General features: G+C 58.8%; 61 protein-coding genes, 1 tRNA gene and 1 pseudogene. 47 read left to right on the top strand and 16 right to left on the bottom strand.

Annotation, left to right across the window (positions count from 1 at the left end; translation table 11 throughout):
- The first annotated feature begins 43 nt into the window (after window positions 1–43).
- The 7 genes from AC244Q_RS15495 (at window position 44) to AC244Q_RS15465 (ending at window position 4,777) form a co-directional block, all read left to right on the top strand.
- Window positions 44–763 (top strand): Crp/Fnr family transcriptional regulator, encoded by a 720-nt coding sequence (locus AC244Q_RS15495; protein WP_017994765.1) that lies wholly within the window; start codon window positions 44–46, stop codon window positions 761–763.
- 137 nt (window positions 764–900) lie between these two features.
- Window positions 901–2,121: an MFS transporter gene (locus AC244Q_RS15490; protein WP_113545250.1), complete on the top strand. Its 1,221-nt coding sequence runs from the start codon at window positions 901–903 to the stop codon at window positions 2,119–2,121.
- Between the two features lie 3 nt (window positions 2,122–2,124).
- Entirely contained in the window at window positions 2,125–2,796 is a 672-nt protein-coding gene (locus AC244Q_RS15485; protein WP_172643739.1) for a DUF922 domain-containing Zn-dependent protease, read from the top strand.
- Between the two features lie 116 nt (window positions 2,797–2,912).
- Entirely contained in the window at window positions 2,913–3,266 is a 354-nt protein-coding gene (locus AC244Q_RS15480; RefSeq protein WP_017994763.1) for a DUF1428 domain-containing protein, read from the top strand.
- Between the two features lie 134 nt (window positions 3,267–3,400).
- Window positions 3,401–3,823, top strand: coding sequence for a secondary thiamine-phosphate synthase enzyme YjbQ (locus AC244Q_RS15475; RefSeq protein ID WP_113545249.1), 423 nt, complete (start codon window positions 3,401–3,403; stop codon window positions 3,821–3,823).
- A gap of 124 nt (window positions 3,824–3,947) precedes the next feature.
- On the top strand, window positions 3,948–4,253 hold the full coding sequence (locus AC244Q_RS15470) for a hypothetical protein (protein ID WP_017989027.1): 306 nt from the start codon (window positions 3,948–3,950) through the stop codon (window positions 4,251–4,253).
- Between the two features lie 176 nt (window positions 4,254–4,429).
- Window positions 4,430–4,777, top strand: a complete 348-nt coding sequence (locus AC244Q_RS15465) for a hypothetical protein (protein ID WP_113545248.1) — start codon at window positions 4,430–4,432, stop codon at window positions 4,775–4,777.
- A gap of 514 nt (window positions 4,778–5,291) precedes the next feature.
- On the opposite strand, the gene AC244Q_RS15460 is transcribed toward AC244Q_RS15465, so the two are convergent.
- Entirely contained in the window at window positions 5,292–6,032 is a 741-nt protein-coding gene (locus AC244Q_RS15460) for an SIMPL domain-containing protein (RefSeq protein WP_113545247.1), read from the bottom strand.
- A 197-nt stretch (window positions 6,033–6,229) separates the two neighbouring features.
- Here AC244Q_RS15460 and AC244Q_RS15455 point away from each other — a divergent pair, with 197 nt between their 5' ends.
- Window positions 6,230–6,676 carry a GNAT family N-acetyltransferase gene (locus AC244Q_RS15455; protein ID WP_128408065.1) on the top strand — a complete coding sequence of 149 codons (447 nt, stop codon included), beginning with the start codon at window positions 6,230–6,232 and terminating at the stop codon, window positions 6,674–6,676.
- A gap of 100 nt (window positions 6,677–6,776) precedes the next feature.
- On the opposite strand, the gene AC244Q_RS15450 is transcribed toward AC244Q_RS15455, so the two are convergent.
- Window positions 6,777–6,923 (bottom strand): hypothetical protein, encoded by a 147-nt coding sequence (locus AC244Q_RS15450; RefSeq protein ID WP_003541569.1) that lies wholly within the window; start codon window positions 6,921–6,923, stop codon window positions 6,777–6,779.
- A gap of 255 nt (window positions 6,924–7,178) precedes the next feature.
- On the opposite strand from AC244Q_RS15450, the gene AC244Q_RS15445 reads away from it, so the two are divergent.
- On the top strand, window positions 7,179–7,370 hold the full coding sequence (locus AC244Q_RS15445; protein WP_113545245.1) for a hypothetical protein: 192 nt from the start codon (window positions 7,179–7,181) through the stop codon (window positions 7,368–7,370).
- A 103-nt stretch (window positions 7,371–7,473) separates the two neighbouring features.
- Here AC244Q_RS15445 and AC244Q_RS15440 read toward each other — a convergent pair whose 3' ends face one another.
- A complete protein-coding gene (locus AC244Q_RS15440; RefSeq protein WP_028740691.1) occupies window positions 7,474–7,668 on the bottom strand; it encodes a hypothetical protein in 195 nt (64 codons plus the stop codon).
- 504 nt (window positions 7,669–8,172) lie between these two features.
- Between AC244Q_RS15440 and AC244Q_RS15435 the strand changes: the two genes are divergently transcribed.
- The 12 genes from AC244Q_RS15435 (at window position 8,173) to AC244Q_RS15380 (ending at window position 23,941) form a co-directional block, all read left to right on the top strand.
- Complete coding sequence (locus tag AC244Q_RS15435) at window positions 8,173–8,955, top strand: DUF2971 domain-containing protein (protein ID WP_164902415.1); 783 nt, start codon at window positions 8,173–8,175, stop codon at window positions 8,953–8,955.
- A 488-nt stretch (window positions 8,956–9,443) separates the two neighbouring features.
- Window positions 9,444–9,812, top strand: coding sequence for an IS66-like element accessory protein TnpA (gene tnpA, locus AC244Q_RS15430; RefSeq protein WP_128408055.1), 369 nt, complete (start codon window positions 9,444–9,446; stop codon window positions 9,810–9,812).
- Window positions 9,809–10,156, top strand: a complete 348-nt coding sequence (gene tnpB, locus AC244Q_RS15425; RefSeq protein WP_003554417.1) for an IS66 family insertion sequence element accessory protein TnpB — start codon at window positions 9,809–9,811, stop codon at window positions 10,154–10,156. The genes tnpA and tnpB overlap by 4 nt, the downstream gene beginning before the upstream one ends.
- A gap of 63 nt (window positions 10,157–10,219) precedes the next feature.
- Window positions 10,220–11,842, top strand: coding sequence for an IS66 family transposase (gene tnpC, locus AC244Q_RS15420; protein WP_487764141.1), 1,623 nt, complete (start codon window positions 10,220–10,222; stop codon window positions 11,840–11,842).
- Window positions 11,842–12,138: a hypothetical protein gene (locus AC244Q_RS15415; RefSeq protein ID WP_128406171.1), complete on the top strand. Its 297-nt coding sequence runs from the start codon at window positions 11,842–11,844 to the stop codon at window positions 12,136–12,138. Before tnpC ends, AC244Q_RS15415 begins: the two co-directional genes overlap by 1 nt.
- A gap of 390 nt (window positions 12,139–12,528) precedes the next feature.
- Window positions 12,529–13,575: an SIR2 family protein gene (locus tag AC244Q_RS15410; RefSeq protein WP_164902334.1), complete on the top strand. Its 1,047-nt coding sequence runs from the start codon at window positions 12,529–12,531 to the stop codon at window positions 13,573–13,575.
- Window positions 13,572–15,383 carry an ATP-binding protein gene (locus tag AC244Q_RS15405; RefSeq protein WP_128407096.1) on the top strand — a complete coding sequence of 604 codons (1,812 nt, stop codon included), beginning with the start codon at window positions 13,572–13,574 and terminating at the stop codon, window positions 15,381–15,383. Before AC244Q_RS15410 ends, AC244Q_RS15405 begins: the two co-directional genes overlap by 4 nt.
- A 646-nt stretch (window positions 15,384–16,029) precedes the next feature.
- On the top strand, window positions 16,030–17,520 hold the full coding sequence (locus tag AC244Q_RS15400) for a hypothetical protein (protein ID WP_128407095.1): 1,491 nt from the start codon (window positions 16,030–16,032) through the stop codon (window positions 17,518–17,520).
- A gap of 306 nt (window positions 17,521–17,826) precedes the next feature.
- A complete protein-coding gene (locus tag AC244Q_RS15395; RefSeq protein ID WP_032992390.1) occupies window positions 17,827–20,121 on the top strand; it encodes a KAP family P-loop NTPase fold protein in 2,295 nt (764 codons plus the stop codon).
- Window positions 20,122–20,894: 773 nt separating this feature from the next.
- Window positions 20,895–22,196: a hypothetical protein gene (locus tag AC244Q_RS15390; RefSeq protein ID WP_128407093.1), complete on the top strand. Its 1,302-nt coding sequence runs from the start codon at window positions 20,895–20,897 to the stop codon at window positions 22,194–22,196.
- Complete coding sequence (locus tag AC244Q_RS15385; protein WP_128407092.1) at window positions 22,193–22,447, top strand: hypothetical protein; 255 nt, start codon at window positions 22,193–22,195, stop codon at window positions 22,445–22,447. The genes AC244Q_RS15390 and AC244Q_RS15385 overlap by 4 nt, the downstream gene beginning before the upstream one ends.
- Before the next feature lie 489 nt (window positions 22,448–22,936).
- Entirely contained in the window at window positions 22,937–23,941 is a 1,005-nt protein-coding gene (locus AC244Q_RS15380) for a DUF4062 domain-containing protein (RefSeq protein ID WP_128407091.1), read from the top strand.
- A gap of 151 nt (window positions 23,942–24,092) precedes the next feature.
- On the opposite strand, the gene AC244Q_RS15375 is transcribed toward AC244Q_RS15380, so the two are convergent.
- Both AC244Q_RS15375 and AC244Q_RS15370 read right to left on the bottom strand, forming a co-directional pair.
- On the bottom strand, window positions 24,093–24,608 hold the full coding sequence (locus AC244Q_RS15375) for a hypothetical protein (RefSeq protein ID WP_128407090.1): 516 nt from the start codon (window positions 24,606–24,608) through the stop codon (window positions 24,093–24,095).
- Window positions 24,605–25,180, bottom strand: coding sequence for a hypothetical protein (locus AC244Q_RS15370; RefSeq protein WP_128407089.1), 576 nt, complete (start codon window positions 25,178–25,180; stop codon window positions 24,605–24,607). Before AC244Q_RS15370 ends, AC244Q_RS15375 begins: the two co-directional genes overlap by 4 nt.
- Window positions 25,181–25,513: 333 nt before the next feature.
- Between AC244Q_RS15370 and AC244Q_RS15365 the strand changes: the two genes are divergently transcribed.
- The 6 genes from AC244Q_RS15365 to AC244Q_RS15340 all read left to right on the top strand — a co-directional run bounded on the left by AC244Q_RS15365 (window position 25,514) and on the right by AC244Q_RS15340 (window position 29,504).
- Window positions 25,514–26,890 carry a hypothetical protein gene (locus AC244Q_RS15365; RefSeq protein WP_128407088.1) on the top strand — a complete coding sequence of 459 codons (1,377 nt, stop codon included), beginning with the start codon at window positions 25,514–25,516 and terminating at the stop codon, window positions 26,888–26,890.
- Between the two features lie 138 nt (window positions 26,891–27,028).
- The gene (locus AC244Q_RS15360) at window positions 27,029–27,343 is read left to right on the top strand and encodes a hypothetical protein (RefSeq protein WP_128407087.1); all 315 of its coding nucleotides are present in this window, start codon (window positions 27,029–27,031) and stop codon (window positions 27,341–27,343) included.
- 98 nt (window positions 27,344–27,441) lie between these two features.
- Entirely contained in the window at window positions 27,442–27,969 is a 528-nt protein-coding gene (locus AC244Q_RS15355; protein WP_128407086.1) for a hypothetical protein, read from the top strand.
- Window positions 27,932–28,522: a hypothetical protein gene (locus tag AC244Q_RS15350; protein WP_128407085.1), complete on the top strand. Its 591-nt coding sequence runs from the start codon at window positions 27,932–27,934 to the stop codon at window positions 28,520–28,522. Before AC244Q_RS15355 ends, AC244Q_RS15350 begins: the two co-directional genes overlap by 38 nt.
- Window positions 28,519–29,205 (top strand): HK97 family phage prohead protease, encoded by a 687-nt coding sequence (locus AC244Q_RS15345; RefSeq protein WP_128407084.1) that lies wholly within the window; start codon window positions 28,519–28,521, stop codon window positions 29,203–29,205. Before AC244Q_RS15350 ends, AC244Q_RS15345 begins: the two co-directional genes overlap by 4 nt.
- On the top strand, window positions 29,202–29,504 hold the full coding sequence (locus AC244Q_RS15340) for an HNH endonuclease signature motif containing protein (protein ID WP_128407083.1): 303 nt from the start codon (window positions 29,202–29,204) through the stop codon (window positions 29,502–29,504). Before AC244Q_RS15345 ends, AC244Q_RS15340 begins: the two co-directional genes overlap by 4 nt.
- 101 nt (window positions 29,505–29,605) lie before the next feature.
- On the opposite strand, the gene AC244Q_RS15335 is transcribed toward AC244Q_RS15340, so the two are convergent.
- A complete protein-coding gene (locus AC244Q_RS15335; RefSeq protein ID WP_128407082.1) occupies window positions 29,606–30,424 on the bottom strand; it encodes a hypothetical protein in 819 nt (272 codons plus the stop codon).
- Between the two features lie 66 nt (window positions 30,425–30,490).
- Between AC244Q_RS15335 and AC244Q_RS15330 the strand changes: the two genes are divergently transcribed.
- The 5 genes from AC244Q_RS15330 to AC244Q_RS15310 all read left to right on the top strand — a co-directional run bounded on the left by AC244Q_RS15330 (window position 30,491) and on the right by AC244Q_RS15310 (window position 35,363).
- Entirely contained in the window at window positions 30,491–30,637 is a 147-nt protein-coding gene (locus AC244Q_RS15330; protein WP_164902333.1) for a hypothetical protein, read from the top strand.
- A gap of 70 nt (window positions 30,638–30,707) precedes the next feature.
- Window positions 30,708–32,468 (top strand): hypothetical protein, encoded by a 1,761-nt coding sequence (locus tag AC244Q_RS15325; RefSeq protein WP_128407081.1) that lies wholly within the window; start codon window positions 30,708–30,710, stop codon window positions 32,466–32,468.
- Window positions 32,469–32,470: 2 nt separating this feature from the next.
- Window positions 32,471–33,298, top strand: coding sequence for a hypothetical protein (locus AC244Q_RS15320; protein WP_128407080.1), 828 nt, complete (start codon window positions 32,471–32,473; stop codon window positions 33,296–33,298).
- Window positions 33,298–34,155: a sialate O-acetylesterase gene (locus AC244Q_RS15315; protein WP_128407079.1), complete on the top strand. Its 858-nt coding sequence runs from the start codon at window positions 33,298–33,300 to the stop codon at window positions 34,153–34,155. Before AC244Q_RS15320 ends, AC244Q_RS15315 begins: the two co-directional genes overlap by 1 nt.
- A gap of 68 nt (window positions 34,156–34,223) precedes the next feature.
- Complete coding sequence (locus AC244Q_RS15310; protein ID WP_128407078.1) at window positions 34,224–35,363, top strand: acyltransferase family protein; 1,140 nt, start codon at window positions 34,224–34,226, stop codon at window positions 35,361–35,363.
- 383 nt (window positions 35,364–35,746) lie between these two features.
- Here AC244Q_RS15310 and AC244Q_RS15305 read toward each other — a convergent pair whose 3' ends face one another.
- The gene (locus tag AC244Q_RS15305) at window positions 35,747–36,001 is read right to left on the bottom strand and encodes a hypothetical protein (protein WP_018494901.1); all 255 of its coding nucleotides are present in this window, start codon (window positions 35,999–36,001) and stop codon (window positions 35,747–35,749) included.
- Window positions 35,998–36,168, bottom strand: coding sequence for a type II toxin -antitoxin system TacA 1-like antitoxin (locus AC244Q_RS15300; RefSeq protein WP_164902332.1), 171 nt, complete (start codon window positions 36,166–36,168; stop codon window positions 35,998–36,000). The genes AC244Q_RS15305 and AC244Q_RS15300 overlap by 4 nt, the downstream gene beginning before the upstream one ends.
- 711 nt (window positions 36,169–36,879) lie before the next feature.
- Between AC244Q_RS15300 and AC244Q_RS15295 the strand changes: the two genes are divergently transcribed.
- Together AC244Q_RS15295 and AC244Q_RS15290 are read left to right on the top strand one after the other, a co-directional pair.
- Entirely contained in the window at window positions 36,880–37,152 is a 273-nt protein-coding gene (locus tag AC244Q_RS15295; RefSeq protein WP_018494898.1) for a hypothetical protein, read from the top strand.
- Window positions 37,149–38,078, top strand: a pseudogene (locus tag AC244Q_RS15290) (tyrosine-type recombinase/integrase); the annotation flags it as partial. The gene AC244Q_RS15295 and the pseudogene AC244Q_RS15290, both read left to right, overlap by 4 nt.
- 209 nt (window positions 38,079–38,287) lie before the next feature.
- Here AC244Q_RS15290 and AC244Q_RS15285 read toward each other — a convergent pair.
- A tRNA-Ile gene (locus AC244Q_RS15285) sits at window positions 38,288–38,363 on the bottom strand.
- A 200-nt stretch (window positions 38,364–38,563) separates the two neighbouring features.
- Between AC244Q_RS15285 and AC244Q_RS15280 the strand changes: the two genes are divergently transcribed.
- Window positions 38,564–38,932 carry a response regulator gene (locus AC244Q_RS15280; RefSeq protein ID WP_105006818.1) on the top strand — a complete coding sequence of 123 codons (369 nt, stop codon included), beginning with the start codon at window positions 38,564–38,566 and terminating at the stop codon, window positions 38,930–38,932.
- Between the two features lie 122 nt (window positions 38,933–39,054).
- Here AC244Q_RS15280 and AC244Q_RS15275 read toward each other — a convergent pair whose 3' ends face one another.
- From AC244Q_RS15275 to AC244Q_RS15265, 3 genes are all read right to left on the bottom strand, one after another.
- A complete protein-coding gene (locus tag AC244Q_RS15275; RefSeq protein ID WP_003541563.1) occupies window positions 39,055–39,258 on the bottom strand; it encodes a hypothetical protein in 204 nt (67 codons plus the stop codon).
- Window positions 39,255–39,920: an acyl-homoserine-lactone synthase gene (locus AC244Q_RS15270; RefSeq protein ID WP_003541559.1), complete on the bottom strand. Its 666-nt coding sequence runs from the start codon at window positions 39,918–39,920 to the stop codon at window positions 39,255–39,257. Before AC244Q_RS15270 ends, AC244Q_RS15275 begins: the two co-directional genes overlap by 4 nt.
- A 139-nt stretch (window positions 39,921–40,059) precedes the next feature.
- Window positions 40,060–40,785 carry a LuxR family transcriptional regulator gene (locus tag AC244Q_RS15265; protein WP_012758355.1) on the bottom strand — a complete coding sequence of 242 codons (726 nt, stop codon included), beginning with the start codon at window positions 40,783–40,785 and terminating at the stop codon, window positions 40,060–40,062.
- Between the two features lie 123 nt (window positions 40,786–40,908).
- On the opposite strand from AC244Q_RS15265, the gene AC244Q_RS15260 reads away from it, so the two are divergent.
- Window positions 40,909–41,103, top strand: coding sequence for a hypothetical protein (locus tag AC244Q_RS15260; RefSeq protein WP_012758354.1), 195 nt, complete (start codon window positions 40,909–40,911; stop codon window positions 41,101–41,103).
- Between the two features lie 329 nt (window positions 41,104–41,432).
- Window positions 41,433–43,358 carry a DUF5054 domain-containing protein gene (locus AC244Q_RS15255; RefSeq protein ID WP_128407077.1) on the top strand — a complete coding sequence of 642 codons (1,926 nt, stop codon included), beginning with the start codon at window positions 41,433–41,435 and terminating at the stop codon, window positions 43,356–43,358.
- Between the two features lie 119 nt (window positions 43,359–43,477).
- Here AC244Q_RS15255 and AC244Q_RS15250 read toward each other — a convergent pair whose 3' ends face one another.
- Both AC244Q_RS15250 and AC244Q_RS15245 read right to left on the bottom strand, forming a co-directional pair.
- Window positions 43,478–43,717, bottom strand: a complete 240-nt coding sequence (locus tag AC244Q_RS15250; RefSeq protein ID WP_012758352.1) for a DUF2934 domain-containing protein — start codon at window positions 43,715–43,717, stop codon at window positions 43,478–43,480.
- Window positions 43,718–43,742: 25 nt separating this feature from the next.
- A complete protein-coding gene (locus tag AC244Q_RS15245) occupies window positions 43,743–43,949 on the bottom strand; it encodes a hypothetical protein (protein ID WP_012758351.1) in 207 nt (68 codons plus the stop codon).
- 362 nt (window positions 43,950–44,311) lie between these two features.
- Here AC244Q_RS15245 and AC244Q_RS15240 point away from each other — a divergent pair, with 362 nt between their 5' ends.
- On the top strand, window positions 44,312–44,695 hold the full coding sequence (locus AC244Q_RS15240) for a BRA0787 family protein (RefSeq protein WP_003561145.1): 384 nt from the start codon (window positions 44,312–44,314) through the stop codon (window positions 44,693–44,695).
- A 121-nt stretch (window positions 44,696–44,816) separates the two neighbouring features.
- Window positions 44,817–45,230, top strand: a complete 414-nt coding sequence (locus AC244Q_RS15235; protein WP_128407076.1) for a DUF4174 domain-containing protein — start codon at window positions 44,817–44,819, stop codon at window positions 45,228–45,230.
- Window positions 45,231–45,292: 62 nt separating this feature from the next.
- On the opposite strand, the gene AC244Q_RS15230 is transcribed toward AC244Q_RS15235, so the two are convergent.
- The gene (locus AC244Q_RS15230) at window positions 45,293–45,949 is read right to left on the bottom strand and encodes a GntR family transcriptional regulator (protein ID WP_128407075.1); all 657 of its coding nucleotides are present in this window, start codon (window positions 45,947–45,949) and stop codon (window positions 45,293–45,295) included.
- A gap of 266 nt (window positions 45,950–46,215) precedes the next feature.
- Here AC244Q_RS15230 and AC244Q_RS15225 point away from each other — a divergent pair, with 266 nt between their 5' ends.
- From AC244Q_RS15225 to AC244Q_RS15190, 8 genes are all read left to right on the top strand, one after another.
- A complete protein-coding gene (locus AC244Q_RS15225; protein ID WP_041935557.1) occupies window positions 46,216–47,304 on the top strand; it encodes an ABC transporter ATP-binding protein in 1,089 nt (362 codons plus the stop codon).
- A 52-nt stretch (window positions 47,305–47,356) separates the two neighbouring features.
- Window positions 47,357–48,655: an ABC transporter substrate-binding protein gene (locus AC244Q_RS15220; protein ID WP_128407074.1), complete on the top strand. Its 1,299-nt coding sequence runs from the start codon at window positions 47,357–47,359 to the stop codon at window positions 48,653–48,655.
- Window positions 48,656–48,867: 212 nt separating this feature from the next.
- On the top strand, window positions 48,868–49,782 hold the full coding sequence (locus AC244Q_RS15215; RefSeq protein WP_012758345.1) for an ABC transporter permease: 915 nt from the start codon (window positions 48,868–48,870) through the stop codon (window positions 49,780–49,782).
- Between the two features lies 1 nt (window position 49,783).
- Window positions 49,784–50,605, top strand: coding sequence for an ABC transporter permease (locus AC244Q_RS15210; RefSeq protein WP_128407073.1), 822 nt, complete (start codon window positions 49,784–49,786; stop codon window positions 50,603–50,605).
- A 1-nt stretch (window position 50,606) separates the two neighbouring features.
- The gene (locus AC244Q_RS15205; RefSeq protein WP_128407072.1) at window positions 50,607–51,350 is read left to right on the top strand and encodes an aspartate/glutamate racemase family protein; all 744 of its coding nucleotides are present in this window, start codon (window positions 50,607–50,609) and stop codon (window positions 51,348–51,350) included.
- Between the two features lie 3 nt (window positions 51,351–51,353).
- Window positions 51,354–51,965, top strand: a complete 612-nt coding sequence (locus tag AC244Q_RS15200; protein WP_012758342.1) for a flavin reductase family protein — start codon at window positions 51,354–51,356, stop codon at window positions 51,963–51,965.
- A 190-nt stretch (window positions 51,966–52,155) separates the two neighbouring features.
- A complete protein-coding gene (locus AC244Q_RS15195; RefSeq protein WP_128407071.1) occupies window positions 52,156–52,623 on the top strand; it encodes a heme-degrading domain-containing protein in 468 nt (155 codons plus the stop codon).
- Between the two features lie 132 nt (window positions 52,624–52,755).
- Window positions 52,756–53,379, top strand: coding sequence for a DUF2799 domain-containing protein (locus AC244Q_RS15190; protein WP_128407070.1), 624 nt, complete (start codon window positions 52,756–52,758; stop codon window positions 53,377–53,379).
- Between the two features lie 9 nt (window positions 53,380–53,388).
- Here AC244Q_RS15190 and AC244Q_RS15185 read toward each other — a convergent pair whose 3' ends face one another.
- On the bottom strand, window positions 53,389–54,648 hold the full coding sequence (locus AC244Q_RS15185) for an AGE family epimerase/isomerase (protein ID WP_128407069.1): 1,260 nt from the start codon (window positions 54,646–54,648) through the stop codon (window positions 53,389–53,391).
- Between the last annotated feature and the right edge of the window lie 75 nt (window positions 54,649–54,723).

Genomic DNA, 54,723 nt, shown 5'->3' with positions numbered 1-54,723 from the left:
ATCGAAATGATCAGGAACTCTTGCGATATCGGCGGGCAAGCCCGTGATTGAACCCCTGCTGCTGAACCTTGGAAGCCGAGATGTGCTGTCGGCCGAAGAGGAAAACCATCTCAGAGCAATCATCGACAAAGACAGGTATTTTGCTGCCGGGGAGGATCTTGTCTCCGAAGGGAGCCGGCCGGGCTACAGCACGCTGCTGCTCGATGGTTTTGCGGCGCGCTACAAGGTGATGGCCGATGGCAGCCGCCAGATCACCGCGCTGCATGTCGCCGGCGATTTCGTCGATCTGCATGCTTTCCCGATCAAGAAGATGGATCACGGCATCGTCGCGCTGTCGTCCTGTCATGTTGCGTTTGCCGATCACGCCGATCTCAAGGCGATCACCGAGCGCATGCCGCACCTGACCCGGCTGCTCTGGCTCGATACGCTGGTCGATGGCGCCATCCACCGCGAGTGGATCGTCGCCATGGGCCGGCGCTCCAAGCGCGCCCATATCGCCCATCTCGTCTGCGAACTCTTCGTGCGGCTGCAGGTGGTGAAGCGGACGCGCGGCGCAAGCTTCCAGTTTCCGTTGACGCAGATCGAGATGGCCGACGTGCTCGGCGTTTCCGTCGTCCACCTGAACAAGACTTTGCAGGCGCTGAGGCGCGAGGGCGTGTTCACCTGGGAGAACCGGACGATCACCATCGTCGACTGGGAACGCCTGCAGGAAATCGCCGAATTCGATCCCGGCTATCTCAGCATCTTCAGGGAACCACGCTAAGACCGAGGTATCACACAATCCGGTGACACCAGCTCATTGCGATTGACAATTCGACCATTCGGGCAGAACACCGCCTCGACCTTCTTAAAACTCTTATAAAGGCTGGCGGACCCGCGCTGCCGGCCGGTGACATCGCAATGGACATATCCCAAGGACCGGGGAGCGTTCTTCGCCACCCCGGCTATCTGAACTTCGCTGCCTCCCGCGTTTTTTCCTCGCTCTCCTTCCAGTCCATTGGCATCGCCATGGGATGGATGATCTACGATCAGACACACAGCGCCTTTGCGCTCGGCCTCGTCGGCTTGTGCCAGTTCCTGCCGATGGCGGTGCTGACCTTCGTCGTCGGTCATGTCGCCGACCGGTTCGACCGGCGGCGCATCGGGCTTGTCTGCCAGTTGATCGAAGCGGTGACGGCGCTGGTGCTGGCGGTCGCCACCTGGCAGCAATGGCTGACACCGGCCGGCATCCTTGTCGCCGTCACCGTGCTCGGCGCCGTCGTCGCCTTTGAACGGCCGACCATGGCGGCGCTGCTGCCGAACATCGTGCCGGCCTCGATGCTGCAAAAGGCGGTCGCAACCTCCACCTCGATGATGCAGACGGCGCTGATCATTGGCCCCTCGCTCGGAGGCCTGCTTTATGGCCTCCACCCCGTCGCGCCTTTTGCCTTGGCGGCGCTGCTCTTTGCCGTCGCAAGCTTCAACGTCATCTCGATCCGCATGCAGTGGAGCCCTGCCAAGCGCGAGCCGGTGACGCTCGCCTCGGTCTTTGCCGGCGTCTCCTTCATCCGCAGCCGGCCTGTCATGCTCGGCACGATCTCGCTCGATCTCTTCGCGGTGCTGCTCGGCGGCGCCACTGCGCTGCTGCCGATGTTTGCCAGCGATATCCTGCATGCCGGTCCCTGGGGCCTCGGTTTTCTGCGCGCGGCCCCGGCGGTCGGCGCGCTTGCCATGTCGATCATGCTCGCTCGCCGGCCACTGAGCAGCAATGTCGGTCGCAAGATGCTCGCCGCCGTCGCCGTGTTCGGCGTCGCCACCATCGTCTTCTCGCTGTCGACCAATATCGCGCTTTCCGTCGTCGCACTGCTCGTCATCGGCGCGTCCGATACGGTGAGCGTCGTCGTGCGCAGCTCGCTGGTGCAGCTTTTGACGCCGGACGAGATGCGTGGTCGTGTCAGTGCCGTCAACTCGCTGTTCATCGGCACCTCCAACCAGCTCGGCGAATTCGAATCCGGCATGATGGCGGCGGCGCTTGGGCCGGTCGCCACCGGCATCGTCGGCGGCTTCGGCACGATCGTCGTCGTGCTCCTGTGGATGCGGCTCTTCCCCGATCTTACCAAGGTCAAGACGCTGCAGGGCTAGCACATGCATGACGCGTTGAAAGCGGCGACCGCTCCCGTTAGGTTCGGCCCGAAACATCATTCGGCGGAGCCGCGCATGACGACAAATTTTCTATCCTGTGTGCTTGCGGCGGTTTTCACGTCGGTGCCGGCGGTGGCGCTGGCCGAGTGGCAGGCGGTCGAAGAGGTGCGGCCCTATTCGATATCAGGCACCTCGGGCGCCGGGCTTTATGAATCGATCGGCGAGCGTGGCCCGAAGGCGGGCGGCTTCGGCCGGGCAATCGCGCATACGACGTTCAAGCTGACCTGGACCAGAAAATACGAACCGCAGGGAAATGCCTGCGTTATCGTCACTAACCGGCCGAAGCTCATCATCACCTATACGCTGCCGAAACCATCTGCTGGGCTGCCAGCCGCCGTGAAGAGCAGCTGGGAGGCCTTCATATCAGGTGTGCAGGCGCATGAGCGGGTGCATGGCGAGACCATCAAGGAGATGGTCAAGGAGATCGAGGCGACAAGCATCGGCCTCACCGTTGCCGATGATCCCGATTGCAAGAAGATCAGGAACGAGCTGACCCGCCGGCTCGGCGAGATCTCCCAAAGACAGCGCCAGCGCGGCCGCGACTTCGACAAGATCGAAATGGGTGACGGCGGCAATATCCAGCAGCTCATCCTCAAGCTGGTCAATGGTCCCTGATCACCAGGAGGACGATAAGCGCGCGCGGTAGCCGCTCGGCAGCAGACTGGACCCGTTTGGCAAGTCTCCTATCTCCTCCGCGATAACAAGGCGCAGATACGCAGAGGAGGAGCGAGATGTCCTATGTCGATGGTTTCATCGTGGCGGTTCCGAAGGGGAATATCGAGGCCTACAAGGAATTCTCGACCTTCGCCGGCTCGATCTGGAAGGAATATGGCGCGCTCGAATATGTCGAATGTATCGGCGACGACGTGCCCTATGGCGAGTTGACCTCCTTTCCCCGCGCCGTGCAGGCGAAGGAGGACGAGGTGGTGGTATTTTCCTGGATCGTCTACGGCTCGCGCCAGGAGCGCGACGATATCAATGCCAAGGTAATGGACGATCCCAGGCTCAAGGGCGACCAATGGCAGATGCCGTTCGACGGCAAGCGGATGATCTACGGTGGCTTCGAGGTGCTGCTCAGGCTCTGATCGCCCGCGCAAGCTCGACTTTGCCCGGGCAAGCTCGACTTTGCCCCGGCAAGCTTGACTTGCCCGCGCAAGCTTGACTTGCGCCGAGTAGCGCGCCAACTCGCGAGACATTCATCTCGAAGCAGGAGAGCGCCTTGCCCCAGACGATCCTCACCTTGTCCACACGCGGACAGGGCCTTTACGAGTTCACCCACCAGGCGGAGGCCTTCGTCAGCGCGTCGGGGCGGGAGGAGGGGCTTCTCACGGTCTTCGTGCGCCACACCTCCTGTTCGCTGCTGATTCAGGAAAATGCCGATCCCGATGTGCGCACCGATCTTCTCGCCTTCTTCCGCCGCCTCGTGCCGCCGGCCTCCGATCCTGACATGGGTTGGATCGTGCACAGGGCCGAGGGGCCGGACGACATGCCCGCGCATATCAAGGCGGCGCTGACCCAGGTCTCGATCGGCATTCCCGTTGCCGATGGGCGGTTGATGCTCGGCACCTGGCAGGGGCTCTATCTTTTCGAACACCGCGACCGGCCGCACCGGCGCGAAATCGTGCTGCATCTCAGCTCATGAAAGAGTTAATCCTTGTGAATGCAAACTGAATGTGCGGTTCGAACACCGTTCAGTTTGCTGGGTCTACTGTCGACACAATCCCTGAAGGGAGAGCTTAGGTAATACCAATCGACGGAGACACCCCATGACGCATTTCCTGACCAAGGCTTCGCTTGCCGCTCTGCTCGCCCTCTGCACCATTCCGGCCACTGTTTCCACGGCGGCCGCCGCCGGACCGCAGACGAACTTCATCGTTGAGGCGCAATATCATCGTCCGATCCGCGGCTGCTCGCCGATGCACGCGGTGCGCAAGGCGCGTGATTTCGGTCTGCGGAGAGCCCATATCACTCGTATGTCGCCGCGGGTCGTCGTCGTTGCCGGGCGCGACCGTCGCGGCTGGGACAGGATCACCTTCGCGAATGTCCGCGGCTGCCCGCTGATCCGGCGCTGAGGACTGCAGCCGGAGGCGCCGATGCGGCGCTTCCGGTCTGTTTTGCCTTGACGGTGACACTTTCAGCCGTCTCTTCTCTGACCTGTATGTGTGATTCCCAAATGACGCTTCGGCGTGATGCGGACTAATGGGGAGGGCGGCTCGACCGGCCCGACTTTCAAACGAAAGGTTTTTCGATGATGCAGTTTCTGGCAAAGGCGGGTCTTGCCGTCATGCTGACAGCCGGTACTCTTGCCGGCACGGTGGTCCCGGCCGCCGCCCAGTTGAATATCATTATTGGCGAGCCGGACCGTGGTCCGCCGCAGGATTACCGCCGCCCGCCTCCGGGCCCGGGCTACGGCCGGCCGTCGCGCGGCTGCAATCCGCAGCTCGCCGAAAACCTCGCTCGCGATTACGGCTTGCGCCGCGCCCGGGTTGTCGACATCACGCCACGCCGTGTCATCGTCCAGGGCTGGACCCGTCGCGGCCCCGATGAAATGAGCTTCGGCAATGTGCGCGGCTGCCCCGCCCTGCGCCGCCGCTAATCAATGGAAGAAAACGCCGCCCCGTCTCCCCGATGCGGCGGCTAAGAACCGCCTTTGCCAGTCTCCCCGGATCGGCAAGGGCGGTTTTCTTTTTGTGAAAGTCTGACTGCGCTCTTTCCTCCGGCATCATCGCGGGCCTTGTGTATGAATCCAAGACCCCTCCCCAACCCCTCCCCACAAGGGGGAGGGGCTAAGCTGTGGCCCCGGCGGGACCAAAAAGCAGTCGTGTCGCTGGCTGTTACCGCTCTACGGATTGCTACGATGGAGGTCATGTGAAGTGGGGGCGGCATGTTAGCCCCTCCCCCTTGTGGGGAGGGGTTGGGGAGGGGTCTTGCTTTGTGAGCGGCAGCCGCCGGCGCCAGACGGACAGGATCGGCCTTTGTGCCGAGGATCTGCTGCCTATCAACCGGAGGCAGATGCTTGGGGCACAAGCCGGATGATGACGAAGGTAATTGGCAGACATTGTCAGCAATCCGAGCCCGCGCGTCTGAAATGACGCGCGGGGCTGCAATGTTTATTGTTCGATGGCGAAGGTCACGGTGACGCTGACATTGTAATTGTTCTCGCCGCCCTGGACGGGAACGGCGGCGTCGGAGGCCTCCTTCATCATCGTGGCGCGATAGACCGGCTGCGGCATGGCGCGCGGCACATTCTCGTTGATCTCAAGAATGCGGCCGAGCTTGACGCCGGCGGCTTCGCTCAGCGTCTTCGCCCTCTTGACGGCATCGGCGACCGCGGCCTTGCGTGCCTCTTCGATCGCGGCGTCCGGTTTGTCGTTGGTGAACTGGATGTCCCCGCCCTGGTTGATGCCGAGGGTGACGGACTGGTCGATCACCGCGCCGAGCTTGGCGAGATCGCGCAGCCTGACGGTGACCGAATTGATGGTCTGGTAGCCGATCAGCTGCGGCGGCTGCTGCTGGCCGTCGACCGGCTGCGGATAATTGTATTGCGGCTGGATGGAAAAGCCGGAGGTCTGGAGGTCGCGCTCGGCGATGCCGCCGCTCTTCAGCGCGGCAAGCACGTCGTTCATCGCCTTGTTGTTCTCATCGAGCGCTTCGCGGGCGGTTTTCGCCTGTTTGACGACGGCGAGATTGACGATGGCCATATCGGGAGCGACGGAGGATTCGCCATCGCCGGTCACCGAAATCACCGGCTCGCGCGGCTTTGCCTCCTGTGCGAAGGCGGGCGCTGCGGCGGCGAGCGGCAGCGCCAGAAGGGCGGTCATCAGGACAGTTCTGGTATAGATCGGCGCCATGTTTTCATTCCTTGGTTGTCGTTTCCCGGAACAGCTTTCTGTCGGTTGATTGTGAAGCTATTGCGGCGGAAAAGACAGGCGCATGCGTAGCGAGAGAAAAATCTGCGGGGGGGCATGCGTTGGGGCTGAACCCGGAGGGCGTCTGCCGCCCTTTAAAAGCCGCAACGGCTGGACCGAAACCGAAGGCTCGCTATCATATGGCGATCATCGACGACGAGGAAGCAATGTTCGAAACGCTCGATCCCGTCCCGCCCGAGATCGCCACCGCGATTTCCGATGGCCTGAACGCCTTCAACGAGAGCGCTGAGATCAGACGCGAGGCCTTCGCCATCGTCTGGCGGGAAAACGGAAGGCTTGCCGCCGGGATAACGGCGTCCGTTTCCTTCTCTGTTCTTTTCATCGGCAATCTGTGGGTCGAAAAATCGCTGCGCCTGAGCGGCATTGGCCGGAAGTTGATGGCGGCGGCGGAAGAAGAAGGGCGCCGCCGCGCCGCCGTCATGGCCTGCGTCGACACACTCTCGACCCAGGCGCCTGACTTTTACCCGAAGCTCGGATATGTCGAATTCGGCAGGGTCAGCGGGCATGCCGGAGGCCGGCTCGTCGACCGGATCTGGTTCCGGAAGGAGTTTTCCGCTGCGGCTTGATCAGGAGCCGCTGGCGATTTTCACATCCGATGTCATTGCAGGGATATTTGAGGTCGCTATCGCGCGGGACGCGGGTCAGGTGCCCGCGCCAATCGTCCGGCTAGGCGCCGAAATCGTCCATGAAGGACGGATGGATGGCGGGCTTCCGCTCCTCGCGTGCGTTCCGAATACGTTGGGGAACAGCGCCGAGACCGGCGACGAAACGGGTGAGGAGGTTGCGGTTGAAAAGTTTCTGTATGGCACTCATGGCAGTTTACTCATTCTTTTTTTTGTTAGCCGGCAGCATATATTTTGCCCAGGCTGCCATAACAATGGGCAATTTTGCATGACAGTTATGTGACGGTGCATGGCTTGGCCGGGGGCTGGCCTAAAAGGTGATCACATTGGCGTTAGAACGGGCCGCCGAGGGCAGTCGGCCGCTATAAATCCTCGTCTCTGGTCGCCGTGGCGTGGTAGATTGCCCGCTTGGGGTAAAACCATGCCCTCCGAAGGAGAAGCTCAGATGAACCGATTTTTCGCATTTATCGCGACCGGAACGCTGATCAGCCTTGCCACGATGATTTCGGGCTGCACTTCGTCCGGAAGCGTCGACCAGACGTCGTCGATCGGCGGCGGTTATTATGAGCGTGAGCCGCTCAATCCGGCGTGTGGGGGTGGGTTCAGGCCGAGCGATGGACGCTCTTGTAGCTATTAGGAATGTGCGCCGATCGGGCATGATGCCGCCGGACGAAGTCGCGTGATACTGGCCATCGCCGGAGGCGAACTATCGCGGCAATCAGACTTCTAATTTCCCAGCGCTAATAGCTGCATGGACGATCGTTGCCGAATCCATCGCGGCAGGCAGGCCGAAGGGCAAAGTCAGCGCTCCGAGCGGTATAGCCGACCGAACCCGTCTGCACCGAGTCGTTTGAACTCGTGGTGCACGACGATGCCGACATGGCAATGACGAAGACGGCTGCCATGGCTGCCGATAGTTTGCGAGTTTGAAGCATCTCCCCACCCCTCACTGTCCAAAGTGTCCGTATAATCCTGGCAAGTAGGGCCGATGAGGCGTCCCGATAACTGACGTTGTCGATCAAGATTTTGTCATTTACTGAAAATCCCTTCAAATCAAACAGCTCGCCAAGCGTCTTAGTACGAAAGCCGACTTCGGAACTCGCTCCTACGCGACCATTCTGGAGGTCAAGGCATTTCGGGATATTTTCGCTCATGGAAAGCCCGTCGTTGTAACTTCCACCCACGAGGAAATCACGACGCAGACCGAGCTTGATCGATACAATATTCTGCAGCCCGAGTGGCAACGGTTCCTGACCTATGACTTCGTCCAGAGGCCTATGAAGACCTAGAGAGGATTTGGGACGAGCTGATGAAGCTGGCCTGTCTCAGCATCTTCGAAACCATGACGCAGGGCGGGCGCTCCATACAATTCATTGATTATGCCGACAAAAATGTGGATACCTCCTCGACTCAGCGAGACGGGCCTTAGGGAGGTGACGATGTATTATAAATTCGTGGGCGGGGGCCTAGAAACACTGTACGCTGTCTTCGATAAGGCTGTGGTCGGCGGATCGCTGAAGTTCAACTCGGCTTCCTCCTTCAACGATCCGTATGAGTTTAAGTTCGTCTCCCGAGCGCCTACGCGCCCCGAGTTTGACGCTTGGCACGCCATGTATGTTAGCAGCCGTAGCGCTACCGAGCTTTCACACGCGTGGGAAGCTTTCTCCGGTCCGGCAGCTCATTGGAACACCACGGTGGTCCCGCGAATGAACCTGTTGGAAAGCTTCTATGTGCTGTGCCTCGCCAAGCGCTGGGATAGCCATCTCATGTGGGCGCATTACACAAGCGCCCACCAAGGCTTCGCGATCCGTTACCGCCCCGAGATCGTTGACGCGCTACGCTCGCTTGATGGCTTCGAAAGCGACTCAGATGTTGCATACAGTGATGCGGTGCCAGAGCTGCGCTGGTTCAACTCTCATCCAGCGGAAGCGCGATTGATCCTTTTTACTAAATCGCGCGAGTGGCGTTATGAAGAAGAATATCGTGTGGTCCTGCACGGAGACGCCAGGCAGGCGGCCATTTTTCGTTCAGTTTCATCATCCTTCATTGATGGCGTCATATTCGGCACGCGTGCACCAACTGCGCTTATCGAGGCGGCCCTGACCCTCCAAGAGACACGCCCCGAGTTCCAGGTCGAACAGGTAACCTCAAAAGCAAGCGGTTATGAGATGGCGACCAATGCGCTGTCTCCGAACGTGTGGCCTATGAGCGGAATTCTCTAGCCGGCACCTAGATAGGTCGCAAACGAAGCGCAAATCCCGAGCATGAACAAGGCGTCTTGTTCGCTCACATTTGAGTCCCCTTTATCAAGTAGAGGATGACGAATCCCCTGTTCGTCGGAACTGTATCCGTAGAGGTTTCCAAGTGCTTGTTTGAATGACTCGTGCGGGTGTCTCTCAGACGCGAGCTGCGCAACGGCCTTCGAGAATTTCGATTGTCCGGTCAGGTTTCGGACGAGGGACTCCACGCTGTGAATGCTCTCGCGGACGCTATCTGCGAAATGCCCCTGAGACAAATGAGACGCGGCCGCCGATAGATGCTGCCGGGCGCCCGACTGTCCGCCCGCCTGCAACGTAGAAAGCGTCGATTCGAAGGCTGCTGCGTGTTCTTCGGTAACCGCCCGATTGGCACCGCCTGCCGCCTGAGATCTTGATGGCCTAAGAGACGTGTTTAACGACGTCGTTAGCGACGTGTCTTAGGCGAGGTTGCGATGCGCGTAGAAATTCTTGGGCAAGAACGCCGACGTCGGTGGAGCAACGAGGACAAGTTCGCGATTGTTACGGCGGTTGGGGAAGCTGGAGCCACGATCACCGAGGTAGCTCGTCGTCACGATGTCACACGGCAGCAGATCTACACCTGGCGCAGCGAGTTGAAGAAGAAGGGGCTGCTCTCGACGTCAGGGAATGCGGTGTTCATTCCGGTCGGGCTGAGTGCGGCTCAGGCCGATGTCTCTGAAGGCAGAGAGATCTGCTGCGGAATGATCGAGCTACGATTGAGCTGCGGCCGCACCCTTCGCTTCGAGAGTTCGGTGGCCCTCAGCGTCCTGACGCAGGTTATCCGGGCAGTGGAAGCAGCATGATTGGACCTGGGACCGGCGTTCGGGTGTATCTTGCGTGCGGGATCACGGACATGCGCAAGGGAGTAGAAGGCCTTGCCGCGCTTGCGCAGGATGTTTTGCGTCAGAAGCCAACGGGCGGCGCGGTCTTTGCCTTTCGCGGTAAACGTGGCGATCGTTTGAAGCTGCTCTATTTTGATGGCCAGGGCTTCTGCCTGTATTACAAGATCTTGCAGAAAGGGCGGTTTCCTTGGCCTTCGGCATCCGACGGGACTGCCCGGCTGACGTCGGCCCAACTGGCGATGTTGTGGGAAGGGATCGATTGGCGTCGTCCTGATTGGGGTGCGCCACCGGCCCGTGTCGGGTGATTTTATCCCACTGAAACCACTGGTTTTTATGGAAATTTATCCTGGCTCGTGGTAGTCAGGATCATGTCTAGCGCGACGACAAATCTTCCGGACGATCCAGCCTTTCTCAAGGCAATGATTGCCGCTTTGCAGGCGGAAAACGCGAAGATGTCGGCCACATTGCAAGCGCATGATCAGTTAATCCAAACGCTGCGGCTGCGCATTGCCAAGCTGAAGAAACAGGTCTTCGGCAAGTCGTCTGAAAAGATTGAGCGTGAAATCGAGCAGTTGGAACTGGCGCTTGAGGATCTGTTGATCGCCGCCGCTGAAGGCAGTACGGCGCCAATCGATGAACCTGATGAGGCGGCGTCTGTGGTTCCCTTGGCGGATACGTCTGAAAAGATCATGCGCCGGCGCCCACGCGTCTCGGACAAGGCGGTTCGCGAGCGCCGAGAGCTCGATCCTGGCTCCTGCTGCCCGGAATGCGGAGGTGAATTGCGTCTTGTCGGTGAGGACGTCAGCGAAATCCTCGACATGATCGCCGCGCAGATGAAAGTCATCGAAGTTGCTCGACTGAAGAAGTCCTGCCGCTGCTGCGAGAAAATGGTGCAGGTGGCAGCACCCAGCCGCCCGATACCGGGCAGCATGGCCGGCGCTGGCCTCTTGGCGTACATTCTGGTCTCGAAGTTCGACGACCATTTGCCACTGTACCGTCTGAACGAGATCTTCGCCCGCATGGGCGCCGACATTCCCGACAGCACGATGGTTGATTGGTGTGGTCGCGCCATGCAGGTTCTGCAGCCTCTCATCGAGCGGATCGAAACGGCGGTCATGGCAAGTGACCTGCTTCATGCGGACGACACCCCGATCAGGGTGCTGGATCGCTCGCTGCGAGACAAGGGGTTGGGCAAGGGTGTGAAGAAGGGCAGGATCTGGACGTATGTCCGCGATCAGCGTCCATGGGCAGGCAGTTCCCCGCCCGGTGCAGTCTACTATTTTGCTCCTGACTGGAAAGAAGAGCACGTCCACCGCCACCTCAAGCAATCAAGCGGCATCCTTCAGGCTGACGGCTACAAAGGATATGGCAAGCTATACGCGCCTGGAGAAAAGGGAGAATCTCGCTTCAAGGAAGCCGCCTGCTGGGCTCATTGGCGACGAGACTTCCACGATATCTGGACATCAAACAAGTCCGAGATCGCGCGAGAGGCTCTTCATCGCATCGGAGCGCTTTACGACATCGAGCGTGGCATCAATGGGCAGCCTCCTGAGATCCGTCTTGCTGCGCGTCAAAAGCAGAGCAAGCCTAAGGCCGATGCATTCCGCCACTGGGCTGAAGCTCAACTCACGCGCATTCCGGGCAAAAGCGATCTGGCGACAGCTTTCCGCTACGGATTGAGCCGATGGTCTTCGCTCTGTCTGTTCCTCGAAGACGGTCGCGTTGCGATCGACAACAATGCCGCCGAGCGGGCACTGCGTCCGATAGGCCTGGGAAGACGAAACTGGCTCTTCGCGGCAGCCGATACGGGAGCGGAGACCTTGGCACGCGCCATGACGATCATCGAGACGGCAAAGATGAATGGTCTTGATCCGCAGGCCTATCTGGCAGACGTGCTCGATCGCATCCACGATCACAAGATCAATCGGTTAGACGAATTGCTTCCGTGGAACTGGTCGGCGATCACCACAATCGACGCGAAGGCAGCCTGATGGCGACAGTCACCTACGTCCGTACGATCAAATTTGTTGCCGAAATCCTCGAAGAGGACCCGGAGCTTCTTCAGGCAATTGTCTCCAACGATGATAATCTGAGCTACGGCAGCATCATCTCCGTGTACACCGGAGACGACGAATCCGTGACCGCACTGACGGACGACGGCGTGGACGAATTGGAGCAGATGCTCAAAGATGCCCGCCGCACATCCCAAGAATGGAACGACTTCCTCGACAGCTTTGTTGACGACGAGCTGCTCGTCGCTCGCATCAAAGCAAAATCTCTGCGGTAGCAATCGGGTGGTTACGTTCTTCGCTAGCAATCGGCACAATGGTGTCCTGGTTCACCAGCCGGTAGGCGCAATGCGTCTCGACTAGCGCTGCCTCGATGCTCGTCGATAGTGACATCTTCCCGCGAGCGGCACGTCGGGTGTATATCTTGTACGAATTCTTTGCGCTCGTGCGGTGAAAATGGTTCGCGATCGCCTCAGGCAGTTTGATGTCTGCGATCTATGCGGTGAAATACTGGACCTAGATTGCGGTCAAGGACACAGGCAACCAAGTACAAGCTCGGTAGCGTCCAAAAGTCGAGTACAGACCTGCTTCCGTTGCAAGGTATGTCTTGCGGAAACTATTACGTCGCACAGGTTGCTCGCTAAACGGGAATGCGCTCTAGTTCGGTTATGGCGCGAACACTGATTCTCTCGAACCAAGCTGACGACATCAGGAAGCTGGTTGAATCCTACATTCAGTCTGGAAACCTGAACTTCCTGATCGGATCAGGGGCGTCGATGCCCGCGATTCATGTTGCAGGCGATATTGAAGCGCAGATCAATGGCCTTCTCATCGGGGGCGATTCCGAAGAGGCCAATTTGGTGGCGCTCGATTTCATTGAGGAGCTGGCTGAAACCAACGTTAACCTTTTGGCAGATATCGACGACGAGCCACTCGTCGAGACGCTTGCCAACTACGTCGACTTCCTTTCTATCGTCGATGCCATCCTTTTCGAACGGAAAAACATCCTTCTGCCCCGGCAGGCGAACATTTTCACCACGAATTACGATCTTTTCATTGAAAAGGCGGCTTCCAAGCTTCCCAATGTCACGTTGAACGATGGGTTCGATCGAACATCGGCGGTGGGCAACAGGTATATCTTTTCGCCGGCAAGATACTTCGACAGGACCTACCGGTCAGGCAACCTGACCGACCGGATAGCCGAACTGCCGGTTTTGAACCTAATCAAAGTGCACGGGTCACTAAGCTGGACAAGAGACGCCGATAAGGAAATTCGTTTCGCGTCGGATGGCGTGAAGCTCTCCGGTAATGTGAGCAAGATTGATCCTGCCGCGGTGAGTGCCGCATTGGCCACGCGAACATTGATCCTTCCGAACCTCAGGAAGTTCGAATCCGCATTGATGGAACGTGTCTATTTTGACTTGCTTCGCCTTTTGTCCAACTGCATGGACAAGGATAACGCACTTCTCGTTGCGTTCGGCTTTTCGTTTGCAGACGAGCATATTCTCGACATCACCCAGCGTGCCCTTCGCAATCCGACCTCCCAGTTGCTGATCTTCGCCTATTCCGACGCGAACGTGACGGGGTTCTCGAATAGGTTCGCTCAGAATCGGAATGTCACGATTGTCGGTCCGGGCGAGGGGCCGTCGATCGACTTCAAATCCTTCAATTCCATTCTACGGGCGATCATTCCCGATGGCGGTGCACCGCAATGAGCGACGTCCGTCTCCAGAAGGAGGCTGTACTCAGGGTCGGTGAGGTCTCGGGCGTTACCGGTAGACGGATTCTCGTTACGGTCGACAAGGATAAGAATCTGTCCGAGCTATTCTACGACGGTGATCTTCTGAGGAACATCGCGGTCGGGAGCTACATCGACATCCGAAAGGGATTCGTGAGCCTGATCGGTAAGGTCGAGGGCGAGAATGCCAACCCTGATACCTCTCGACCCCAAGATGACGATCCGGTTGTTCGGGGCCGCCGGGTGCTTTCCGTGGCGCTGGTCGGGTTCATCGATCGGCGAGGTCGTTTCTATGGCGGGACCAAGGAGCTTCCGCTGGTCGGAAACGAGGCATTCCTGCTTACGCGCGAGCGCGTACTCCAGGTTCACAATCTAATCGCGGAGGACGGAATAGCTCTGCATATCGCGACCTCGGAGTATGAGGGCTATGACATTGCCCTTCCAGTTGACGGGCTGATGAACAGCCATATCGCTATTTTCGGCAACACGGGGAGCGTCAAGTCGAACACGCTGGCTACTCTCTACCAGCATTTCGTCACCGAACTGCGCGCCATAAATCATCAGAGATTCAACGACAACTGTCGGATCATATTGTTCGACTTCAATGGCGAATATGCGCACACCGACTGCATTGCCAACGACAAGACCGTATACAATCTCTCAACTCGCGTTAACGATGGCGATAAAGTGCCGCTAGGAAACGCGGGCCTGCTGGACCTGGAGATGCTTTCGATTATTTCGGATGCCACCGAGAAAACGCAGAAGCCTTTCCTGCGCCGTGTCCTATCCAGGTATGACGCCGTCATGAGTGGAAATGACCCGATCGAGCACCTCAGGAACATCGTGCGGCAGCAGATTACGCAAATACTTGGGATGTCGGACAAAGTGAGAGCGGATTTGCTATTCGACTATCTGCGGCAGGTTCTTCCTGAGCAAGATCAGAACGGGGACCCGGTCGAACTCGCGTCTGATCTCGAATGGCACAACACTACGGCCCAATACAAACGCGGCCAGGAATGGCTGCGCAACAATCTGCCGGCGATCCAAAACACCGTCGTTTACGGGCATGTCGAAAATCTCGAGTTCGAGGACGACATCATCGCTGACATCGTGACCTTCGCGTATGTCCAGCTGATCTACGACGTTCTTGCAAACCGTGCCCAGAATGAACATATCGCCCCGGTCATAAACAAGCTGCGGAGCAAGCAAAACGACATTCGAAAGGTGTTCAATCCGGCGATCCAAGGCGATGTCTTTGCGAGCAACGTGGTCGTCGTCAATTTGAACGACGTCAACCTAGAAATGAAGAAGACGATACCGCTGCTGCTGTGCCGTCGTATCTATCAGGAACACAAGACGTCGTTTCAGGGGAAAAGCCTGAACATCGTCATCGATGAAGCCCATAATATCCTATCGACGGAGTCGTCGCGGGAAACGGAAAGCTGGAAGGACTATCGCCTCGAAACGTTCGAGGAGATCATCAAGGAAGGCCGAAAATTCGGGGTCTTCGTCACGAACGACATCTCGCCGACCATCACGTCACAAGCCCACAACTACTTCATTCATCGGCTGATCAATCAGAAAGACCTGCAGTCGATTGCCAGCGCGGTGTCCTACATCGACAAACTGACCGAGGAATCTATTCCAACCCTACCGACGGGTACCTGCATTTTCAGCGGCATGGCAGGACAGATGCCCCTCAAATTGAATATTAAGGCTCTCGAACACACGTTGCAGCCAAAGAGTACAACCCTTCGGTTTGCGTCTTTGCTTTCCCAGAATTGATGCAGGGGCTCGATTTCTGGATGTCCGTTCGGGCCGTTGCCGTTCGAGTGGCCGCCGGCATTGGGCGGTAAGAGTGCCTAGCGTGGTGGGTGCGGGTTGTTGCCAACTGAAACTCATAAGGGAGGATTGATGACACGCTGGGTATGTTCCTTCTGCGGACCGACGGATGGGAAGCGGACGAAGGAACACCTCTGGCCGACGAGCCTCTATCGGCGCGTCGTAGCGTTGCTTGACGGGGGGAGCAAAAATTTTGGGTTGCCCGGCTGGATAAAGTGCTCTCAAACGAACCGATCATACGCCGAGTTGTCGACACCATTCTTCACGGCGCTTCTGCAATGGCTCTCCGACGAAGTGCCCGACGATCTGCTGCAAGGCATATCCCGCCAGGGATCGCAATGTCCGCCGCCCCTAGCGCTGTCTGGGCGACATGAAATGCCACGCCTCTCGGGTCTTGTTCGGGAAATTCGTCAATCTTGTCGTTCATCTTGAAATCCGGTTGGTAGACGTCGTTGCCTTGACGAAGGCGTTCATCATGAGACCGAGACACTACTAAACTGCGAGAGAAGCGCAATCTGGAATGGCGTGAGCACATTTTTTACAATTACGCCTTATTCGATCCGGCGAAGACGAATATGGAGCAGGAACAATGGGCGAATGGACTCCGGAAGCAGAGATTGCGGTGCAAGTATGCACTCGGTGGGCAAAATCAGTCCGACGTAAGGGCGATCAGTTCGATTCGCAACGCAGCGATTTAGACCTCGTCGCGGTCTTCGAGCCCGATGTGCCTCTCGAGGGCAGGCTTATTGAGTTGCAGAAGCTGCATGCGTACAAGGCGGCTCTCGAAACCGAAATCATCCCGCAGCTACAGCGCGTCAACTGTGTCGAGCCGGGGGTTAGCATTGTCGCGCTAACAAGATTTGAGGTAAAAGCGAACGTCCACAAGAGTGGGGCTCGCCGATTTTTCGACAAGAATTATTTTCTCAATCTCCAGACTGGTGAAGAGAGGATTGCGCTCTCCGATGAAGCCGGCACGGTCACTATTCCTGACGAAAACAGACATGCCCTCGAGTATGTTCAGAAAATCCGCAACGACTACCTAGGCATGGCCGCGAATGGAACCGGAGGTCTTCGCGATTACTCAGGTACCGACCCGATGCCTAAAGCTCTGCTCAGGTTTGCCGCTCAGGTCCGTGCCGATCCTGATCGCGGTCAATGGTATGATACTCGGCTAGGTATGGAGTTCCTTTTCAGACACTTGTTTGACCGCAGTCTGGAGAGCGATGAGTTTCGGCAGCTCTTCCACAAGGTGTCTGTGCGTCGTGGAGGTCGCGGAGCGCTCAAGCCGCTTTCGGCAGTCGACCAATTGCATCTGGCAGAGGTACTTTTTGACATATCTTCCAAGGTTGACGTGGAAGAGGTCGTTCTTTGGGAGATGGCTCTTTCTGAGTATCGGGAGGCGTCCGCAGCGGACCGAAAGGCATTGTTGCGAGCGGTAGTCGATCTACTACCGCATGCGTCGTTCACTCGTCCCGACGACTCACTGCATTTCAAAATGCGTAGCCCGGTCAGCACGTACGAAGTGGCTAGGAAACTGGATGGGCAAAGCTCATTGGCGGGGTTTCTTGGCGTCGAGCGCGTCAGATTGGCCAAGGGCGAGCTGCAAAGCGATGAGTTGACATCTCCATCGCCGATCGATCTCGTTCCACAGGTTCTTGCTGACTGGCAACCAGAGGCGACGCTCATGGGGCTGGAGCTTGAGCAATCTCTCACACAATACCTGGATCGTCCGGAGATACGCGAAAGCTTGGGGAACCCTCTCGTCGAGCCCGGGGGTCCGATTTTCGGTACCGATTTCCGCCCGGATTTCAAATTGACCTGGCGACCCGAAGACGGAAGAACCGAAACGTGCCTCGTCGAAGTCAAGCGGCACTCGAAGAGCCTTGCTGGGGTGATGTTGACGCTGGAGGAACTTTTTCTTTCCTATGAGCCAACGTTCCTCGTTGTGGTAGGCGAGCAAACCAGGCTGGACCGCCTGCGGGATGAGACACGTAATCTGAAGCGGCTGGGTACCAACGTACAGATAATCTTCGTCCCAATAGACAAGCAGACGACGAAGAAGGATAGCGGATCGAGGTGACCGATCTTGGTAGTCGAGGAAGGGCTATAGTTTTCAAAGAACTCGAAGCCCTCGCTCGAACCAGCGCATGATCGACTCCTCTCTACTAGCGAAACGAGCCGGAGCGCGCGGCGCACGACGAGGTGGATCGCGCGTCTAGTCATATTGCTTCCGTTGCCAGGTTTGCGGTCCGCTGCCCAACGAAAGTCCACGCACTTTCCTCGCTGGCACCCCGGCCAAGCCTTCAGCCGAATTCGCGACATGTCAAGTCAGCTAGCAGAATCGTGCCTTCCATGTCATCCACAGTTGAGATGTATGGAGGACCATATGGTTTCGTGGCGGTGGTTTAAGCGAAATTCCGGCAAGCTTGCCGATGCCAGATCAGCAGCGATAAATGACACGGACATCGGAGCGGATGTACCGATCCGTCAGGCATCTCAAGACCTGCTGCGGCGGGTCAGTTTTGCCGATCGTATTGCCGAAATCCTCTCGCAGCTGACACTGGAGGAGGGGCGCATATTCGCAATCCGCGGCGAATGGGGCGCGGGGAAGTCGTCCCTGAAAAATCTGATCGTCGAGAGCTTGCAAAACAGGGAAAAAGGAGCGTCGTGGCTGGAGTTCAATCCCTGGCAGTGGGGTGACGGGGACGCGATTGCCAAGGCACTGTTCAAGGAGATCGCCGACAAACTCGGCGGCGACCTTTCGTCGGCGGCCGGAAAGCGTGCGGGAATGTTCAGGCGTTACGGTGCTTTGCTGACCGGTACCGGTGCCTCGATCAAGGCTGTGGGCAACAACAGACTATTGATCTCCTCGCTCCTGGCTAATGCATCGGTTGTCGCACTTGTGGCGTCGTTCGGCTTGGACATGCCAAAGGCAACTACGGTCGCTGCGGCGTTTGCGATTTCCAGTTTCTTGGTGCCGTTGATCGGGAAAGCCATGGTTGCATGGGGAAAAGACAGATGGGCTGAGCCTCTCGACAGCATCAGGTCATCGCTGGAGGGGAGCCTGCGCGAACTTGAAAAGCCGCTGGTTGTTTTCGTGGATGATATCGATCGGCTGGAGCCCGATCAAATCAGGCTTCTTATCCGGCAGATCAAGGTCAACGCGAACCTTCCCAACATCGTTTTCGTGCTGCTTTTCCAGCCGAGTATCGTCGAGGCGGCATTGGACGAGATTGCCGATGGGCAAGGCCGGGAGTTTCTGAAGAAGATCATTCAGGCGAACTTCGATCTCCCGGCAGTGCCGCGGTCGATGGTCTCCGACGCTATGGTGAGCGATCTCAGTCGCTTGGCCAACGCTTACTCCACGAAGGAAAACGGGTTCGAGGAGGTGCGTTGGGGTAATACCCTCTTTGGTGTCATACAGCCTTTCATCGCGAACCTACGCGACGCCAAACGCTTCGTATCCTCAGTCGCCATTCATTTGCCACTCCATGTCGGCGAGCCCCTGCTTGAAGTGAACATTATCGATTTCCTCGCTCTCGAGGCGTTGAGGGTCTTCGAGCCCGATTTCCATTCATCACTTTTCGTGGAGCGTAACTTGCTGCTACAGAGCGCGCGACATGACAGCGACGGCCAAGATCAAGAACAGAAGGCACGCCTCGATAACTTGATCGCGAGGGTGAGTGAACGTAACCGACCGGCCGTTGAGGCCGCACTGACGGAACTGTTTCCAAGGGTCGCTTGGGCATTCGGTGGGATGTATTACGATGCCGGCGATTGGATGAGCCAGTGGACTTCCGATCGTCGTGTGTGTAGCTCACGGTACTTCCGTAGATATTTCGAGCTTCAGACGCCTCCGGGCGAGATGTCGGATAGCGAATACGGAAGTTTCCTTACCGTGTCGAATGACGCGATCGCGCTCGAGGCGACAATCAATGACATCGAGGAGCGCGGGTTACTTGGATCGCTCGCCTTCCGCCTTGATGACGGCGTCAATCGATTGCCCGTCGAAAGCGCCGCGACGCTAATGCCTCAGATGTTCGCGATTGGTCAAAAGCTGGTGGATCGAGGCGTCGGTCCGCTCACCTCGCCATGGGTCGCTGCCTGGCGTGCGATATCCTGGTACATAGGTCGGTTGCCATTGGCCGAGAGAGGTACGCTGACGATCGAAGCGCTCCGACAAACCGGAGCGCTTTCAGTCGGGGCGACAATCATTCACCTGAACGATCCATCGGATCAACGGGATGGTTCGAAGGTCGAACCCAAACTGGACGAGGAGACCGTGGCTGCCCTCAAGACGGAATGGCTGAGGCAGATTCGAGAACTCGCGGGTGGCGGGGACCTCGACTTGCATCCCGACCTAGGGTCACTTCTCTATAGGTGGCGTGACTACGCTGGTGGCCTTGATGGACCGCGAGCTTGGGTTCAAGAGGCGATCGCGGACGACGAGGGGTTTCTCCATGTCATCGAGAGACTGATGACGACGGGAACCAGCCACACGGTCGGGGACTTTGTTTCGTCACGAGTTGACAGCTTCGATAAGCGGTTACTCGACGACCTGATCGGGGAGGACGTCGCGCGGGATCGGCTTTCTAAGGTCGACGCATCTCGTGCTTCGGACGAGCAGAGGCGGGCAATCACAGCACTTCGAAAAACCCTGGACGGGAACGTGGATTTCTAGGCACAAACTGCTGGTTAATGGAGCGACGTCTTACGCCCTTTTAAAGGGGACGTTGCTGCCCGTTGCCCCGGAATGAGTGGATGCCCTGTGAAAACGTCTGCTTCGCCGGGCCCGTGCGAATGGTCGGAACTCGCTGCCTCCCGATTAAGAGCCGTGTGCTCGCGGGTTTGAATCCAACTCCGATGAAATGACGCCCGAAGTTTCTTGCTGTAACTCGTTGAAATTCTCTGGTTTTTTATATAATCAATGACGACAGAAGGCTCAATGAAAGTCTTTGATCTGTCGCCCGGGAAAATCCGCGAATCGGGCGAAGGCGGCGTAAACCCCGGAAATTGATGGTGGGCCCGGAGGGCTAACCACTAATCTTGAAAATCAATGAGTTGGCTCAAAGTGGGACGGGAAATTACTCCGCCCGCTTCTTATGTTTTTCGGCGCCAAAGTCCCACCGAGAGGGCAGGGCAGAACATCCAATCAGACACCTAACCACCTGCCGACCCTGTCGGCGGGCGCGCCGCCGTGCGCGTAAGGAGAGACAATGAGAGTACTATATTGCCACAAGGTACGCGATGCCAACGAGCATGAGTGCTTGGCGTCAGTCGACTTAGAACTAAACGAACATATTCGCTTGTACGGCCTCAGGCTGTTGCGCAAACCAGACGGCAACATGTTCCTCTACGCACCTCAGGCCGGCCATCGTCGAACGGCCACGTTCTCGGCGCCGATGGCCAAGAGGCTGACAGCCCTCGCTGTTGAAGCGTACGAGGCCATCAGCCATGACCGATAAGCACGCGCCGGACTCGCTCAAGTACCAATGGCGGCTTCTCGGTCTGGTGCTCCGTTCAAAGTGGGCGACGGGCCTGGATAAGGCGCTGGCCTATGAGATCATAGACAACTACCGCAAGGCATTCGGCAACAGCCGCGCGAGCCTTAGCTATTTGCAGAAGGCGTCAGGCGCCGACCGAAAAGCCGTCATAGCCTCAACGCGCCGCCTTGTCGAAAATGGTCCGTTCAGCGTCATTCGTGCGGGCGCAGGAACGCGGCCAACCGAATACAAGCTTCATTTCGAACTGGTGCAGGAAAACGCTAGTAGTGGTCTGGACACCACCACTATGGATGTCGAGCCTAGTAGTGGTGCAGAGACCACCACAGGGGGTGGTGCAGAAACCACTACTAGGTCCGCTAGTAGTGGGGCAGAGACCACTGAATCCGTCCTACCTGTTGCGGCCTACAAGGCCGGCATACAGGATAGGATGATTGATCCCGCCCCGCCTTCGGCGCCGCTTCCGGTTGGCCTGACGGCCACCGGCGCGGATGATGCGGGAGGTGGATTCGAAAAGGTGTGGAAAGCGTACTATCCGACCAGGGGTCAGGGCAGAAAGGCGGATGCGCGCGAGGCATACGGCAAGCTGAACCCGGATTACGAGCTACATCTGCAAATCTTAGAAGCTGCCCGCGAGTGGTATGGGGCATGGGCGGCACAAGACAACGAGACCGCGCCACGCAAGCACCTGAACGTGTGGTTACGGGAAGAAAGCTATGAATGTCACCCACCGGCGGCCTACAAGCCGAAGGAACGGAAGGCCAAGGCCCCCGCCGCGGATGGCAACGTGGCGGAACAGGCGAAGGCGGAGCCTGATTTTTCCTTTTATCCGGATCATCCCGCATCAGGCACCATCGAGAAAGCCGATCTGGCGTTTGACGATGAAGACGGGGCGAGGATGCTCACAGTGTGGTTTCGCACTACCGACGGCGCCGATGTCGAGTGGATGATTGTCGTGGAGAGCCCGGATGAAAAAGAGCAGGATCGCGGCCAACTGGAGCTTCAACGGTTGCTACTGGCGACGGCTCTCTCTGAGTTAAGCGATCCTGATGATCTGGTGGGGCGGAAGGTTGACCTTATGGTCACTCACCAGGGGAATTTCGTTTCGTGCTCGCCGCCATGGGTTCCCGCGCCTAAAGAGCCTCGAAATTTCCCAAGCTTCACAGACGTCGTCAACCGCACGCAGTTCGGCGGTTGGGCAACCAAGATTGGAACCGCGGTGGATGCCGAAGACACTGAAAGAGAGGCGGCATGATGGACGAGGAACAAGTCGAAGCTATCATCGAAGAGCGCTTGAAGGCGGCGCTTTTGGATCTTAAGCAGTCGCCTGTCCAGATGATGCCGATCCGCCCGTTCAAGGCTTGGGATGACGCCGACAAGGAGTGCGAGGTTGTCGGCATTGTCCATCAAGATGAAGATCTTCAGTTCATTGCCATCGTCGAGCGGGGTGGCGAATGCTTTCCGTCGATGCTGGATGTGGTGTATCGGACGCCGCCATCCAGTTGATCTTAATGAAGGCCGGCATTCGCGCCGGCCTTCACTTACATGAAAAGCTGGATCAGCATGATCGCAGCGGTAATAAATGCCGGCTCGACTTCGATCTTGAAGCCTTTGCCGCGCAGATATGTAATACGCATGTCTCACCTCGGAGAACATGCCTGGACGTCCAGGCCAGCTAAGCCCAAAGCAGATCTGCAGGTTAAACGGCTATTGCCGCAGAATATCTAGGAAAATAAGGGGCATCCGCCCCGAACGCCGCTGTCATCCGACTTGGCGGCTGGAGGATTATTCTTCCGACTGTCGCGCTGATTATTCTTAAACCAAGAGTTCAGCTCGGATCGGAGAGAGTTCCTGAAAATAGTAAATAGTCAAATCGACTGATTCGTCAAGCGGCTTGATGATAGAAACAACTGTGGATTGCGGCTATCGCTGCGGAGCCGCATAACGCCAACATTGCTATCCTTCATCGCTGATGAGGTTGAGGGATAGTGATTCGTGGCGGCCAAGAAATACCAGGTGTTTGTCTCATCGACCTTCCGGGATCTCGTCGATGAGAGACAGGACACCATAAGAAACATTCTCGATCTCAACCATATTCCGGCCGGGATGGAGTTGTTTCCAGCAGCCGATGTTGAGCAACTCGACTATATCAAAAAGGTCATCGACGAGTGCGATTACTATCTGTTGATAGTCGGAGGCCGATACGGATCATTGGACGCGGACGGCGTCAGCTTCACAGAGCGTGAATATGACTACGCCGTCACCACTGGCAAATTCGTGATAGCGTTCGTGCACGGAGAGCCAGAGGCTATCTCTGTCAAGAACAGCGATATCAAACCGGAACTCGCCACTGCTTTGAGGACGTTTCGCGACAAAGTCATGAACGGCAGGCTGGTGCGCACGTGGAAAGATCGACAAGATCTTCAACTCGTTGTCCTTAAGTCCCTCATGCACGCGTTCAGCGCTCATCCACAGATAGGCTGGATACGCGGTGACACGGCGGCCAACGAGCAGGTGCTTGAGCAGTCGAACAAGGCTCTACAGGAAAACGCGGAGCTAAGAGAGCAGCTTGCGAAATTAACAACCCAGCAACAGCCGGCTTTCGAGAACATCGCTGATCTCGATGACGTAGTACAAATCCGCTACCGAACCAGGTACAGTTCTACACGGGGCCTCTCGTATACTGATCGCACAACGACACTTAAGTGGCGTCAGATATTCGTTCCTCTCGCTGCGGAACTTACCACGTCCAAGACAGATGGCGTGATATTCAATGCTGTCAAATTGGCGATGAAAGAGGTACCAGACGAATATACACCGTACGACATGAACGAAATGGACTCCGCCAAAATCAAGGCTCAGTTCATCGCACTAGGACTAATAACGGCTTTTGCGAGCAAGACTACCAGCGGCGGGTATGCAGAGTTCCTATCGCTGACCGCCAAGGGGCGAACCGTATACATGGGAGACATCGTTGTGAGGAAGGCGACGCCGACCTAACACCCCGACGGGCGCGCCCTCAAATCGCTAGAGACCGTCGGCCTGGGTACCGGTGGCGGGGTTTCGCGATAGTGCTAACACAGGAATTCTCACGCGCGTGCGCAAGCGCGTGCACGAGAAAACATTGAATAATTTCGGTCAGATCTAAAATCTACAGATCTTTGATATACCATTGTCGGTGGAAGTCGCTGTGATCTTCCATCTGCTTGTTCATGACGCCAAGCAAGCCGCCTGTCCAAGTGCCGAAGGCGTTGCCTCCGTCAGTTTGTTTCACGTTCTCAGTTAACGTCCGGATGGTGTAAACTGGATTTTGCCACTTTCGCTCTTCGCCAAGCTTTTTGAAGTATTTGCCGTCGAGAATGAATCTGGCATCGCCGTGATAGGCCAAAAATATTTCAGAATATTCCCGGTCTTTGAACACCTCGGCGGTGTCAAAGAGGACACGATCGACATCTACCATGGCTGCCTCGGGAGACATCGACCACAGGTCCAAGACGATAGAGCGAGGGTCAACTCCATATCGATAGTAGGTGTATAGCCCGACCTTCTTATTTCTTGGATCCTGTGACTTTGAGTTCAGCGCGGGCCAGGTAACAAACGCAATGTTCGCTACTGCGGCCACGGCGAAGGCAGAAACAACCCCGGCAACTACCTTGAAAAGCTTCATAGGGCGCTGCTTCCCTTTGCGCTGATCTCGCGCAAGCAATCGTCAACATTATCGAAAATATACAGCAAGGTTATCATGCCGGAGTCACGGGACTGTCCCGCCAGCGATAATCTGATTTCCCGAACTCCAGATTTCTCGGCGCTATTCGCAATTTTCCACTCTGCCGAATACACGCGTTCGCGTTTTGTAAGCGCCATCGTCCATTCACTGTTATCGTCGTAAAGGGCCGAGTTTCCAAGTGTGTCGTAAAGCGTTGAGGATCCATAGTTCTGGGCAAGTTGTGATCGAATAGTTTCGAATTTTGCTCGAAGCGCTACCCCGTACCGATCATTCTGAATTTCGGCAGACATCGCTACTATTCGACAGACACCCGCCTGCTCACCGAGTGTAACTGCGTACATTTGGAATTCGCCGTGCGGCTTTGGTACGCTTTTGAGGAGATAAGCTCCGGTTTCCATGGGTGCCTGGATATCTAAGGCACCTTGTTTCATACCCTTGTCCAGACCAAACGGCCCTGCGAATGCTCCAGATACTGAAATCAAGAGCATCGCCACACTTAGAGTGAATTTCATCGTCCCGTCCCCATAAACCAACTTTGCAACTGTTAGGGGAATCACGGCCGAAATCAAGCGCTCCAGATGCCCACCCCGGTATCGAAATCGCCAGCGACCGCACTCGGCGCCGTACCCGCGTCCCCCGCACGTGCGCACAATTTTGGAATCTTTGATTTCTAGAAATCAAACCGTGAAGCCGCGCATGCACATGTTAGCATTTTTGTCAATATACTGAATTGACAAAAACGTATGTTTACGTCAATGTTCGAACTGGTTGCAGCCACATCGCAATGAGCCGGAAAGGCCGAATTCAACCTCCCGCCCGGGCGGGTAGCAATCGGGGAATCCCAAATGACATTCGAAAGGGCTGCGGCAATCCCGCTCGGCCAGAAGTTTTACACGTCCGCAAAAACGCTGGCGACATCGGGCGGCCACGGCCCCCGTGATAGTTCGGCTGCCAGTTTCGATTACTCCTCTCGCGGCCACAAGGTATCCCGGCCGCTCACGCCCGGCGATTGGATGACTTGCACACTTCTTAACCCGGCCTCGGTGCAACACTGGCAGAAGCCTGAGGAGCCACAGTATTGGCTGGAAGGGCACCCCTGCCGGTTTCCGGAATCAATCGTTACGGGCCGGCAATGGGGCAGGCATCTCGGTATATGGGCCTTCTATGTTTATGAGCCCGCCGTGCGGGCGGCGGGGCGGCAACATACTGTCATCCGCCCCAATGACGGGCCGACGCGCGAATGGCTAGCCGAACGCGATGCTGCTGGAACGGCAACGGAACACGGCACTGATGGAAATCGCATAGAGCGAGCTCTGGTAAAGGAGAAGTCGCCGCTCGTCGCCCCCTTGCGGCAGGTCTCTGAGCTTATGCGACCGCCAGTGACAGCGGCCAACGACAACGCGCCTGCGACCGATGAAGGTTCGACCGCCAATTCTGGTAAGGGGCATGAGCGAGTGCACAATCAAGGCTCGATCCTGCCTTCCGTCCCTATCCTCTTGAGAGCCTATCAGGCGGGCGCGGAATCGGGCGTTCGCGACCTGCATGGCGGATGGCACCGTATCGGCTACACCGACGACACCGATGATAAGAAGAAAAAATTCATTGGCCTCGCTTTCCTCGACGGCCAACTTGTAGCCTACGGCGACGACAATGGCCGGAAGCGCCGGCCAGACTACACCGCCGACCCGCTCGGCCTTGTTTTCAATAAGGAGTCGGAAACCGCCAAACACGTTGAGAGGCAGCCGGAGGAGAACCGGAGCTACATTCGCCTCGCTGGCCGCGAGCGGTATATCTCGAGCCAGCGGCCCGACGCGCCAGGCTCTATATCGCCGCCTCCAAGGACAGCGCGAGCCGTCGCCAATGACAACACCCTTGCCGCTGCTCGTGCGAATACCTCTAGCCTGCCGCCGGTCCAGAAGCTGCCAGATGGCGTTGCGAAAGATTACGGCCGGCTCGGCGGTATAGCCGAGGCCAACGGCGCTGGTGAAGGCGCCACCTCGGCGCCTATGCACGAAACCCTTTACGAACTTGAACGGGCGGAAAAACTGATTGCGGCCGGTATCCATGCCGAAGACATCGAAGTGGTCGACGACATTCTGTCGGATGCCAGTTTTAGGACAATAGGGCTGGCGCGCGGCTATGCGGAATCGTCTGCCCATAAGATGGGTCGCAAGGTGGTCGAAGAACTTTTGGCGCGGCTCTCGAAAAAAATCGCGGCGTAGTACCACTTCGGACGATTCCAAGCCCTCTTAGATATAGGCATCTCCCCGGTGCCCCACCTCAACCCGTGTCCGGATTTATCCACCGGACGCGGGTTTTCTTTTACCCCCTACAGTGCGGTTTCCGCACAAGGAGACCATATGGCTTTACCTTCGTTTACTGTCACTGCGGCATATGCCGGTTCCTCGGTCGCGCGCGACAAGTCCCAGTCACTCCTTGGGCGCATCGTCTGGCAGGAAGCGCCATCGACGGGCGTTGCATCCACAAACGTCGCGCCTGACATTAGTGACGGTCAGGGACAGGCAATCTTCCGCGCCCGCGCCACGGCCGACTCCTGGCTTTCGTATGGCAAGGTTCCCAACTCAGCCGGCTCCGTTCGCGTACCTATCCCGGCCAATACCGACGTCGACGTCTATCCGGAGCCGAACGACAGGTTCATGTGGCAGGCAGCCTAACCCAGTTGGTGTGGCGCGAGCGTCCTGCGCGCCTACCAAAGCCCGCGTCGTCGAGCACAAAGCTCCGACGCGGGCACCCCACCAAAGAGGAGACAACCATGCGCGAATCGCGCCACCTCGGGCAAATCGCCCGATTATTCCGTCGACCGATTTCTGAAGTTCGCCAAACGCTGCGTGCTCTCCGCGAGGCGGGAATGCTGCCCGGCAAGCGCGGGGGAGACCTGCGGCCGCACCACATCGCCGACGTTGTTTTCGGCTTGTGCGCCGAAGGTATTCAGGCCGCACCGCGGTGCGTCCGTGAACTGCGCCTGGCGCACCTGCAAGATGCTGCGGACCTACCGCCCACAGCCGGCGAGATGCTGCGCGCCGTGATCGAAACGCTGCCGAAGTCGCCGGTGCTCGGCGATCTCGACCTCGATGATGGGTTCCTTTCTGTGTCCGACGACAGCCTCACGCTTGAGTGTCTTTCGTTGTCCGGTAAACGCGCGGTCGTTCGTTACGGCACAGCGCACGAGACCACTTCACCCACCTATCAATTCAAACTGAACGAGATCCGCGAACTGGCGGAGATCGTGGAGGCCTTCAACTGTGAAAATCGAAAAACTGAAACATACGCCGCGGCATGACGAACTCGAAGCCAAGCGCAAGGGGATCGGCGAGCAGCTTGCGAAAACAATTGCCGATCAACTTGCCCTCGCTCGAAACGACGAGCCAGAATTCGGCACTGCAGTAGACAGTGCGGAGGCTCTGCGCGTCGCAGAGCTAATCGGACAGCCACCCGCCCAGACGCCGCCAAGCAAGCGAGATCGGCTCGCTGCCATGGCGAACGAGATCCGCGCCCTGCGGGCCGCAGGCGCCGTTCTTGACGGGCAAATTGCGGTCGAGCGCCAGCGGGCACAAAGCGCGTACAGGTCTGGAATTGCGCCGACGTATCGCAGCAAGTTGCGAGCCGTTGTTGATGCTATGCGCAATGTGCACGCCGCGGCACTCGATTTGAATGGACTGGCGAATGCGGTGGAGGAACAGGGAATATCCATTGAATCGCTCGGGTTCTTCTCGCCGTCACTGCTCGGCAGCCCGATCGACCCCCATAGCTCGATGGCACGCTTCTTTCGTGAAGCGGTTGAGATCGGCGTTATCGAGACGAAGGATACGCCGTCGGAGCTTCAATACCGATGAGAGCGCCGGCAATCTACACTGGCGGCCGACCCCGAAGCGTCGAGCGATTCATCGATCGCGCTAGGGGTGCGGCCCGGCAGCCCGCCGAGCCAAAGGCCAGGTTCTACGGTAGTGACGGCCGAGAGCTCAAGCGGCCCGGCATCCAGGGTTTCGCCTGTCTTACTGAAAAGGCTTTTGAGCACCAAGGACGCCTGGTCTACTTCGAGGCCGCGGCGTTCGTCGACACGCTACACGACGGCAGGAGTAAGTCCGTCTTGTTCGATCACGATGCTTCCCGCCAATACGGCGGCAGCTCGGCCGGCCTGGTGTTCGCCAACACAGTCCGCGGGCTGGCGTTCAGAATGCCTATTGCCAGCACGACAGATGGGCGAGCCGTCTTCGACAACGTGAAGGATGGACAACGCGCATGCGTATCCGTCGGCGTCGCCGTCGAGGACTTCAAGACGCAGAATATCGGTGGATATGACGTCGACGTGATTGCGAGGGCGACACTGAAGGAAATCTCGCTCTGTCGGCAGGGTGCCGTTCCCGAAACCTTCGCGACCATCGTCGACCTGGAAGACGAGGAGCCCGACCTATGGCTGGCTGCGCGTGCGCCGCGGTTCGCTGCGATGAAAACGGCCAGCAACGTAGATGCGCGTGTGAAACGGATCACGGAAGCCTTGGCGCGGCTGAAGGCATGACCGACAACCGAAGCCCTGAGGCCGCCGCATTCCGCGGCTGGTACAAGACCCGCCGATGGAAGAAGTTGCGCGAGCATCATCTGACGATCAGCCCGCTTTGCGAGATGTGCATCGAGTCTGAAATCGTCGAGGCGGCGACCGTCGTTCACCATCGCAAGGCGCATCGCGGTGATGCCGTGCTCTTCTGGGATCCAAACAACCTTCAAGGATTGTGCAAGAGCCACCACGATCGCGAAGGACGCCGAGAAGACAACGGAAGAAACGTCATTCGATATGACGCCTCCGGCTGGCCCATCTAGCCCCCCCCCGGGGGGGTACCTCGGATCGCTAAAATGGCTCGATCCATTGGACCGCTCGTGGCCATTTACGCGCATTTCCCCAATTGAAAATATGAGGGTCGCTAGCTCGCCGGCTGAGCGAACGGGGGAACCCAGACGTCTTTTGACGCCAAGCCGTAGCGCCCAACCAACGTGTCATATAGATCGTCGAATATCCGCATATTGTGGAGTGCGGCCGCAATATCGGAATGCATCACGGGCCGAACGGAGGCAACGTCTGGCTTGCGCCCGAAATCATAGAGAGCGGCAGCTTGAGCGTAGATTTCGGCGGCGTCCATCACATAGCGTTCAAGGTTTAGCGTTAGGATGATGTGCCCCTCTCCTCGCTCTCTTTCGCTTATGCTGCGAAGGCGGCTACGTTGGATCTGGATAGTTCCGATGAGGGTAGAAAGCGCTTGGCGGTTTTTCCCCTCTATAACCTCGATGAGGTTCAGGAATGACTGGATTGCGCCCGCCGGAAGTTCCGGTGCTGGACCAACTTTAACGGTCGCCGGCAGGGCGCCGTGCTCCGATTGTTGGATCAGTGATCTTAGTTGGCGAGCGCACGCCACCGCATAGTCGGAAATCTCACTAAGGGCTAGCGGCAAAACCGCTCTTCCTGCCGCTGCCCTATCCATACGTCTTGCTGCCTCAACGAGCTTTGCGTGCCTGATTTGCTGATGCACCGCACTGGCCGCCCACCACGCCCCCAAGAGCGCAAGCATTGCGGCAATTAATGTCTGAAAATCGCTGAGCCACCCAAACCGGCCGAGCCACGTGAATATGCTCACGAAGATCTCTTGGGCGGGCCTCGTCGTGAACGCGAGGTAGATTTCTCGCCCTACCGCAAGCAGCAACAGGGTAACAGCAAACCCAACAAAACCGGCAAGAAGCTTTTTCATCCGCTGATGAAGCCTCGCCGCAAGCTCCGCGTCTAGCGGTTGCGCCCGATATCCAAGGAAAAATCGATGACCAAAACAAACGCCCTCGCCGGCGATTCAACACCTGCGCCCGACGAAGACGAAACGAACCCGCCGCCTACAGAGGCGGATGAAGACCCCGGCATCCCCTTCGACGACGGCGCGACGTTCAGCGACGGCACAGGTTGGGCATAGCCCCGCGCCTCATCGCCATCACGATCAAATTTGCAGCCGCCTTCGAGCGGCTTTTTTATTGGAGAATTCAATGGTTCTGACCGCAAGGCAGGTCTACCGAGACTTCGTGACCGATGGCATCCCATCGTCCGGTAACCACAAGCCCACGAAAGCGGAGATCCGCAGCTGGGGAACCTACCTCGAGAGCTTCATCGCAGGATCATCTGTCGTCAACAGCCTCATAAAGACGACCCGCGCCCTTCTTCTTGCCGATGTGAATCACGAAGAAAGTACGATGGCCTGGGTCATCGCCGACCCGACGACCGCCTACAACGGCATTTACCAGAAATCAGGCGCCTCTGGTCTGGGCACGTGGGCACGTGTCGCCGATCTGCCGTATCCGTTCATTCCAGCATCGAACGTCGGCGCCGGCACACCTAACGCTCTCCAAGCCACGACTGACATTCCGATCTCTGAAACGGCGCTCGTGTGGCTGCCAATCTACGCCACCAACACGGCAACACCGGTCACAGTCGCATTCAATGGCGCTTCACCGCTCACTATCAAAACGAATCCCGGCAATGATCCCGTAGTTGGAGGCTTGCCTGCTGGCATGATCGTTCTGGGCCGCCAGCAGGGTACGGAATTTCGACTGATATCCGACCAGGCGTCGAACGCGATTGTTGCTGCCGCCGAGGCGGCCGCCGATCTCGCTGCCGACTACGCGGCGCTGGCCTTGAACGACAAGGTCTTGAACACATTCGCCGGCAACGGTTCGCAGACCGCGTTCACGCTGTCGGTAGATCCTGGGTCGAAAAACAACACGTCGGTCAACGTTAACGGCGTCATTCAGCTGAAATCATCATATTCGATTTCGGGCACCACGTTGACCTTCAGCGAGGCCCCTCCTGGCGACGGAATCGAGAATAACGTCGAGGTGACCTTCGGCGGCCGGATCAATATCAACGTCCCCGGCAGCGAGACCGTCGATGCTGACAAGATCAAGGCAACCGACATTGCAGCGATCAGGACGAAGCTTTCCGTCTACAGCAAAAGCGAGGTCGATTCGGCCGTCGCCGTGTCGTCTGGCGTTGCTGGCCGACTCTATGGGCTCGCCGGTTCGCAGAATGTCACCGACGCCAACAATGATATGGATTTCGCAACCGGCGAAGCGGCGAGCGCCGGCGCGTCTCCCGTCATCATGGTTCTTGCGTCCGCCATCACAAAGCGATCGGATGCCGGATGGGCTGTCGGAAGTGGCAACGGCGGCATGGATACGGGCACCAAGCCGACCAGCTCCTGGCTTCACTGGTATTTGATAAAGCGGCCCGACACGGGCGTCGTCGACGTCTGCTGCTCGGCAAGCGCTTCAGCGCCTACGATCGGCGGGAACATCCCGGCAGCGTACACAAAGTATCGCCGGATCCGAAGCACCAAGACCGATGGCAGCGGCAACATCATTGCGGATTCCCAGGATGGCGACGAATTCCTCTGGCAAACGGCCATCAAAGAAAATGGCGGAGCCGCTTACAGCACCGGAACGACCGCTGCGCTCGTGACGCTGGCTGGCGTTCCTTCTGGGTTCAAGGTTCGCGCCATCATGAACGCCACTTTCACGTCCGGCACGGACACGGTCGGCGCATTCGTGAGCTCGCCTGACGAGGGTGACCAGTCGCTTGGCGTCGGCAACTCGTTGTTCAATATTTCCAACATGCAGAACGCCAGCGAGAACGCCTCGGCCGGCATCGAGGTGCGGACCAATACGTCCGGCCAGGTTCGGCATAAAGCGGGCGCTGCCGGCAGTCTCTACCTAGCGACGCGCGGCTACATCGATCGCCGCGGAAGGATTTAATAATGAGCCTCACTAAAATTCCAGCAGTTATGATCGATGGCAATGTTGGCACTGGCGGAGGCGGAACACGGCTTTCCGTCTCCTCCGACAGCTACCCCGAGACCGATATCACGACCTCGACGCTGTACTATGGCGGAGCTACGCTCGACATCTCATCCGCCGAGGCCGGAAAGAACTACGACATTTTTGTTTCGCCTGGCGGTGTTCTCGTGATTGGGCCGGCATGGACCAACAGCGTCACGCGCGCCATGGCGGTCGTCGAAGTCGACGGCCGGTTCGTCAATGCCGATGCAATCGGCGCACTCGCCGCTGAAGCTGGCGAATTGGTTGGGGGCTTCCGGTGCCATGCCGCCGGCCAAACCCGTAGCACGTTGCAGTCTCGGCTCGTGTGGAGCTTGGGTGGTGCGGTAATCATGCCGGTGTGCCGCACGGATCCTACGGATAGTTGGTCTTACAGCGCAGCGGCGTGGCGGCAAGCCAACGGCAGCGCCCTCAATCAAATTGAAGTCTTCAATGGCGTGTCTGGGCGAATGGTTCGTGTCGAAGCGAGCGGCTACATGCTAAACGGGACTGGCACTGTAGTCTCCGGCTTTACTGGTATCGGAATCGACAGTTCCTCGGCTGACAGTTCGCAGGTCAAGCGCCCCGGGGCGGCAAGCAACGTGTTCCCGATCCTCCCGTCAGCGGCTGCTTATAGCGGCTATCTCGGTCTCGGATATCACGAGCTCCGCTGGCTTGAACGAGGCACTGGTGGCAGCCAAACGTGGTATGGAGATGGTGGCCAAGCTAACGGGTACCAGACCGGCATCTCTGGCTTCGTGGTGGTCTGATGGCGATGGTTTTTGGTGGCGCCGGACTGGCGCTTAATAATTTCCTGAGCCCGAGTGCCAACTACATCTATCCGGCTGGCGATGTGATCACTGGCGCAGATCCGGTTCTGGATCTGACCGGTCGCATTGAGGTTGCACGAGGAGACATCGGGCCGCGAACTGCCGTCATCATCGTTCTTGGCCAATCCTTGAGCGTCAACGAAGTGCCAACGCCTTACGTTCCAGTCAATACGAACATCGATCAGCTCAATATCTATGACGGAAAGCTCTACCGGGCCAAGGATCCGTTGCTGGGCATCAATGTCAGCGGGGGCACCATCACCGATCTGCGTGGCACATGGATGATGCGGATGGCCGATAAACTGATCGCTGCTGGCTACTTCGATCGCGTGATCCTAGTGCCCATGGCGGTCGGCAATACGCGAGCCGATCAATGGGCGAGTGAGGCGACGGCGCCTTTCCTCTTCAACAAGATCAATGTAGTTGGCTTGCGGCTGCGCGACGCCGGCCTGCCCTGCACGGCTATTATGTGGGGCCAGGGCGAGTCCGATACTTCGGCAGGAACATCGCAAGCCTCGTATGCGGCAAGTCTGCAGAAGGTGATCGCCGAGTTCAACCACGCTATTCCGGGGTGCCCGATCTTGGTTGCGGCTGAAAGCTACTATTACGGCGCCACGAGTGCGGCTGTTCTGGCCGCACAAGCTAGCGTCGTGAACGGCACGACTGTCTTCGCAGGCGAGAACGTCGACTCTATCGGTTCGGGCGGGCGTTACGACAACACCCATTTGAACGAAACCGGGGCGGATCAGCGCGCGACGCTGGCAGTGGCGGCGTTGATGGCTGCGTTGGCGAGCTAACTAAAATAGCGGCGCTTTCAATCCCGGCAGGATTGCGCTATTCCGCCAAGAGTCGGAGGGATTGAACGTTGGACGCTCTTCCAAATCGAGAGTTCGGGGTACAGGCGCGCGGTCGCATACGCGGCCTAGATGGGCTCAGGGCAATCTCGCTGCTCTTGGTTTTGATCGCCCACTGGGCGCCGCTTGCATCTCTGGTCTTGGAATGGGGACGAAGCGGTCTTTTGATATTCTTCGTTATCAGCGGATTTCTGATCACGAGAATACTCATCGAGTTAGCCGGGAGAAGGCGTGAGGTCGAAGGGTTACAGCTCCTCAAAGGCTTTTATGGTCGTCGATTCTTCCGCATTCAGCCCGTCTATTATCTGGCTCTTGCATTTGTCATTTGTATAGGATTGAGCGACGCCGTGCGGGAAGACGTGATTTCTCACGTTTTTTTCGTGCAGAATCTCTCAAATGCGCTGTTTCGAAACGACATCGGAAGTTATGGACCAGCCGCGCCATGGTGGTCGCTTGCGGTTGAGGAGCAGTTCTATCTTTTCTGGGCGCCAGTAGTAATCTTTCTCCGGCCGAAATCCTGGAAGCTCTTTCTAGTGGGCGCATTTTTGGTCGCGATCGGCTGGCGCTCCTTCGCCTGGTGCGCCGATTTTAGCCAAGCTCAATTCATCGTGACACTCGGAAATCTGGATTCACTGGCTGCGGGCTCAGCGGTTGCCATCATCACTTCAAGCAGGCGGATAACGCCCGCGGCATTGCGCTGCTTCTTCGCCATCATGGTGGTTGGCATTGCGGCGCTCTGCCTGCTGTCATTGACAGAGTTGAGCATAGGCCAGGCCGCGTTTCGGGGTAGTTTTGCCGGCAAGGTGCTTGCTGACGCGCCGGTTTACATGATCGCCGCATCACTGATATTTTTCTTGGCTATTGGTAAGGCGACGACCGCAGCAAAGTTGATGGAAAACCCTGTTCTTGTGTTCATAGGAAAGCGTAGCTACGGCGCCTACGTCTACCATCAGGTCGTGAACTACACGTTCTATTTCTTCGTGACACCGCGTTTACTCGAGCCGATTTTCGGCGTGAAGCTTGAATTCCGTGGCCTCGTTGAGCTTTGCGTTTTCGCTGCCGTCACGCTTTTTTTGGCCGCATTGTCCTATAAATACATCGAGCAGCCGATATTCAGGCTTCGGGATCGGGTCTATCCACCTACTCGATAGAGTGGGTGGACGCGTCGCACAGGGGTTTCCTGCCTTCGTTGCCCCTTGACGCCGGGGGCGACTCAAAATTTCCAGTTCCTATAAGTGTCGATTCGTTCGACTTCTGCACGGCCCCCGTCGGTGACAGACCACTCTCGCATGCCGCGGTGGTCTTTGCCTCCGGGTCGCACCACGCCGACCTTCGCCAACGCTTCCATCGTCTTCTCTCCCGCTTGCGGTATCAGGTCCACAGTTAAATGACCTGTGTGCGCGATCATGAAGCGCAGCACGCGCTTTTCACCGGCGTCGAGCCGGTGGAGGGGCCGGTACTTATCGCGTTCCCGGCTCTTGGCCTTCCACAAATGGCTAGGCGAGTCGGGTGAGGGTGGTCAAGAGCAGTACGTTTATTGCTCTCCTCGCATCTTCAAAAGTCGGAAGCTGATTTCAGCCAGCGTACCTAGGGCGACAGCGATGATCAATTTTTGGATGCCGCGATCGATCACCGACCCGGAATTTGGAGCGCCCGGCGCGTAGCGTGCCAAGGCCTGCTCATACGGTAGTAGCGCCTCAGTCGCGATGATCACTCCCAAGACAAGCTGCGAAGCTCCGACGATCAGCACAAGGTACGCTAGGATTCTGGCTGCGTGTGAAAAGGTCATCGTCCAGACCGCTCTGCCGGCGTCAGCAGTCCCCGTTTTTCTAGATCGTCGGCAATCACCTTCTCGATGTACGACGCCACAGAGCGTCGCTCGGCTTTGGCGGCCGCTTCAATTGCCTCTTTCAGTTCGGGCTCTATGCGAATGCCGATCGCGGCCGTCTTCGCCATTGTCTTCCATCTCCGTAGATTGCGATATGTTCGCAGCATGCAAACATTTATCGCACTTCGCTGTTGAGCGCCATGAAATCATTCGATATACAAATACTAACATTTACCAACGCAACGAGGATCCCACCGATGACAACCCACGCCGCAATAAAGACCGCCAACAGAACCGCTCTTCCACGCGCGCTGCTTGGCAGACGAAGAATTCGAAAGTCCGAATATCAGTTTTCGTTTGAAATGGGCCAACTCGTCACACTCCTCTGCACCAACGAGCCGGCCGTGATCGTTGCTCGCCTTCAAATACTAGATTGCATAGACGAGTACGTAATCGAGATTGTTGACGCGGATTGCGATCCGCTCCGAGTTCTTGAGTTCCAGATTGCATGATTTTCAATCCCTGCCGGTCCATCACCCGGCAGGAGAAGCGACGCCGCTTGATACGGCGCCGTGGCCGGATGGCGTTTTCGCTCTAGATGCGCCTCCGGTTCCCTTCGGCCCGCCCTGGCCGATACGCGCTCGACCGCAGTCGCCGCATGATGCGGTCGAGCGCTCACCAACACCATAGGCCGGCGCGATCACCACCCGCGACCACATCAGCGGCGCGCTGGCCGGTTCTATTGCAATATTTGTAAATCGGTCGCTGACTGGTTCCCAGACTTGACCACGAGGGTGTGTTTACACTTCACTCTACGTCCGACTACCAACGGAGGAACGATGCCCGCTGCCGCCAACGACAACCGCTTGCCCTATGGCATGATCCCACGCGGTCTTTCACGCGTGGCCGCTGCGGCTTATGTCGGCATCGGCGCCACTCTGTTCGATTATATGGTGGGGCAAGGTGCTATGCCCTGTCCGCGGAAAGCCGGCGGCCGAATTCTATGGGATCGTTGCGAATTAGATGAGGCATTCGAGGCGCTCCCTCGAGATGACACGCGCCATCTGCCGCCGACAGGGGAAAACCCTTGGGATGATCTCGGGGTCGCATGAAGCTCCATTTGCGCGGCATCATCGAGGATACTGACCGGCACGGCAACATCCGGCTGTACTACCGCACCAAAGGCAAGAAGAAGGTCCGGCTTCGTGAGAAGCCGGGCACTGCCGCGTTTCTGCGCGAATATGAGTGTGCCGAAAAGGGCATACCTTACGGCGACTCTCCCGTCGTTTCCGATTCATCGAAGCCTGTCGTGGCGCGTTCCTTCCGTTGGCTCTGCCAGCAGCATTTCAAGCGCGCAGCAAACTCGGTCACGGTCGATACTATGAGCCGGCGGCGGCGTATTCTCGAGGAAATTTGCGTCAAGCATGGCGACAAGCCTTTTGAGCTCCTCGAGCGAAAGCATGTGACGGCTATCCGCGATACAAGGATCGATAGCCCAGGCGCCGCCAACAACATCGTAAAAGCCATAAGTGCGCTGTTTGCTTGGGCGATCGAGGTCGGGGAGGCGAAGACGAATCCCTGCATGGGTATCAAACGCCTGAAATCAGGCGATGGCTTCCATACATGGACGCTTGAGGAGATCGAGCAGTACGAAGCCAGACACGCCCCTGGCACGACCGCGCGGCGAGCTCTCGCCGTTTTCATGTTCACTGGCCTCCGGCTATCGGACGCCGCCATTCTCGGCCGGCAGCATCTCAACGACGGTTGGATTCGTATTCGGCCTGGTAAGACCCGAAAGTCGAGCGGGGTAGAGGTCAACGTGCCAATCCTATCCGACCTCGCCGAGGAATTGGATCGGGTGCCCGTTGGTCAGCTGACCTTTCTTGTCACCGAATACGGCAAGCCTTTTTCGGATAAGGGACTTGGGAACAAGATGCGCCAATGGTGCGACGAAGCCGGTCTGTTTCACTGCTCGGCGCATGGCCTTCGAAAGGCGGGCGCTTCGATCGCCGCAGAGAACGGCGCTACGTCTGACCAACTCAAGGCCATATTCGGGTGGACGACGAGCCAGCAGGCCGATCTTTACACACGCGCCGCTCGTCGAAAGAAGCTGGCCGGAGATGCCACAAAGCTTCTTTTGCCGGATCGGAACGAGAACAAAAGTGTCCCACTTGGGGAGCCCATTGTTGAAAAGTGGGACCTCGAAGCTAAAGAAATGGAGGAAAAACAGGAGCTTGCAAAATTGAATGGTGGGCCCGGAGGGACTCGAACCCCCAACCAAGCGGTTATGAGCCGCCGGCTCTAACCATTGAGCTACAGGCCCTTGGCGCCGGTGGCCGGCGCCGTGATGCCGGGGCAATGGTTCCCGCAGCACGGTTTCCGCTCTAACGCAAATCCGGGGGAGCTACAAGCGGTGAGCGCAAGCATCTGTGGACGATGCATATTTCGTGGGCAGCCACTGGAACCTTCTCGCGTGGGCTACACTTATCCAAGTCACATTCCGCATGAAGAGGGCGATCGCAGATGGTGGCTTCGAACAGTGCCGTGGTGCTCATCGTGGAGGACGAGCCGCTGATCCGGTTCAATATCCTCGATGTGCTGGAGGAGGTCGGCCATGTGGCGCTGGAGGCGGCGAATGCCGACGAGGCTCTGGTGGTGCTGAAGGGCAGGCAGGATGTCGATATCCTGTTCACCGACGTCAATATGGCCGGTTCGATGGACGGTCTCCAGCTTGCCAAGCGGGTGAGGGCGATGCGGCCGAATATCGGCATCATCATCACATCGGGCATGGTGCGGCTCGATCCGATGGCGCTGCCCGCCAATACCGCCTTCCTGCCGAAGCCCTATATGCACGACGCGCTGATTTCGACCATCAATTCCCTGATGACGTAACGGCAATGCCCTGATGAGATGACAGGGGCGCGCAGCCGCAAAACGGGGACGGTTTTTGCGGCTGCGCGCGAGGCGCCGGGAGACATGCTCGTCTTCAGGCGGGGCGGAGGGGAACCACACCCTCAGCTGAAGCTGCTCTTCAGCGCCTCGTTCTCATGATGGGCCTTCTTCTCGTAGATCGTGAACAGCGCCATCGAAAGGAGATAGGAGAGGAAGGGATCCCCTATCTGCGTGGCGATGTCGCGAGATGCGAGAACATGGCGCTCCAGGGCGCCGATATCCTTCTGTATTGCGGTCTGCGTGGCGGTTTCAGCGAGGCGGTTCATGCTGCCATCTCCAGGAATTGGGTCACGACCGAGCGGGCCGGCACGTGCCTGACATAAAGGGGTAGGGTGAGGCCGAGGGCGGCGCGCATTTTGCGCAGCACCCGGTCCGATACTTCGAAGGCGCCGCAGCAGACGGGGTATTTGCCGTAGCCGTCTGCACGGCCGAGTTCTTCCACTTCGGCGCCGGCACGCTTGTAGACGCGCTTGAGGTAGGGCTCGTAGTTGGAAATCATCGTATGGATGCCGTGATCGAGCGCGCATTCGCAAAGCGCAAGCAGCATCATGGAGAAGGCGCGGCCGGCATCGACATTGGAGAAATCCTTGGCGATCGCCTCTTCGTCGATGCACATGCGTGTGCCTTCCCAGATGCCGGGGGCGATAAGATTGGCGGCGTCAGGAAACGTCTCGCGGAAGACGTCGTAGAGAAGGGTCGGGCCTGTCGTCGGCATCAGGCGCATGCCGCCATAAAGACGGGTGCGGCTGTCGTTGCACCAGACGAGATAGGCGGGGGCGAGCGAATCGTAGCTGTCGCGTTCGTAGGGGCCGATGACGGGAACGTCCCAGCCGAGCGTATCGGCGAAGACCTTCTTGCGCAGGCGAAACATCTGGTCGAGTACGGCAGCGTATTTCTGATACTCATGTGCCTGAATGATAACGAACATTTTGCCCTCCAGCGTTTTCAAGTTCGTGGAAAGCAGAATGGTTCATGCGGGCCGGATCGGAAATTCCCTCAGATGGGCCCCCCCAGATGAGGGGGGGCAGAGCATGTCGCGCAAAGCCGCGGTTTTGCGGGCCGATGCGCTAGGGATTGATAATGCGCAATTGAACGGCCCGGGAGGCGGCCGCCGAAATGGTGGCGCAGCCGAGCTTGAAGCGGGCAGTCTTCAGATAATCGCGCGTGGTGTGCTCCGATATGCCGAGGATGACCGAAATATCCTTGTAATCCTTGCCCAGCGCCGTCCAGTGCAGGCACTCGATTTCGCGCGGCGACAATGACGGCACCGGATCGTTTTCGCCATGCAGCTCGTAGACGGCCTTGCGGTGGATCAGATGGGCGATCTCGATCCATTCGTTGCGGCAGCGGCGGACGAGTTCGGTCCATTCCTCGGCCGGGATGCGGGCATTCAGCGACAAGAGCGCACGGCGTTGCGCTTTGTCGGCGACGGGAATGGAGTAGCCGTTGCCGCCGATGCCGTGCTTTTGGGCGTCGACCAGCATGGCATAGGCCTCGGGCGTCGGCTCGACCTCGCTCCAATCGAAGGGCAGCTGGCGTTCGAAGCCCTGTTTGACGATCGGATCGACCTTCACATAGCTGTTCAAGAGGTAGCGGGAGACCCAGGCATCCGGATAGGTGGTGCGCACGAAGGGCGAATCGATCTTGGCCGCGATCGTCTGGGCGAGATGGTAGGTGACGAAATCGAGGCCATATTCCGTCTGGAGAATGCGGATGGCGGCATCCACATTGGCCGCGGCCTTGATCTGTTCGAAAGCGGACTCGAACTTTTCGCTGTAGGTATTCTCAATCATTTCCACTGCCCCAATCCCCTCAATCCTACCGCGAGCGCTGTCATAAATACAAGGCATCCCCACATATGCGGGGAATGACAATCCGGGTCCCACCTGCTAGCGCCTGTCATGAGGAGACCTCATATGGACAGCAAGAGACCATTCGAGATTGCCGAATGCCAACAGGCCGCCAAGGGCCTGAAATCCAGCTGGCAGGACATGGCAGGCTCCGAAGCGCTGATTCGTGCCCTCGTTGCCGAACGCAACGGTGACACGCCGCTGGCGCTGTTCTGGACCGAGGTCCACCGGGCGCTCTGCCAGGAAAGCAACGCTTTCTGACGATCGGCCTTCCCCGAACGACCAGCCATTTCTCCGCAATCTGGGCGGGGCACCCGCGCCAGTCGGCAGGGAAATCCCACCGCCTTTCCTCCAAAATTGCCGATGAACACGTCTTCATTCATGTCGTGATTCGATTTGATGGCGAAAGGATCGGACGCTGCGTTCTGGATCTATGGTTAAGAAATCCGCATTATTTCATCGATCTGTTCCGAAACGGTTGACGGAGCGTTTGTGACAGGAGCAATGGTGTTTGTGGAAACGGTTACATTCCGTCGCGCCTTTGTAGCGCTGGCAGAATTTCGGGTATCATCACCGATGTGTGGAATGGAATGACTGAAAAGCGTGTGCATCTGGTCTTCAAGACCCACCTCGATATCGGCTTTACCGACCATGCCGAGAAAGTCCGCCGGCAATATCACGAGCGCTTCATTCCGCAGGCGATCGAGACCGCCAAGCATTTTCATGCCGAAAATCCCGACGAGCCGAAATTCATCTGGACGACGGGCGCATGGCTGATCTGGGACCATCTGAATTCGCGCTCGGCGGGAGAGGTGGCAGCGCTGGAACAGGCGATTGAGCGCGGGCTGATCCGCTGGCACGGCCTGCCGTTCACCACGCATACGGAGCTGATGTCGCCCGACCTTTTCCGGGCCGGGCTTTCCTATTCGCACGAGCTTGACCGCCGCTTCGGCAAGACGACGATCGCGGCGAAGATGACCGATGTGCCCGGCCATACGCTCGGCATGGTGCCGCTGCTTTCCGAGGCGGGCATTCGCTTCCTGCATCTCGGCGTCAATACGGCCTCACCACCGCCCGATGTGCCCGACATCTTCCGCTGGCGGGCGCCCGGCGGCGAGGAGGTGGTCGTCATGTACCAGCGCTCCTATGGCGAGACCTGTTTCCCCGACGGTTTCGAGGACGGGCTGAGCTTTGCCCATACCAACGACAATATGGGGCCGCAGAGCGTGCCGCAGACGGCCGAAGCCTATCGCGAATTACGCGCCCGTGAGCCGGATGCGATCATCCGCGCTGCGACGCTCGAGGATTACGGCGCCATTCTTTGGGACGAGCGTGAGCGCTTCCCTGTGGTCGAGCTGGAACTCGGCGACAGCTGGATCCATGGCAGCGGCAGCGATCCGGTGAAGACGGCGCGGTTCCTGGCGCTGCAGCGGCTTTATGACCGCTTCGCGAAGGATGGGCTCGACGCGCGGCGTCTCGCCTTCGGGCGCGCGTTAGCGATGGTGGCCGAGCATACCTGCGGCGTCGATATCAAATCCTATCTGCGCGACGATAAGGCGTGGTCGCGGGCCGATTTTGAGGCCGCGCGCCGATCCGATTATCGCTTCGCCTATACCGAAGCCTCGTGGGACGAGCAGCGGGCCTATCTCGACCAAGCGGTCTCGCAGCTTGACGAGACGGACCGGCAGGCGGCCCAGGCGGTGCTTGCCGAATTCGGCACGCCTGCCGTGATCGAGGGCGGCGGGCGGGAGCTCCGCCTGCAGGCCGGCGGCTGGTCGATCGCGCTCGACGGTGCGAGCGGCGATGTCGCCGAAATCACCTCGCCCTCCGGCCGGACGATCTCCGGCCGCAACGGCTCGCTGATCGCCTATCGATATGAGAGCTACGATGCCGGCGACGTTAACAGGCACATGGAGACCTACCTGACCCATCGCCAGGAATGGGCGGTGCTCGACCATGGCAAGCCGGGGCTTGCGCGGTCCGGGGCAGCACTTTCGAAGGTTTCTCTGCCGGCGCTGGAAGCGACTGATGGGGCGGGCATCCTTCTGTCGATGCCGGCAGTGGCGGTGCAGAAATATGGCGCGCCGCCGCATGTGATGCTGCATTTCACCGCCGAGGGCAATCGCCTGAACCTCAGCCTGACATTGCACGACAAGCCGGCCAACCGCATGCCGGAGGCGAGCTTCCTTTCCTTCACGCCTGAGGGTGACGGGGACTGGAATTTCCGCAAGATGGGCCTCTGGCATCGATCCGGGAACATTGCGACGAGCGGCGGCGGGCAATTGCAGGCTGTGACCGCAGCACGCGGTGATCTTGTCGATGGCCCGCTGACAATCGAAACCTTCGATGCGCCGCTCGTTGCGCCGCAAGGCTCAGATTTCATGACGTTCTATAGGACGCGGCCGGACTTCGGCTCTGGCATTCGCTTCAATCTGCACAACAATAAATGGGGAACCAATTTCCCGATGTGGTGGCAGGGAGATTTTCAGGCGCGCTTCCGGTTAAGGTTCGACTGAGTTGCTCGATCTGGCATCGAGCGGCGCGATCCCGCAGGGGATTGAGCCACGGGATTCGCCGCGATTGGGCCGCTTCATCCTGTACGGATTAAGCGGCCCGGTCCGGTGTGAGAAAGAGTTCAGCCGACGTTTGCGGTTGGGCTGAACCAGCCGGCGCATGGCGCTTCGGGCCGTTGCGGCTTCGGGCGAAACTTCACCAGGACCTCGCGACCATCGGACGAGGCCTGCGTGCGCTCCAGCGCGTCTCGTTCGGCAACGGCCTGGCGCCAGTGCTCGTCGCCGCGGCCATCAGGCCGGCCCTGTTCCTCCCAGATCGCGTAAGCCCGTTTGCTGATCCATTCGTGGCGTCTATCACTCATCTCTCTATTCCATTCGTCAAAAGTGCTATTCGGCAATTCCGTCCTGCAGAACCGGCGGCCGGCGCTTGGCTGCCATCAGCAGGTCGAGTTCGATCGAGGACGGCCCGAAACGGGTGAACAGGCTTTCTGCCTGCTCGTTTCGGAGGCCATATTTGGAGGCGAATTCATCAAGGCTATAGGGGCGGCCGCGCAGGATCCTGCTGCGGCGCTCCGGTTCACGGATTTGCGTCATTGGTGGTAACCCCAGTGTGTGTTGCGAATTGTGAGAACAAAACAGATTACAGCTACAAAAGTTCCGTGAGTTTTCAGGGTTTTTTCGCCCTCGCCGTGCCATTTCGGAGCGATCCTAGGCGGGTGGCATAGATTTTTAAGGCTGGTGTGCGCGGAGAAAATTTCGTCTAAAACACGCAAGAATATCAGGGTGTTATGGAAATCGCTTCTGCGGCGGCGGATAAATGGGCTTTACCCCTGCGCGTTACTCTATAGAATCAATAGTGTTATTCGGTTCGCAGGGGCAGCGAAATGTTCCGTTCCCCGCGTTGGCGCGACCGAGACCGGAGGACTTTGGCTTCAACCCATCAAGAGGAGACAGACATGATGAATGCACTGCCGCCACTTCATGACGGCCACGCGCCGTTTAACCTCCAGCAGCTGTTTCGCGAAGCGCTCTATGCCTTCGAGGAATGGGACAGCGAATTGACCGAACCGATCGTGACCTACGAAGGACGGGTCATGCCGATCAGCTTCGTTTTTGAAGCCATGCGCGAATGCACCGACATCGTGCCGATGAACATCGTCGGCGCCGTCACCGAGCGGCTGACCAAGCCGTGGGAGGGCGAAGGCCCGCTCGACCAGATGACCTTCTCGACGGCGGCGCGTGTCATGCGCGTTTTGGTGCGCAAGCGCCTTCACGTCACTGGGGCTGCGGATCTCGTCGCCGTGTCGGCCCACGCGTCCGAAGACCAGGGCCGCGACTGATAGAATAAGGATCGCGGCCATGGCTGCGATCCTTTTCCGCTTTTGGCGGAACCTCGCTTATTGCCAGCCGTTTAATCCGGCAGGCACGGCCACATCAAGCGATGGCCGAGGAATGAGCACCATGCTGAAATCTTTTGTTCATGAAATCATCGGTACACCCAGGCGTGAGCCTGAGCTTCCGCAATCGCTCGGGCAGTTTCGGGATCGCAAGCGCGTCCTGATCATCTTCGCCGATGCGCAAGATGACCGCGCGCTGATCCAGGACGAATGGCTGCGCAAGGCGCATATGCGCCTTATCGAGGAAGACGTCGAGGTGTTCAGCATTGCCGGCGGCGGCGCGTTTGCGCTGTTCGACGATGACTGGGAACTCGATGCCGACGATATTCGCAATCGGCTGCAGGGACCGCCGTCCGGCGAGTTCGGGCTGATCCTGCTCGGACGGGACGGAATCGTGAAGCTGCGCTCGAGCGAGCCAATGACCGCCGAGGATATCTTCGCGGCTTTTGAATTGCTGCCGAAGAAGACGCCCTGGTAGCGTTTCGAGAGTCCGTTTGAAGCGCGGCGCGGGAAGCATCCGCGCCCGCATCTTTTGCATGTTCAGAGTTCGAAGGCTTCCTTGAGACCCAGGCTCTTGCGTTCGCGCAGGTCGAGTTCGTTGGCTTCGATTGCCGAGATTATGTCACCATGTTCGGAATGGCCGCAGCTCGATGCGGTCGATTGCCCGTAGAGCGCAATCACCAGCGAGGAGCGGGCGACGAGCTCTTCCATGAAGCGCTGCATGATCGAATTGCCCGATATGGCCGCCAGCATAAGATGAAAATCGCCCGATGCCTTGATTTCGGCGCGGCGCGCCGTCTGACCGCGCTCGCTCATCAGGCGGCCTTCTTCCAGCAGAAGCTGTCGCAGATGGGTAATATCGTCAGGCGTGATCCGCGCCGCCGCCTCGCGCAATATGCCTGGCTCGACCAGGCGGCGGGCGGAAAAGATCTGGCGAGCCTCTTCGGGCGAGGGATAGGCGACGAAGGCGCCGCGGTTCTTCTCGACGCTGACAAGGCCTTCATAGGAGAGCGCCTGCAGGGCGGCGCGCGCAAGCGTGCGGCTGACGTTGAAGAGATTGCCGACATCGCTTTCTGAAAGCTTGGTGCCGGGCGAGAGCCTGCGCTCGACGATCGCTTCGCGAATGGCATCGCGAATCTGTTGCGCGCCGGTTTCGGCGGAGTCTTCGGCCTGCTGAGCCTTGGCGGCGGATTTCATGAAATTTATTTCCTGATGGTCGGCAAACCATACCCGGCTTCGTGGTAAAGTTAAACAGAATTTGTCCCCGAAATTGCAATCGGATTGTATACGATGTTTTGCACAAATTGCGCACGATAGCCTAAATCATGTGCAGATCGTTTTGCGCCTATAATTTGCTCTCTCCATTGCGGTGTTGATAAAATCATTATTTCGCAATGGCTTGCTGCAAGCATCGGAGTCTGGCACGGCAGATGCATCGTCTTTTCCGAACAGGGGAAGGCATGATGTCGAAAGCGGCAGAGATCGATATAGTATCCGTTTCGAAGGTTTATGGCGCGACGACGGCGGTCCATGCGATCAGCCTGAAGATCCCCGCCGGCTCCTATTGCTGCTTTCTTGGCCCATCGGGCTGCGGCAAGACCTCGACGCTGCGCATGATCGCCGGCCACGAGAGCATCTCGTCGGGCGATATTCGCCTCGGCAATGTGGTCGTCACCGATTTTCCGCCGGCCAGGCGTGGCACGGCGATGATGTTCCAATCCTACGCGCTTTTCCCGCATCTCGATTTGATCGACAACGTCGCCTTCAGCCTGAAGATGAAGGGTATCGATAGGCAAGAGCGGCAGGCCAAGGCGCTCGAAATGCTGAAGCTGATGCAGATGGAGGCCTATGCCAATAGGCGTCCGGCCCAGCTTTCCGGCGGCCAGCAGCAGCGCGTGGCGCTGGCGCGCGCGCTGATCACCGATCCGGAAGCGCTGCTGCTCGACGAGCCGCTGTCGGCGCTCGATCCGTTCCTGAAGATCCGCATGCGCGCCGAACTCAAGAAGCTGCAGAAGTCGCTCGGCATCACCTTCGTACACGTCACCCACAGCCAGGAAGAGGCGATGGCGCTCGCCGACGTCATCGTCATCATGAATGACGGCCGGATCGAGCAGGCGGCCGCCCCGCGCGAGGTCTTCGAGCGGCCGGCGACGGCCTTCGTCGCGCGGTTCATGGGCGACCACAATGTGCTGTCCGGCCGGGTGACGTCGAACGAGAACGGCGTGCTCGTCATGACCGTGCCGGAAGGTCAGAGCTTTTCCGTGCGCGGGACGGGCAGGGAAGTCGGCGAGCCCATCGATATCGGTATCCGCACCGACCGCGTGCGCCTGCAGGTGGCGACCGAATGGACGCTCGGCTTCGATGGCATCGTCTCCAACATCGAATATCGCGGCTCTTCCGTGAAGATTACCGTCCTCGGCGCCGGCAGCGACGACTTCACCGTCATTGCCGACGACGGCGACTATTTCGCCCGGCCGGTTGCCGTCGGCGACACCGTCTCGCTCAGCTGGGCGCTCGACGATGCCGTGCTTCTCGGCCGCTCTTCCGCATGAGCCATCACCATCAAGAACACTGAACCTTCCATCCAAGAAAAGGGGAACTGACATGACGACTGAAACGACATCGACCAAGGCGGAAAAGGGGCTTTCCCGCCGCACGCTGCTGAAGACGGGTGCTGCTGCCGTCGGCGCCATCGCCGGCTCCGGCGCCATCACCGGCTTTCCCACCATCTGGGCGCAGACGAACATCACGCTTCGCCAGTTCGGCACCGGCGTTTCGAACATCAATGCCATCGCCGAGAAGTGCAAGGCCGATCTCGGCATCACGCTGGAGATGACGGCAACCGATTCCGACGCCGCCGCCCAGCGCGCTGTCACCCAGCCTGACAGCTACGACATTGCCGACGTCGAATACTGGATCGCCAAGAAGGTGTTCCCGACCGGCGTGATGCAGCCGATGGACGTCAAGAAGCTGAAATATTACGACAAGATCGTACCGCTGTTCATCAACGGCAAGCTAAAGCCGGAGAGCGTCATCGCCCAGGGCACGGCGCCACACACGGTCGGCTTCGTCGAAGCGCAGGATTCCAAGAAGTTCGCCAAGGAGCCGACGCAGTGGATGACGATGGTTCCGACCATCTACAATGCTGATACGCTCGGCATCCGTCCTGATCTCACCGGCCGTCCGATCACCAGCTGGGCCGATATTCTGGATCCCGCCTTCAAGGGCAAGACCGCGATCCTCAACATCCCGTCGATCGGCATCATGGATGCGGCGATGATCATGGAAGCCTCCGGCAAGATCAAATATGCCGACAAGGGCAACATGACGAAGGAAGAAATCGACAAGACGATCGAATTCCTCATCAAGGCCAAGGGTGACGGCCAGTTCCGCGCCTTCTGGAAGAGCTTCGACGAGTCGGTAAACCTGATGGCGTCGGGCGAAGTGGTCATCCAGTCGATGTGGTCGCCGGCCGTCGCCGCCGTCCGTTCGAAGGGCATTGCCTGCACCTTCCAGCCGCTCAAGGAAGGCTACCGCGCCTGGGGTGGCGGTCTCGGCCTTGCCTCGCACCTCAAGGGCGCGCAGCTCGATGCCGCCTATGAATACATCAACTGGTACACGTCCGGCTGGGTCGGCGGCTATCTCAACCGTCAAGGGTACTATTCCGCCTGCATGGACACTGCCAAGGGATTCATGTCGGCCGACGAATGGGGCTACTGGATCGAAGGCAAGCCGGCTGCCGGCGACATTCTGTCTCCCGAGGGCAAGGTCATGGAGAAGGCCGGCGCCGTTCGCGACGGCGGTTCCTTCGAAGCCCGCATGGGAGCGGTGGCCTGCTGGAACTCCGTCATGGACGAGGACCGCTACATGGTCCGCCGCTGGAACGAGTTCATCGCGGCCTAAGCGATTGCCGTTTTTCCCCTCCCCAACCCTCCCCACAAGGGGGAGGGAGTCCGGAGGGTGCGGCAGGACACTCCTTCCTCCTGCGGGGAGGAGGGTTCGGAGGCGGCGCGGCAAAGATACTCCCTCCCCCTTTTGGGGAGGGTTGGGGAGGGGTCTTCTCGAGCCCTCTCTCTAACGACCGGACGAATGACGAGCTTCCGAAAGGGTAAGGAATGGCGACCATCGCAGCGGAAACGGAGGAGGATGGCCAGGGCGCGCGCGGCGGGCGCGGACTGAGGCTTTCCCCCTCGGCGATCTCCTATCTCCAGGCGACGCCGCTGTTCGTCATTCTCGGCTTGTTCTTCCTGCTGCCAATCGCCATGATCGCGGTCGTCAGCTTCTGGGACTACGACTTTGCCGGTCTCTATCCCGATTTCCTGACGATGAACTACACCGACACGCTCGGTTCGTGGGTGACATGGAAGATCTATCTCAACACGCTGAAATTCACTGCGATCGTCTGGGCGCTGACGCTCGTCATCGGTTTCTGGGTCGCCTATTTCCTGGCCTTCCACGTCCGCAAGACCTCGACGCAGATGATCCTCTTCCTCGTCTGCACCGTGCCGTTCATGACCTCGAACATCATCCGCATGATCTCGTGGATCCCGGTGCTCGGGCGCAACGGCCTCGTCAATTCGACGCTGATCAAGATGGGCATCATCCCGCAGCCGATCGAATGGCTGCTCTATTCCGATTTCGCCGTCGTGCTCGCCATGGTGCACCTCTATACGCTGTTCATGGTGACGCCGATCTTCAACACGCTGATGCGCATCGACCGATCGCTGTTCGAGGCGGCGCGCGATGCCGGCGCCTCCGGCTGGCAGGTGTTGTGGAACGTCGTCTTCCCGCTCGCCAAACCCGGCATGGCGATCGGCACGATCTTCGTCGTCACGCTCGTCATGGCTGACTTTTCGACGGTGCAGGTGATGTCCGGCGGCCAGAGCGCTTCGGTGGCGCTGATGATGAAGAACCAGATGTCGCTGCTGCAATATCCGGCCGCTGCCGCCAATGCAGTGGTGCTGCTCGCCGTCGTGCTGTTGATGGTCGCGGCCATCCTGCGCGTCGTCGACATCCGCAAGGAGCTTTGAGATGAGCCACGAAAAACGCGGTCTGGAATTCTATCTGCTGGCGCTCTTTTTCATCATCTTCGTGCTGTTCCTCTACGGTCCGCTTTCGGCGATCCTGATCCTCTCCTTCCAGGGGCCGGACGGCGGCCTGACCTTCCCGATGAACGGCATTTCCACGCACTGGTTCTTCAACCTGTTCGAGAAGCAGGCGGTCGGCGATTTCGGCGCCTCGTTCCGCCGCTCCTTCACCCTCGGGCTGATGGTAATGGCGGTGACCGTCGTCGTCTCGCTGCTCGCCGGCCTTGCCTTCCGCCGTCGTTTCCGCGGTTCGACCGCGCTGTTCTATGCCACGGTCGCAAGCCTTGTCGTGCCGTCGATTATCATCTCGCTCGGCATCGGCGTCGTTTTCCAGGAGGGAGGGCTGAAGCCCGCCTGGTATTCGTCGGCCTTCGGCGCGCATCTCACCTGGACGCTGCCGTTCGGCGTGCTGATCATGTTTGCCGTCTTCAACCGCTTTTCGCCGGCCTATGAAGAGGCGGCGCGTGACCTCGGCGCCAGCTCCTGGCAGACGTTCCGCCATGTCGTGCTGCCGATGATCGCGCCGAGCCTCATCGGCGTCGGCCTGTTCGGCTTCACGCTCTCCTATGACGAATTCGCCCGCACGCTGATGACATCAGGCACCTACAACACGCTGCCGCTTGAAATCTACGGCATGACCACCAACGTCACGACGCCGGTGCTCTATGCGCTCGGCAGCGTGACGACGCTGTTTTCCTTCACCATCATTCTCATCGCACTCGGCATCATGACGATGCTCAGCCGGCGGCAGGCAAAGATAGACTGACATGCGCATCCTCATCGTCAATCCGAACACCACGGCCTCCATGACCGAGAAAGCCGCCACCGCCGCGCGTGCGGTGGCGGCATCCGGCACGGAGATCATCGCCGCCACCTCGCGCATGGGGCCGGTTTCCATCGAAGGGCACTACGACGGGGCCTTAGCGATCCCCGGCCTGCTCGCCGAACTCAAGGAGCGGCAGGCAGCGGGTTATGACGCGGCTGTTATCGCCTGTTTCGACGATACCGGGCTCGAAGCGGCGCGGACCTTTGCCGATGTGCCGATCCTCGGGCTTTGCGAGTCCGCCGTGGTGACGGCTGGTTTCCTGGCGCAGCGCTTCACCGTGGTGACGACGCTGGAGCGCTCGCGGGTGCTGATCGACAATCTGGTGCGCCGCTACGGCATGGGCGACCGCGCCAAGGTGCGCGCCTCAGACATCCCTGTGCTGGAACTGGAAGATCCGGCCTCGGGCGCGATCGGCAAGCTCAGGGCCGAGATCGAGCGGGCGCTTTTGGAAGACGGCGCCGAGGCGATCGTGCTCGGTTGCGCCGGCATGACCGATCTGGCGCGCGAACTGCAGCAGATCTACGGCGTGCCTGTCGTCGACGGTGTCGCCGCCGCCGTCAAGCAGGCCGAAGCGCTGGTGTCGCTCGGGCTTTCCACCAGCAAGCGCGGCTCCTACGCGTCGCCGCTGCCGAAACCCTTCACCGGGGCGATGAGCGGTTTCTCGCCGGTCCTGAAGGTCGGCTGAACGATGTCCGTTTCCTTCGATTTCCAACAGCTCACCGAGCGCCAACGCTACAAGCTGATGATCGGCACGATCATTCCGCGCCCGATCGCTCTGGTGACGACGGTCGACGAAAACGGCCGGATCAACGCCGCACCCTTCAGCTTCTTCAACTGCCTCTCGGCCGATCCGCCGATCCTTGCGATCGGGGTCGAGAACAATGTCGACATGTCGTTCAAGGATACCGGCCACAATATCCGCATGACCGAGGTGTTCACGGTCAATATCGTCTCCTTCGCGATCGCCGAGGCGATGCATGTCTGCGGCGCTAAATATCCGCGCGGCGTCGACGAGTTGAAGGAAGCGGGCTTGACGGCGATGCCGGGCGAGAAGGTGGCCTCGCCCTTTATCGCCGAGGCGCCGGCCGCCTTCGAATGCAAGCGGCACGTGACGCTGGAGCTCGGCCGGTCGCGGCAGATCGTCATGGGCGAGATCGTCTACGCGCATTATCGCGACGGCGTGGTCGATCCTGAACGGCTGCATGTCGATCCGGCCGCGGTGGATGCCATTGCGAGGCTTGGCGGCGATACCTGCGCCACTACCCGCGACCGCTTCGAGATGCTGACGCCGAAGCTCTGACATAGAGCATTTCCGTTTTCTTCGGAGTCATGAAAATGCTCTATCTCTTTGTCTTCGCGCAATTGCGGACGCAAAACCGCGGCGCAGTTTTGCTGGAGTTGCTCCAGGGATAGGTCCAAGTTTTTGCTTTACTTTTTTGCTCCCCGCGAGAATGGTCTGCACGGATCATCGCGCAAGAGGAACGCTCATCATGACAATCGAGGACGATCTCAGCCGGATCGCGGAGCAGGAGAAAGTCCTAAGCTTCGACGCTTTTGATCTGACGACGGCATGGCAGCTCGGCAAGCTCCTGCAGGAACTCGCCACCGAGCGTGGCCTCGGCATCGCGATCGACGTGACCCTGCATTCGATGCCGGTCTTCTATGCGGCACTCCCGGGTGTGACGCCCGACAACGTCAACTGGGTCCGCCGCAAGCGCAATATGGTGCTGCGTTATTTCCGCAGCAGCTATGCCTCCGGCCTGAAGCTGCATAAGGATGGCAAGACGGTCGAGGATAACGGGCTTTCCGGCGCAGACTATGCGCCACATGGCGGCAGCATCGGCGCCGTCACCGTCTCAGGACTGCCGCAGCGCGATGACCACAATCTCGCGGTCGAGGCGCTGGCGCTGATGCTCGCGAAGGATCTGGATACGCTGCGGCTCGCCCCGCCGCTTTGATGCGGCCTCTTTCGCCGTAATTTTGACAGAAAAAAGCCATGAAAACTGCAAATTCGCGTCGCTGCTCCGGTGACGCGGACTTGCCCTGCGGCTAAGCTGCGGCATCGCTCCTCATTTACCCCCCGGGACGCCATGATCCGCTTGTTCCTTGCGCTTGCCGCCACCATCGGCTTCGGCCTTTTCCTTGTCTCCTGCAACACGCTGTCCAAAGAGGAATGCGTCGCCGCCGACTGGCGGGTGATCGGCGAAAGCGACGGGGCGGTAGGCTACGAGCCGCAACAGCGCTTCGCCGCACATGCGAAGTCCTGCGAGCGGGTCAAGATCGTGCCCGATCAGACGATCTGGTTTCAGGGGTATCAGACTGGCCTGGTGCGCTATTGCACGCCGCTCAGCGGGCTTGCGCGCGGCCAGGCGGGCAGCAGCTACGCCAATGTCTGCCCGCCGGAGGCCGCGCCCGGTTTCCTGCGCGGCTTCGGCCTCGGCAGCAAGCAGCACGAGCTGCAGGCGCGCCTCAGCTCGATGCAGAACGATTACAGCTTCAAGGAAACTGAAATCGACGATCTTTCCGACAAGCTGCGGGATGCTAAGGACGGCGACCGCTCGGAACTGCGCCGGCGGATCGAGGATCTCGAAGACGACATGCACGACATCCGCCGCGATCAGCGCGATGTGCAGGACGAACTCGACCGCGTCAACGAGGATGTCGAGTGGTTCCAGCGAAACCCCAACGCCGCACTGCCGCCGCCGGGCTACTGATCTTCGGCCTCAGATCCTGCCGCCAGCCTCAGTGATGCCCTTCGTCAGGCTGCCCGTTGCCGGGAAGAGCGGGATGAGGCAGGCCTGCAGGGCGTGATAGATATCGCCCTTGCCGGGGAAGAGCGAGTGAGAGGGGACGAGATCTTCCGTCAGTTCCTCGTGCCAACCGCCGTTCTTATGGTCGATGAAGGCGCGCTCGATCACGTTCCAGATCTGGCGATAGCTCTCTTCATGGAAATCGCTCGGCAGGTGCTCGTTGAGGAAATGTGCAGCGGCCGCAGCTTCGCAGGCTGGCCACCAGAGCTTGTTGCGCTTGGCGGGCTTGTCGTCCCAATCGAGCGTATAGAAGAAGCCACCCTTGTCGTTGTCCCAGCCGAGCGCCATGGATTGGGCGAACAGCGCCTTGGCCGCATCCGGCATCCATTCGATCCGCTTGCCGCCGAGCGTCCAGAGCTGCAGGATGAGGCGAGCCCATTCCAGCCAGTGGCCGGGCGTCGTGCCGGCCGGGCGGAACATTTCGTTCGGATGGTAGTACGTCTTGTCGAGATTCCATTCGGCGTCGAAATGCTCTGCGACGCGCCAGTCGACCGAACCGGCCGCACGGCGGATGACGAGATCGGCGATGCTTTCGGCCTTGATCAGATATTCCCGATCGCCGGTGGCTTCGAAGGCCGCCATCAGCGCTTCGGTCAGGTGCATGTTGGAGTTTTGGCCGCGATAGGTACCGCCATCGAGCGGCTGCCAGTCGGCGGTGAACTCCTCGGCGATCGCGCCGTGCTTCGCTTCCCAGAACTTCGTGTTGAGGATCTTGGTGATATCATCAAGCATGCCATCGGCAAGCGGATGGCCGATCGTCTTTGCGGCTGAGGCGGCGAGCAGCACGAAAGCATGGCCATAGCCCTGCTTGTTGGAATCGACGGGACCGTCATTGTTGAGCGACCAGAAATAGCCGCCGTTTTTCCGGTCGCGATGATGGTTCCAGATATAGTCCATGCCGTGGTCGACGACATCTGCAGCGCCGGGGCGGCCGAGCAGCGCGCCGATCGAGAAGCAATGCACGGCGCGCGCCGCGATATGGATGCCGCGAACCTGGCCCTCGGCGTCGAGAGGCCTGCCGGCGTCGTCGAGATCGTAGAAACCGCCCTTGGGATTGACCGAATTGTGCTGGAAGAAATCGAAGAGACCGTTCGCCTGGGTCAGCAGCCAGCCGCGATGATAGGCGCGGGTCGTCCAGTTTCCAAGCACGGCGTTGCCGGTTGCGGGTGCCATGATGCTCCTCCGATTTCGTGCACAAGCGTCGCAAACGCCTATATAGAGGTCGGGCAAGCCTGTCATCTGGCTATC

This window comes from Rhizobium sp. CB2179 (assembly GCF_057653455.1).
This window is presented reverse-complemented; position numbering and strand designations above follow the sequence as displayed.

Coding starts and splice junctions, on each gene's coding strand:
- AC244Q_RS15230 (WP_128407075.1), bottom strand. CDS start 45,949: ATGAAATCCGCCGCCAAGGCTCAGCAGGCCGAAGACTCCGCCGAAACC.
- AC244Q_RS15470 (WP_017989027.1), top strand. CDS start 3,948: ATGACGCATTTCCTGACCAAGGCTTCGCTTGCCGCTCTGCTCGCCCTC.
- AC244Q_RS15215 (WP_012758345.1), top strand. CDS start 48,868: ATGGCGACCATCGCAGCGGAAACGGAGGAGGATGGCCAGGGCGCGCGC.
- AC244Q_RS15300 (WP_164902332.1), bottom strand. CDS start 36,168: ATGGCGAAGACGGCCGCGATCGGCATTCGCATAGAGCCCGAACTGAAA.
- AC244Q_RS15480 (WP_017994763.1), top strand. CDS start 2,913: ATGTCCTATGTCGATGGTTTCATCGTGGCGGTTCCGAAGGGGAATATC.
- tnpC (WP_487764141.1), top strand. CDS start 10,220: ATGTCTAGCGCGACGACAAATCTTCCGGACGATCCAGCCTTTCTCAAG.
- AC244Q_RS15225 (WP_041935557.1), top strand. CDS start 46,216: ATGTCGAAAGCGGCAGAGATCGATATAGTATCCGTTTCGAAGGTTTAT.
- AC244Q_RS15295 (WP_018494898.1), top strand. CDS start 36,880: ATGCCCGCTGCCGCCAACGACAACCGCTTGCCCTATGGCATGATCCCA.
- AC244Q_RS15190 (WP_128407070.1), top strand. CDS start 52,756: ATGATCCGCTTGTTCCTTGCGCTTGCCGCCACCATCGGCTTCGGCCTT.
- AC244Q_RS15265 (WP_012758355.1), bottom strand. CDS start 40,785: ATGATTGAGAATACCTACAGCGAAAAGTTCGAGTCCGCTTTCGAACAG.
- AC244Q_RS15490 (WP_113545250.1), top strand. CDS start 901: ATGGACATATCCCAAGGACCGGGGAGCGTTCTTCGCCACCCCGGCTAT.
- AC244Q_RS15485 (WP_172643739.1), top strand. CDS start 2,125: ATGCATGACGCGTTGAAAGCGGCGACCGCTCCCGTTAGGTTCGGCCCG.
- AC244Q_RS15455 (WP_128408065.1), top strand. CDS start 6,230: ATGGCGATCATCGACGACGAGGAAGCAATGTTCGAAACGCTCGATCCC.
- AC244Q_RS15320 (WP_128407080.1), top strand. CDS start 32,471: ATGAGCCTCACTAAAATTCCAGCAGTTATGATCGATGGCAATGTTGGC.
- AC244Q_RS15360 (WP_128407087.1), top strand. CDS start 27,029: ATGGCTTTACCTTCGTTTACTGTCACTGCGGCATATGCCGGTTCCTCG.
- AC244Q_RS15200 (WP_012758342.1), top strand. CDS start 51,354: ATGTCCGTTTCCTTCGATTTCCAACAGCTCACCGAGCGCCAACGCTAC.
- AC244Q_RS15275 (WP_003541563.1), bottom strand. CDS start 39,258: ATGAACCGCCTCGCTGAAACCGCCACGCAGACCGCAATACAGAAGGAT.
- AC244Q_RS15445 (WP_113545245.1), top strand. CDS start 7,179: ATGAACCGATTTTTCGCATTTATCGCGACCGGAACGCTGATCAGCCTT.
- AC244Q_RS15410 (WP_164902334.1), top strand. CDS start 12,529: ATGGCGCGAACACTGATTCTCTCGAACCAAGCTGACGACATCAGGAAG.
- AC244Q_RS15370 (WP_128407089.1), bottom strand. CDS start 25,180: ATGAAATTCACTCTAAGTGTGGCGATGCTCTTGATTTCAGTATCTGGA.
- AC244Q_RS15250 (WP_012758352.1), bottom strand. CDS start 43,717: ATGAGTGATAGACGCCACGAATGGATCAGCAAACGGGCTTACGCGATC.
- AC244Q_RS15245 (WP_012758351.1), bottom strand. CDS start 43,949: ATGACGCAAATCCGTGAACCGGAGCGCCGCAGCAGGATCCTGCGCGGC.
- AC244Q_RS15305 (WP_018494901.1), bottom strand. CDS start 36,001: ATGACCTTTTCACACGCAGCCAGAATCCTAGCGTACCTTGTGCTGATC.
- AC244Q_RS15270 (WP_003541559.1), bottom strand. CDS start 39,920: ATGTTCGTTATCATTCAGGCACATGAGTATCAGAAATACGCTGCCGTA.
- AC244Q_RS15205 (WP_128407072.1), top strand. CDS start 50,607: ATGCGCATCCTCATCGTCAATCCGAACACCACGGCCTCCATGACCGAG.
- AC244Q_RS15365 (WP_128407088.1), top strand. CDS start 25,514: ATGACATTCGAAAGGGCTGCGGCAATCCCGCTCGGCCAGAAGTTTTAC.
- AC244Q_RS15460 (WP_113545247.1), bottom strand. CDS start 6,032: ATGGCGCCGATCTATACCAGAACTGTCCTGATGACCGCCCTTCTGGCG.
- AC244Q_RS15220 (WP_128407074.1), top strand. CDS start 47,357: ATGACGACTGAAACGACATCGACCAAGGCGGAAAAGGGGCTTTCCCGC.
- AC244Q_RS15315 (WP_128407079.1), top strand. CDS start 33,298: ATGGCGATGGTTTTTGGTGGCGCCGGACTGGCGCTTAATAATTTCCTG.
- AC244Q_RS15325 (WP_128407081.1), top strand. CDS start 30,708: ATGGTTCTGACCGCAAGGCAGGTCTACCGAGACTTCGTGACCGATGGC.
- AC244Q_RS15235 (WP_128407076.1), top strand. CDS start 44,817: ATGCTGAAATCTTTTGTTCATGAAATCATCGGTACACCCAGGCGTGAG.
- AC244Q_RS15255 (WP_128407077.1), top strand. CDS start 41,433: ATGACTGAAAAGCGTGTGCATCTGGTCTTCAAGACCCACCTCGATATC.
- AC244Q_RS15210 (WP_128407073.1), top strand. CDS start 49,784: ATGAGCCACGAAAAACGCGGTCTGGAATTCTATCTGCTGGCGCTCTTT.
- AC244Q_RS15400 (WP_128407095.1), top strand. CDS start 16,030: ATGGGCGAATGGACTCCGGAAGCAGAGATTGCGGTGCAAGTATGCACT.
- AC244Q_RS15415 (WP_128406171.1), top strand. CDS start 11,842: ATGGCGACAGTCACCTACGTCCGTACGATCAAATTTGTTGCCGAAATC.
- AC244Q_RS15390 (WP_128407093.1), top strand. CDS start 20,895: ATGACCGATAAGCACGCGCCGGACTCGCTCAAGTACCAATGGCGGCTT.
- AC244Q_RS15185 (WP_128407069.1), bottom strand. CDS start 54,648: ATGGCACCCGCAACCGGCAACGCCGTGCTTGGAAACTGGACGACCCGC.
- AC244Q_RS15405 (WP_128407096.1), top strand. CDS start 13,572: ATGAGCGACGTCCGTCTCCAGAAGGAGGCTGTACTCAGGGTCGGTGAG.
- AC244Q_RS15195 (WP_128407071.1), top strand. CDS start 52,156: ATGACAATCGAGGACGATCTCAGCCGGATCGCGGAGCAGGAGAAAGTC.
- tnpA (WP_128408055.1), top strand. CDS start 9,444: ATGCGCGTAGAAATTCTTGGGCAAGAACGCCGACGTCGGTGGAGCAAC.
- AC244Q_RS15280 (WP_105006818.1), top strand. CDS start 38,564: ATGGTGGCTTCGAACAGTGCCGTGGTGCTCATCGTGGAGGACGAGCCG.
- AC244Q_RS15435 (WP_164902415.1), top strand. CDS start 8,173: ATGTATTATAAATTCGTGGGCGGGGGCCTAGAAACACTGTACGCTGTC.
- AC244Q_RS15450 (WP_003541569.1), bottom strand. CDS start 6,923: ATGAGTGCCATACAGAAACTTTTCAACCGCAACCTCCTCACCCGTTTC.
- AC244Q_RS15260 (WP_012758354.1), top strand. CDS start 40,909: ATGGACAGCAAGAGACCATTCGAGATTGCCGAATGCCAACAGGCCGCC.
- AC244Q_RS15335 (WP_128407082.1), bottom strand. CDS start 30,424: ATGAAAAAGCTTCTTGCCGGTTTTGTTGGGTTTGCTGTTACCCTGTTG.
- AC244Q_RS15440 (WP_028740691.1), bottom strand. CDS start 7,668: ATGCTTCAAACTCGCAAACTATCGGCAGCCATGGCAGCCGTCTTCGTC.
- AC244Q_RS15375 (WP_128407090.1), bottom strand. CDS start 24,608: ATGAAGCTTTTCAAGGTAGTTGCCGGGGTTGTTTCTGCCTTCGCCGTG.
- AC244Q_RS15345 (WP_128407084.1), top strand. CDS start 28,519: ATGAGAGCGCCGGCAATCTACACTGGCGGCCGACCCCGAAGCGTCGAG.
- AC244Q_RS15385 (WP_128407092.1), top strand. CDS start 22,193: ATGATGGACGAGGAACAAGTCGAAGCTATCATCGAAGAGCGCTTGAAG.
- AC244Q_RS15330 (WP_164902333.1), top strand. CDS start 30,491: ATGACCAAAACAAACGCCCTCGCCGGCGATTCAACACCTGCGCCCGAC.
- AC244Q_RS15240 (WP_003561145.1), top strand. CDS start 44,312: ATGATGAATGCACTGCCGCCACTTCATGACGGCCACGCGCCGTTTAAC.
- AC244Q_RS15395 (WP_032992390.1), top strand. CDS start 17,827: ATGGTTTCGTGGCGGTGGTTTAAGCGAAATTCCGGCAAGCTTGCCGAT.
- AC244Q_RS15340 (WP_128407083.1), top strand. CDS start 29,202: ATGACCGACAACCGAAGCCCTGAGGCCGCCGCATTCCGCGGCTGGTAC.
- AC244Q_RS15465 (WP_113545248.1), top strand. CDS start 4,430: ATGATGCAGTTTCTGGCAAAGGCGGGTCTTGCCGTCATGCTGACAGCC.
- AC244Q_RS15355 (WP_128407086.1), top strand. CDS start 27,442: ATGCGCGAATCGCGCCACCTCGGGCAAATCGCCCGATTATTCCGTCGA.
- tnpB (WP_003554417.1), top strand. CDS start 9,809: ATGATTGGACCTGGGACCGGCGTTCGGGTGTATCTTGCGTGCGGGATC.